Consider the following 57,279-nt stretch of genomic DNA (forward strand, 5'->3'; position numbering starts at 1 on the left):
TTTTGTAATATAGTAATACTACAAAAAATCGAGCGTTGAAGAGGAGAAGTAAAAAGCGGCAGGCTTAGAAAGAGAGAATCACCACCGGCTGAAAGTGATTTTAAGCATCCGTTTTTGAAATGCACCTCTGAGTCCCTTATTGAAACGAGTAGGTAAGGCGGCTGCCTGCCGTTAACCAGGAACTTGAGTTGGGGGATTTTTTCCCAAACAGAGTGGAACCGCGCTTAAGCGTCTCTGTGTATCTATACACAGAGACGCTTTTTTGTTAGGTAAGGAATGAAGCTTTTCCATTTTTGACGATTTGGGAATCAGGGATGACAACAAGGAAGGGAGGCGGTCTTACGTGGGTTTTTTCAGAATGCTGAAAGAAGATATTCTAGTCGTGTTTGACCAGGACCCGGCTGCCCGTACTTATTTTGAGGTTATTTTAACGTACGCAGGGTTACATGCAATCTGGGCACATCGGGTTGCTCACGCTTTTTATAATAAGAAGTTTTATTTTATTGCCCGGGTAATTTTCACAATTCAGCCGTTTCTTGACAGGGATTGAAATTCACCCTGGGGCAAAAATAGGAAAAAGATTTTTATTGACCACGGAATGGGTGTGGTAATCGGGGAAACATGTGAAATCGGGGATAACGTTACCATCTTCCAGGGAGTCACCTTAGGGGCACTGGAAAAGAGAAGGGAAAAAGACACCCAACGATTAAAAATAATGCTTTAATCGCAACCGGAGCAAAAGTGCTCGGTTCGATTGTGATTGGTGAGAGCTCTAAAGTAGGGCTGGATCGGTGGTCCTCCATGATGTTCCTGACCACTCAACAGTAGTTGGAATTCCCGGACGAGTGGTCATTCAAACGGAGAACGTGTACGAAAAGATCTTGATCATCATAAGCTGCCTGATCCCCTTTCGGAGGTAATGAAAGAGATGGATGCTGAAATAAAAGCCTTTGCGGAAAGAATTGGATAAGTTAAAAGGAGTGAAGAGTCATGACAATACAACTTTATAATACATTGACCCGGCAAAAGGAACCCTTCGAAACCATAGAAGAAGGAAAGGTTAAGAATGTATGTCTGCGGTCCAACTGTCTATAACTATATTCATATAGGGAATGCACGCCCTGCGATCGTATTCGATACGGTAAGAAGGTATTTGGAATATCGCGGATATGCGGTCAACTATGTATTGAATTTTACGGATGTCGACGACAAAATAATCAAAGCGGCAAATGAACTTGGGGAAGAAGTGCCGGATATATCGCAGCGGTTTATCAATGCTTATAAGGAAGATGTCGGTGCTCTGGGGGTAAAACAAGCTGACCATCATCCCCGCGTAACAGAAAGCATGGAGGAAATCATTGAATTTATCTCCTTGCTGATAGAAAAAGGGCACGCATATGAAGCGGACGGTGATGTGTATTTCCGCACCCGCTCCTTTGACAATTATGGAAAACTATCCCATCAATCGATCGACGAGCTTCGTTCTGGAGCCAGAATTCAGATAGGAGAGAAAAAAGATGATCCACTGGATTTCGCTTTGTGGAAACAAGCCAAGGCAGATGAAATCTCATGGGATTCTCCCTGGGGAAAAGGCCGTCCGGGATGGCATATAGAGTGCTCGGCCATGGCGAAAAAATACCTAGGTGACACCATTGACATTCATGCCGGAGGCCAGGATTTAACTTTTCCGCATCACGAGAACGAAGTAGCCCAATCGGAAGCTGGAAATGATAAACAGTTTGCGAACTATTGGATGCATAATGGTTATATCAATATAAATAATGAAAAAATGTCCAAATCGATGGGGAACTTTGTTCTGGCTCATGACTTGATAGAACAGCATGATCCACAGGTAGTACGATTCTTCATGTTGAGCGTCCACTACAGGAACCCGATCAATTTCAGCGAGGCATTACTGGAAAGTGCTAAAAACAGTTTGGACCGGATTAAAAATGCCTATTTAAATCTGGAGCACCGCAAACAGTCCAGTACTAATCTTGACGGAAACGAGGAAGAATGGCTGGAAAAAGCGGAGGGTTATCAAAGAAGATTCGTGAAGGAGATGGACGACGATTTCAATACGGCCAATGCAATAGCTGTATTGTTCGATATAGCAAAAGATGCCAATGTTTATTTGCAGTCTAAGCAAACTTCCGAACGGGTCATCAACAGACTGATGGAACTGATGGAACAGCAGACAGGCGTCCTTGGCATTCAGTTGAAACAAGAAGAGGAATTGCTGGATAAAGAAGTAGAAGCATTGATCAAGCAAAGGAATGACGCAAGGAAGGACCGTGATTTCGCGTTGGCGGACCAAATCAGGGATGATCTGAAGGAACAGGGGATCATTCTCGAGGATACACCGCAAGGTACGCGGTGGAAGCGGGGATGAACATGGCGGAAATAGATGTAAAACAAATGAAGAGCCTGAATCTGGCTTATATGGGGGATGCCGTTTATGAAATCTATGTAAGGCATCATCTTATTAGAAAAGGAAATGTAAAGCCAGATCAATTACACCGGTCTGCAGTCGCGTTTGTCTCCGCTAAGTCGCAAGCCAGGGTGATTACTGATTGGCTTGAGAAGGAACGGTTGTCTATGGAGGAAGAAGGTGTCGTCCGGAGAGGCAGGAACGCCAAATCCGGAACGGTGCCGAAAAATACAGATGTACAAACCTATCGGTATAGTACTGCTTTTGAAGCGCTGTTGGGCTATTTATACTTGGGAGGAAATATAGAAAGGCTGGAACAATTAGTTGCGGAAGCCATCGCATTCGTAGAGGAAAGGGGTTGATTGATAATGGCTGAAGAATGGATCATTGGCAAAAATCCGGTTACAGAAGCATTGAAATCCGGACGATCGATCAATAAAATTTTGATTTCAGACCAGTTGCAAAAACAAGCATTTCATAAAATTCAGTCACTAGCCAAGGAGAATGGCGTGACAGTACAGCAAGTGCCAAAGCGAAAGATAGACCAGCTGGTGGAAGGCAATCATCAGGGGGTAGCTGCAGCTGTCGCTGCGTATGCATACAGCAGCCTGGAGGATTTATTCGAAGCTGCCGAACAAAAGGACGAGCCTCCGTTCTTTATGATTTTAGATGAAATAGAAGATCCGCATAATTTAGGATCTATTCTCCGTACCGCTGACGCGGTCGGAGTACACGGGGTCATCATTCCGAAACGCCGATCGGTTGGCTTGACCGCAGTAGTAGCCAAAACTTCGGCAGGAGCGATTGAGTATATCCCTGTCGCCAGAGTAACTAATATCGCAGCCACGATCGATGAATTAAAGGAAAGAAACGTATGGGTGGTCGGTACTGCTGCAGATGGTTCAGAGGATTATCGGGAACTGTCGGCAGATATGCCGTTAGCCCTTGTCATCGGCAACGAAGGGAAAGGAATGAGCAGGCTTGTGAAAGATAAGTGCGATTGGACAGTAAGGCTGTCAATGAAAGGGGAAGTTTCCTCGTTGAATGCCTCTGTTGCTGCGGGACTGCTTATGTATGAAGTTTTTAGAAAACGGAATCCGCTTGGTGAATGACAATGGATGTATTAGTGGTGGACGGATACAACATCATCGGTGCCTGGGATGAATTAAAGAAATTAAAAGATCATGACCTGGCTCAGGCTCGTGATCTTTTAATTGCCAATATGGCAGAGTACCAAGCGTACAAAGGAATGAGGGTAATCATCGTATTTGACGCTTATTACGTCCAGGGCCTTGCGAAAAAACAACAGAATTTCAAGGTGGAAGTAATTTTTACGAAAGAAAAAGAGACGGCTGATGAATGTATCGAAAAATTAATCAAACAATTGAAAAACGTGAAAACCCAAGTGTATGTCGCTACTTCAGATTTCACAGAACAACGTACCATCTTTGCTCAGGGGGCGCTCCGCAAGTCCGCTCGAGAGCTATATATTGAAATGAAGAATATAGAGAAAGAGATAGAGGAAGATTTAGAATCTTATCGAAATATCCAATCCTCCTCCAAGATTCCGATCAAAAAAGATATATTGGAAGTGTTCGAAAAATGGCGAAGGGGAGGACATTAGTCGACACCTGTTATTGACGATAGTGAAACGCTTACTGTATAATATTGCTATATTCACGGCAGTATAGTCGGGGGGAATCCTGGGTGACCATCACACACACGGAGACAGACGATCAGGAATTAGGCTATGAGAAACTTGAAGACGATGAGTTGATTGAATTGGTTCATCAGGGCCAAACTTATGCCTTGGACTATTTGATTACGAAGTACAGAAACTTTGTTAGGGCAAAAGCCCGGACCTACTTTTTAATCGGAGCAGACCGGGAGGATATAGTACAGGAAGGCATGATTGGTCTCTATAAGGCAATTCGGGACTACAAAGGAGATAAGCTTTCTTCTTTTAAAGCATTTGCCGAACTATGTATAACCCGCCAAATTATCACTGCAATCAAAACAGCCACCAGGCAAAAGCATATCCCATTAAATTCTTATGTTTCACTGGACAAGCCTATTTATGATGAAGAGTCAGACAGGACACTCATGGATGTGATTGCCGGATCTAAGGCCGTCGACCCTCAAGAGTTGATTGTGAACCGTGAGAAATTCGGGGACATGGAATATAAAATGTCAGAATTGTTAAGCGAATTGGAACAACAAGTGCTCAGTCTTTATCTGGACGGCAGGTCTTACCAAGAAATTTCCGTCGAGTTGAAACGGCATGTGAAATCGATCGATAATGCCCTTCAGAGGGTGAAGCGCAAACTGGAGCGTTACTTGGAAATCAGTGAGTTGAGTCTATAAACGTAACGTTGACAGGCTCTTGTTCCCATGCTACATTGGTATGGTGAAAAACCCTGAAACGGGGTGATGGAATGAGACGTAAAGTAGTACTGGCCTGTGTGGACTGCCTAAGCAGAAACTACAGTACAGATAAGAATAAAACAGAGAATGCCGAACGGTTGGAAGTTCGCAAGTTTTGCAAAAGATGTGGAGCTCATACCCTGCATCGGGAGACGAAATAAGTAAAAGCCGGTCTGTAGGCCATAAGTTTGGGGGTAAAGCATGAAACTTATCACATTCTTTAAAAATGTTTCCAGGGAAATGAAAAAAGTGAGCTGGCCAAAAGGTCGGGAACTGACAAGCTATACCATTACTGTTGTGTGTACCGTTGCGTTTGTAGCAGTCTTTTTTGCTGTTATCGATTTGGGAATTACGGAAATTCTTAATCTATTGTTTGAATAATTAATGGTAGTTTATGCTATAATATAGTTAATCATACTTTTACGAGCAAAACCCGTGAACTGCGGGTTTTTTAAATTGGCAAAAATAATCAGTATTCGAAAAGGGAGGGAAGGGCAAGGGGATTGTCCTGAAATCATGGAAAAAAATTGGTATGTAGTCCACACTTATTCTGGCTACGAAAACAAAGTGAAAACGAATCTGGAGAAACGTTTGGAATCGATGGGAATGGAAGATAAGATTTTTCGCGTGCTTGTCCCAGAAGACGAGGAAACAGAAATCAAGAACGGCAAAAAGAAGGTAGCTAAAAAGAAAGTGTTTCCGGGTTATGTATTGGCGGAAATGATCATGACAGATGATTCCTGGTACGTAGTCCGCAATACCCCGGGAGTGACCGGATTCGTAGGCTCGACCGGTGCAGGCTCCAAACCCATCCCTCTCTTGCCTGAGGAAGCAGAGTTCATACTGAAACGGATGGGGATGCAAGAACAGGTCACCGAAGTGGACTTCGAAGAAAAAGAAAGTGTCCGCGTAACAGACGGGCCTTTCACGAACTTTACTGGTACCATCGAACAAATTGATCTCGATAAGCAAAAAGTAAAGGTACATGTAAACATGTTCGGTAGAGAAACCCCAGTAGAACTAGAATTCTCCCAAATCGAAAAATTATAATGTAAGATGGAAGAAAAGCGAAAGCGCCTTGTTCACCCCCGACAAGCTTAAGCAAAACCTCGGAGTGGCGGTTTCTGCCACAGAGAGGATTGGCTTAAGACCTCGAGGGGGTAGGCGCTGGAGCTGGACAAAGACAGGTGGAAAATACCTGAAAGCAACGGTAGAAGGTGTTCACTTCCTATCGACATTGGCCATAAAGTAGGAACTGGGAAGAATAGGTATTCAAACAACCCCTTGCATTTTGTTCGCAAAGATGCTAGAATTTTTATGTTCTTTATGCTCGGTGTATAAAGATATACGATGAGTGGGAGGGGAAGACCCTATTACCACATCACGGACTTTAAGGAGGTGTGTCTCGTGGCTAAAAAAGTTATTAAAGTTGTTAAACTTCAAATCCCTGCAGGGAAGGCAAACCCGGCACCGCCAGTTGGACCGGCATTGGGTCAAGCAGGTGTAAATATCATGGGATTTTGTAAGGAATTCAATGCCCGTACGCAAGACCAGGCTGGCATGATTATTCCAGTAGAAATCACGGTGTTTGAGGACCGTTCATTTACATTTATCACAAAAACTCCGCCTGCTGCTGTGCTTCTTAAAAAAGCAGCTGGAATCGAAACGGCATCAGGTGAACCAAACCGTAATAAAGTTGCTACTGTCAAGCGCGACAAAGTAAAAGAGATTGCGGAAACCAAAATGCCTGATCTGAATGCTGCTAACGTGGAAGCGGCTATGCGTATGGTTGAAGGTACAGCGCGTAGTATGGGAATCGTTATCGAAGACTAATCCCACAGCGACTCTGCTGAGTAAAGAAGGTTGCGATGATGGCGGAAGTGCCTTTCGCAACCTTTTTGTAGGACAGGGATTAAATCATGATTGCCTCCGAAGCAATCGTGTAGCGAGCTCGGCTGTTGAAGACAGCCGGTGAAGCTCGTTCCGCTTTTTAAAGTGGGAGGTATAACCGTTAAAACCACAATCAAGGAGGAAATAATAATGGCTAAAAAAAGCAAAAAGCAACAAGAGGCTTTGAAACTTGTTGATCGTTCAAAAGCTTATGATATAAAAGAAGCAGTAGAGCTAATCAAGCAAACTGCTAAAGCTAACTTTGATGAAACAGTAGAGGCTGCGTTCCGTTTGGGTGTTGACCCTAAGAAAGCTGACCAACAGCTTCGCGGTGCAATGGTGCTTCCGCACGGAACTGGTAAAACACAGCGCGTCTTGGTTTTCGCGAAAGGCGATAAAGCCAAAGAAGCTGAAAACGCGGGTGCTGACTTTGTAGGAGAGCAAGACTTGATCAACAGAATCAACCAAGGATGGTTTGACTTTGATGTCGTTGTAGCGACTCCTGACATGATGGCTGAAGTTGGTAAACTTGGACGCGTATTGGGGCCGAAAGGCTTGATGCCAAACCCTAAAACCGGCACGGTGACTTTTGAAGTTGAAAAAGCAGTGCAAGAAATCAAAGCTGGTAAGGTAGAATACCGCGTGGATAAGTCCTCCAACGTTCATGTGCCGATCGGAAAAGTATCCTTTGATGACGCTAAATTGATCGAGAACTTTGAAGCAATTACGGATACTTTGGTGAAAGCAAAGCCACAAGCGGCTAAAGGCATTTACATGCGTAACGCTTCTGTTGCTTCTACGATGGGCCCTGGCATCAAAGTAGACGTTTCTAGCTTCGTTCGCTAAAAAAGTCTATTGACTTGTCATGAATGTTTAGCTATAATGTACAATGTTGCATAAGTTAAAGTAACTAAATATAAACGTTGTACCGTAGACAGCAGGTGCTGAAAAGCTTAATGTCCTGCCGAGGTGTGTGAATAGAAAACAATCACCGGTGTATGATTGTTTCATCGAAAACAAAACCTCCATGTCTGCATGGGGGTTTTTTCATGTACTGACATAGGATCTGACGGTATGATGAAAAGTCAATAGGAGGTGGAACAATGTCCAAAACAATTGAGCACAAAAAACAAGTTGTAACCGAAATCGCCGACAAGTTCCGCGAAAGTAAATCAACAATTCTTGTCGATTACCGCGGCCTTGACGTTGCAGAAGTCACGGAACTTCGTACACAACTTCGCGATGCTGGTGTCGATTTCAAAGTGTACAAAAACACGATGACTCGCCGCGCTGCAGAAGAAGCAGAGCTGGCGGATTTGAACGAAACATTGGTTGGGCCGACGGCCATTGCGTTCAGTACTGACGATGTAGTGGCACCTGCAAAGATCTTGAACAACTTTGCCAAAGAACACGAAGCGCTTGAAATCAAAGCTGGCGTCATCGAAGGAAGCATTGCATCCCTTGAGCAAATCAAGGAACTTGCCGACCTGCCAAACTACGAAGGTATGCTTTCCATGCTGCTTAGCGTACTTCAAGCACCTGTCCGCAACTTTGCTTACGCTACAAAAGCAGTTGCAGAACAACAAGAAGAACAAGGCGCGTAAGCTGGCACTTGTTTAAAGAAATCTCATGAGATTCGTTTAAATAAAACTAATTATCCCAAGGAGGAAGAAACATGTCTAAAGAACAAATTATTGAGCAAATCAAAGAAATGACAGTTCTTGAATTGAACGACCTTGTAAAAGCTATTGAAGAAGAATTTGGAGTAACTGCTGCTGCACCAGTTGCTGCTGCAGGCGCAGCTGGCGGCGGAGAAGCTGCTGAAGAACAAACTGAATTTGATGTTGTTCTGGAAAGTGCCGGATCTTCTAAAATCAAAGTTGTAAAAGCAGTTCGTGAGATCACTGGTCTTGGACTTAAAGATGCAAAAGACCTTGTAGATAACGCTCCAGGAGCAATCAAAGAAGGCGTTGCGAAAGAAGAAGCTGAAGAAATGAAATCTAAGCTTGAAGAAGCAGGCGCTTCTGTTGAATTGAAGTAAGGAATAAACAAGCCCGCCTTTATCGGCGGGCTTTTATTACCTTTAAAGGGTTTCTGCTCTGGGAAATGTAAAACATTTAAACTTACCGGTTGGGCGGTAAAGCGTGGATTGATGAATACGCCATGCCCGACCTTATATCCTCTGTCCCATTTTTAACTAAGAAAAGCAGGTGCTTACCATTATGTCTGAGCATTATTATTCAAGAAAGCCAACATCAGAAAGTGATCCGAAAACCTGGCATTACAAACTGAGAGGTTTTGACTTTTCTTTTACCACTGATCACGGAGTGTTTTCCAGAAACGAGGTAGACTTCGGCTCCCGTACATTAATTGAAGGCTTTACGGAACCAGCGATAGCAGGCGGGTTTCTTGATCTGGGTTGTGGATACGGACCGATAGGTTTATCATTGGCGAAAGCTTTTCCGCACCGTCATATCACCATGAGTGATATCAATGAAAGGGCGATTGACTTAGCCAGAAAAAACGCGATAAACAACCAAGTGGAAAACGTAGAATTTAAAATTAGTGATCGTCTCCAGTCCTTCCAAAACGAAACGTTTTCAGCTATAGTAACCAATCCCCCTATCCGTGCAGGGAAAAAAGTAATTTTCGATATGTTTGAAGAAAGCTATAAAGCGCTGCTTCCGCAAGGAGAGTTGACGGTTGTCATTCAGAAGAAGCAGGGAGCACCTTCTGCCCAGAAGAAATTGGAACAACTATTTGGGAATATCGAATTACTTGTGAAAAACAAAGGTTATTACTTATTGAAATCAACAAAGCAATAAGTAGCCGCTGCTTTTGTGCCAGGAATTTTATTATTGACTCGCTGTTCCTGTTGTGGTAATATTGAAAAATGCCAATAGGCGACTTCCCTTGTCAAGGATTATTTTCACTTTTTTACGTATAATCTTTTTTGATAAAGGAAAGAATGGTGAAATCGGATAATTTTTCCTATTGTTTCAAGGAGAAATGAGAGAAGAATCATTGCCGTTTTACCACTTTAAAAAAATTTAAATTTTTTTAAATGTCGCAGTATGCTTTCCAGCGGCAAAAGGCAAAATGCCAGAAACCCGTTTCTAATCTAACGTTAGATGGATGGAAAATGTGATACAACATTCGCTCACAGCGAATGTTTCAATAAAAAATCTTGTGAACGATTGGTTTTTGCTTCACAAGTTTGTTCGGTATGTTTACCGGACAATTTTGCGCTTATCACCAAATGCTCGTTTCGCTGCTGAACAAGAGGAGTGTGATGGTGCAAAAACCGCTTCACCTTAAAGCTGAGCAAAGTGCTAGTGTCTTATATTATAAGCATTGTTGCTTTCTGGGCAGTAATGGCTGCTTTTCGTTCTTTGCCGACAGCTTGATGGTGTGCAGCGTTTTTTCTAATTCTTGATTTGAGGGGTGAATCAGTTGACAGGTCAACTAGTTCAGTATGGACGACACCGCCAACGCAGAAGTTATGCACGTATTAGTGAAGTACTAGAATTGCCAAACCTAATCGAGATACAAACTGCTTCCTATGATTGGTTTTTGGAAGAAGGTTTGCGCGAAATGTTCCAGGACATCTCTCCAATTGAAGACTTCACAGGGAATTTATCATTAGAATTTGTGGATTACAGCTTGGGTGAACCTAAGTATCCTGTCGATGAATCGAAAGAAAGAGATGTCACCTATAACGCTCCTCTTCGTGTTAAAGTCCGGTTGCTTAACAATGAAACTGGCGAAGTGAAAGAGCAGGAAGTATTTATGGGAGACTTCCCGTTAATGACCGATACTGGTACCTTTGTGATCAATGGTGCCGAACGGGTGATTGTTTCCCAATTAGTTCGTTCACCAAGCGTTTACTATAGTGAAAAACATGACAAAAACGGAAAAAGGGGTTATACAGCTACTGTAATCCCGAACCGCGGAGCCTGGCTTGAGTTTGAAACGGATGCCAAGGACGTTGTTCATGTTCGTATCGACCGTACAAGAAAGCTTCCAATTACGGTTCTTTTGCGTGCGCTCGGTTTTGGCACTGATCAAGAGATCATTGACTTGCTTGGCGATAATGAATACTTAAAAAACACGTTGGAAAAAGACAACACGGAAAACAGCGAAAAAGCTTTGCTTGAAATATATGAACGGCTGCGTCCTGGTGAACCGCCGACAGTCGATAATGCCAAAAGTCTGCTGGTTTCCCGCTTCTTTGATCCGAAGCGATATGACCTGGCACACGTAGGTCGTTATAAAATGAACAAAAAACTTCACATTAAAAACCGTCTATTTAACCAAGTGCTAGCTGAAACCCTCGTCGATCAGGAAACAGGAGAGGTGTTAGCGCAAAAAGGCGATACCATTGACCGCAGACTCCTTGATAAACTGCTTCCTTATTTAGAGGGAACAGAAGAAAATACCGGTGATCAGGTTCTAGAACCGCACGAAGGCGTACTGGAAGATCCAATCAAGGTCCAATCGATCAAAATTGTTGATCCAACAGACCCTGAAGGCGAAAGAACATTGAATGTTATCGGCAACGGCAATGTGGACGATAGCGTGAAAAATATTGCACCTGCTGATATTCTTGCGGCGATCAGTTATTTCTTCAATCTGCTGCATCAAGTAGGCGGTACGGATGATATTGATCACCTTGGAAACCGTAGATTGCGTTCTGTCGGTGAACTTTTACAGAATCAATTCCGGATCGGTTTATCCCGAATGGAACGTGTAGTTCGGGAGCGGATGTCCATTCAGGACACCTCGTCCATAACACCACAACAGTTGATCAATATAAGACCTGTTATTGCTTCCATAAAAGAATTCTTTGGTAGTTCCCAGCTGTCACAGTTTATGGATCAAACGAACCCGTTGGCAGAGTTGACGCATAAACGCCGTCTGTCTGCTTTAGGACCTGGCGGATTAACCAGGGAACGTGCCGGAATGGAAGTTCGTGACGTTCACTACTCGCACTATGGCCGTATGTGTCCGATTGAAACACCGGAAGGTCCGAACATCGGGCTGATTAACTCCTTGTCTTCTTATGCGAAGGTGAATAAGTTCGGCTTTATCGAAACGCCTTACCGTCGCGTTGATTTAGAGACAGGAAGGGTAACAGAACATATTGATTACCTTACCGCCGATGAAGAAGACAACTATGTAGTAGCGCAGGCGAACGCTCGTTTAAATGAAGACTGGTCATTTACGGATGAAGAAGTTATTGCCCGTTTCCGTGGGGAAAACACAGCAGTTCCTCGCGATCGGATTGATTATATGGACGTATCTCCAAAACAGGTTGTATCTGCCGCAACGGCATGTATCCCTTTCTTGGAAAACGATGACTCCAACCGCGCTTTGATGGGTGCAAACATGCAACGTCAGGCTGTTCCGTTGATGCAGCCGGAAGCGCCGAGAGTCGGAACTGGAATGGAGTACGTTAACGGAAAAGATTCCGGGGCTGCAGTCATCTGTAAGCACGAGGGAGTTGTCGAGCGGGTAGAAGCGAAAGAAATCTATGTCCGTCGTATTTCCGAAGTGGATGGAAAACGAGTGGAAGGCGACTTGGACCGCTACCGTTTGCAGAAATTCATTCGTTCCAACCAAGGTACTTGTTACAACCAGAAGCCTATCGTAAGCGTGGGTGACCACGTCACCAAAGGAGAAGTCCTTGGCGACGGACCTTCCATGGAAGATGGAGAACTTGCCCTTGGACGGAATGTCCTGGTTGGCTTCATGACGTGGGAAGGTTACAACTATGAGGACGCCATTATCATGAGTGAGCGTCTGGTAAAAGATGATGTATATACTTCTATTCATATTGAAGAGTATGAGTCAGAAGCACGCGATACAAAACTGGGACCTGAAGAAATCACGCGCGACATCCCGAATGTTGGGGAAGACGCACTGCGCGACCTTGATGAAAGGGGTATTATCCGTGTAGGTGCAGAAGTTGGGGACGGCGATTTGCTAGTAGGTAAAGTTACACCTAAAGGGGTAACCGAATTGTCTGCTGAAGAACGATTGCTTCATGCCATTTTTGGCGAAAAAGCACGTGAAGTACGTGATACTTCCTTGCGCGTTCCTCATGGTGCCGGCGGTATCGTGCTTGATGTGAAGATCTTCAACCGGGAAGATGGCGATGAACTTCCGCCAGGCGTAAACCAGCTTGTCCGTGTTTATATCGTTCAGAAGCGTAAAATCTCTGAAGGGGACAAAATGGCCGGGCGTCATGGTAACAAAGGTGTTATTTCAAAAATCTTGCCTGAGGAAGATATGCCATTCCTTCCAGACGGGACACCTATTGATATTATGCTAAACCCATTGGGGGTACCTTCCCGTATGAATATCGGACAGGTACTGGAATTGCATTTAGGCATGGCAGCTAGACAGCTTGGCCTTCATGTAGCTACCCCTGTATTTGATGGTGCCAGGGAAGAAGACGTTTGGGAAACACTTGAAGAGGCCGGAATGCCAAGAGATGCGAAGACAATCCTTTATGACGGCCGTACTGGTGAACCGTTTGACAACCGGGTTTCTGTCGGGGTCATGTATATGATCAAACTTGCCCATATGGTAGATGATAAACTCCACGCCCGCTCTACTGGTCCATATTCGCTAGTGACGCAGCAACCATTGGGTGGTAAAGCTCAATTTGGCGGACAGCGTTTCGGTGAGATGGAGGTATGGGCATTGGAAGCCTATGGTGCTGCTTATACATTGCAGGAAATTCTGACAGTGAAATCAGATGATGTGGTCGGACGTGTTAAAACGTATGAAGCAATTGTAAAAGGCGACAATGTTCCGGAACCAGGTATTCCTGAATCATTTAAAGTATTAATCAAAGAGTTGCAAAGTCTTGGCATGGACGTGAAGATGCTTTCCGCAGATGAGGAAGAAATTGAGCTTAGGGACATTGAAGAAGATGATACTCAATCCGCAGACAACTTGAATATTGAAGTGGAAGAAAGCTAATCCACTTCCTATTCATTCAGTCTGTGCTTAGGTTAAAACCTGGATACTAAAAGGGAGGTAGGCCCCTTGCTAGATGTAAATAATTTCGAATTTATGAAAATAGGTTTGGCTTCACCTGATAAAATTCGGTCCTGGTCTTTTGGTGAAGTGAAAAAACCGGAAACCATCAATTATCGAACGCTGAAGCCGGAGAAAGATGGATTGTTTTGCGAGAGAATCTTTGGTCCTCAGAAAGACTGGGAGTGTCACTGCGGTAAATATAAACGTGTCCGTTATAAAGGCGTAGTTTGTGACCGCTGTGGTGTCGAAGTTACCAAAGCAAAAGTCCGGCGTGAGCGAATGGGGCACATCGAGCTAGCTGCTCCAGTTTCTCACATCTGGTATTTTAAAGGAATCCCAAGCCGTATGGGTCTTGTGATGGATATGTCCCCAAGGGCTTTGGAAGAAGTTATTTACTTTGCTGCATATATTGTCACTGACGCTGGAGATACGGCGTTGGAGAAAAAACAATTGCTTTCTGAGAAGGAATATCGTGCTTATCGTGATAAGTACGGGCAGTCATTCCAGGCCCAAATGGGCGCGGAAGCAATACGTAAACTTCTTCAAGATATTGATTTGGATAAAGAAGTTGATCAACTGAAGGAAGAACTGAAAACAGCACAAGGTCAAAGACGCACCCGTGCAATCAAGCGTCTGGAAGTATTGGAAGCTTTCCGTAATTCCGGAAACGAGCCTTCCTGGATGATATTGGATGTATTGCCTATTATCCCGCCTGAGTTACGTCCGATGGTCCAACTTGATGGTGGACGCTTTGCAACATCTGACTTGAATGACCTGTATCGACGGGTGATTAATCGGAACAATCGGTTGAAGCGACTGCTTGATTTAGGCGCACCAAGCATCATTGTGCAAAATGAGAAGCGCATGCTTCAAGAAGCTGTCGATGCATTGATTGACAATGGCCGCCGCGGCCGTCCTGTTACCGGTCCGGGAAATCGTCCGCTTAAGTCGCTTTCCCATATGCTGAAAGGAAAGCAGGGGCGTTTCCGTCAAAACTTACTCGGTAAACGTGTTGATTATTCCGGCCGTTCCGTTATCGTGGTTGGCCCGCACTTGAAGATGTATCAGTGTGGACTGCCGAAAGAAATGGCTGTGGAATTGTTCAAACCGTTCATCATGAAAGAGCTTGTCGAAAAAGGGCTCGCCCATAATATAAAATCGGCGAAGCGCAAAATTGAACGTTTGCACCCGGAAGTATGGGACGTTCTTGAAGAAGTGATTAAAGAACACCCTGTACTATTGAACCGTGCACCAACATTGCACAGATTGGGCATCCAAGCCTTTGAACCAACATTGGTTGAGGGAAGGGCGATCAGGCTTCACCCGCTCGTATGTACCGCGTATAACGCAGACTTTGATGGTGACCAGATGGCTGTTCACGTTCCGTTGTCTGCCGAAGCGCAGGCGGAAGCACGCATTCTGATGCTGGCTGCGCAAAATATTTTAAATCCAAAAGATGGCAAGCCGGTCGTTACACCTTCTCAGGATATGGTGCTTGGTAACTATTACATTACCCTGGAACGTGAAAACGCAATAGGCGAAGGCATGATCTTCAGGGATCTTAACGAAGCCTTGATTGCCTACCAAAACGGTTATGTTCATTTGCATACACGAATCGCTGTAAGTGCTGCTTCTTTAGGCAATGAAACGTTCAGCGAAGAACAGAGAAGTAAGTTGATCATCACCACAGTCGGTAAATTGATCTTTAATAACATGCTTCCTAATTCGTTCCCTTATATGAACGAACCAACGCAGGAAAATCTGGAGCTCCGTACACCAGAGAAGTACTTTATAGACAAGGGAGCAAATGTGAAAGAAATCATTGCCGAGCGTGAGATTATTCCTCCGTTCAAGAAAGGTATACTTGGCGACATTATCGCTGAGGTGTTTAAACGGTTCAAAATCAGTGAAACATCAAAAATGCTTGACCGCATGAAAGACTTAGGATTCAGCTATTCAACAAAAGCCGGTATCACTGTCGGTGTTTCGGATATTGTTGTGTTGGCTGAAAAAGAAGAAATCCTTGATGAAGCCCAGGGTAGGGTCGACAAAGTATTGAAACAGTTCCGCCGCGGTCTAATAACCGAGGAAGAACGCTATGACCGTGTCATTTCGATCTGGTCACAGGCTAAGGATACAATTCAAGACAAGCTGATGAAGTCCTTGAACCCACGCAACCCAATTTTCATGATGAGTGATTCTGGAGCTCGTGGTAATGCTTCTAACTTCACCCAGCTCGCCGGTATGCGCGGACTGATGGCTAACCCGGCAGGACGTATCATTGAGTTGCCGATCAAATCCAGTTTCCGTGAAGGTTTAACGGTGCTTGAATACTTTATTTCTACTCACGGTGCCCGTAAAGGTCTTGCTGATACGGCGTTGAAAACAGCTGACTCTGGTTATCTGACAAGAAGACTTGTTGATGTTGCCCAGGATGTTATTATTCGGGAAGAAGACTGTGGAACAGATAAAGGATTGACCGTTCAATCGATTACAGAAGGCACAGAAATGATTGAACCATTGATCGACCGTCTGATTGGAAGAACTTCATTCCAGGTTGTCCATCATCCGGAAACGAACGAAGTGCTAGTGAATAAGAACGAAGTCATCACAGAAGATACTGCCAAGCAGATTGTAGATGCAGGCATTGAACAAGTGACGATTCGATCTGTCTTCACTTGTAACACCAAGCATGGAGCTTGTAAAAAATGTTACGGAAGAAACCTTGCTACCGGAGACGAAGTCGAAGTCGGCGAAGCAGTCGGCATCATTGCTGCCCAATCTATCGGTGAACCAGGTACACAGCTGACAATGCGTACCTTCCATACCGGTGGGGTAGCAGGAGACGATATCACACAAGGTCTTCCGCGTATCCAAGAGCTTTTCGAAGCACGTAATCCGAAAGGTCAAGCAGTTATCAGTGAGATCAAAGGAACAATCCAGGATATCAATGAGATTAAAGATAAGCAGGAAATCGTTGTACAAGGTGAAGTGGAAAATAGAACGTACACTTCTCCATATGGAGCGCGCTTGAAAGTAGCTGTTGGTGATAAAATCATTGCCGGCCAGGAACTGACAGAAGGTTCTGTTGATCCGAAAGAGCTTCTGAAGGTTCAAGGCATCGACGGCGTACAACAGTACTTGCTAAAAGAAGTGCAGAAGGTTTACCGGATGCAAGGGGTTGAAATTGGCGATAAACACGTAGAAGTGATGGTTCGTCAAATGCTCCGCAAGGTCCGTGTCTCCAATGCCGGGGATACCGATGTATTGCCAGGTTCACTGCTTGAGATTCATCAATTCAGAGACGCCAACAAAAACGTATTGCTAGAGGGTAGGCAGCCGGCAGTCGGCCGACCTGTCATTCTAGGTATTACAAAAGCGTCCCTTGAAACAGACTCCTTCTTATCCGCTGCATCCTTCCAGGAAACAACTCGTGTCCTGACCGATGCCGCAATTAAAGGGAAACGCGATGAATTGCTCGGCCTGAAAGAGAATGTTATTATCGGTAAGCTCGTACCAGCTGGAACAGGCATGCCGACATACAGAAAGATCCAGGCGGAATTAGATGAAGCAGAAGAACCTGTTGATGTACAGCAGGCAGAAGAAATCACCCATTAATTACTTTGTATAAAACAAGGTATAGCAGGGGAGCAAACAGGAAACGGCAGATTTCCACAATCTGCCTGTTTTCCTGCCTCTATATAAAAATCCTTTTAATTTAAGTTGACATTGAATTTCGAGGATGATACTATATTTGAGGTGCTTCCGTTTATCCTTGTTACTTTGGAGGATAGCCAATGTCTTATGATAAAGTGGCACAGGTTAAAACTGGTTTGATCATAGGAACCAAACAGACATTAAAAGCCATGAAAAATGGCGAAGTAAGGGAAGTAGTTATTGCGGATGATGCTGATCTGCAAATAACAGAGAAAGTGTCGCGTCTTGCAAATGATTTAAGCATCCCATGCAGCAGAGTAGATTCGAAGAAAAAGCTCGGCGAAGCATGTGGCATAGATGTAGGTACAGCGACTGTGGCAATTAAGCAATAAAGTTTTGGCGAATCGTAGTTAAATCGCGAAAACTTTGTTTTTTGCCTTGAAATGAACCACCTGGATATGTGGTATTACAGAATGAGGATGAAAGGAGGAAAAAACATGCCTACAATTAATCAATTAGTACGTAAAGGCCGCGTGAGCAAAGGAAAAAAATCCGACTCACCAGCATTGAACAAAGGGTACAACAGTTTCAAGAAAGCATTGACTGATCAATCTTCTCCGCAAAAACGCGGTGTATGTACTCGTGTCGGTACTTTGACACCGAAGAAACCAAACTCTGCACTTCGTAAATACGCTCGTGTACGTTTGACAAACGGTATTGAAGTTACTGCTTACATTCCTGGTATCGGACATAACCTTCAAGAGCACAGTGTTGTGCTTATTCGCGGAGGTCGTGTAAAAGACTTACCGGGTGTGCGTTATCATATTGTTCGTGGTGCACTTGATACAGCCGGAGTAGAAGGCCGTGCGCAAGGACGTTCGAAGTATGGTACAAAGAGACCGAAAAAATAATGCAGCAGTTGCTCATTCTTAAATAGATAAACAGAAAGGAGGAAATCATATGCCACGTAAAGGACCAGTAGCAAAACGTGATGTATTGCCAGATCCGTTACACAATTCGAAGCTTGTTACTCGTTTGATCAACCAGATCATGATTGATGGACAACGGGGGAAAGCTCAAAAGATTCTTTATAGAGCATTTGAACTTGTTCAAGAACGCAGTGGCCAAGACGCTATGGAAGTTTTTGAACAAGCAATGAAAAATGTAATGCCAGTGCTTGAAGTACGCGCACGTCGTGTAGGGGGTTCTAACTACCAAGTACCTGTAGAGGTACGCCCTGAACGTCGTCAGGCGCTGGGTCTTCGCTACATTGTTAACTACTCCCGCCTTCGCGGAGAGAAAACAATGGAAGAACGCCTAGCGAATGAAATCCTTGATGCTTCCAACAATACAGGTGCAGCTGTCAAGAAACGCGAAGACATGCACAAAATGGCTGAAGCTAACAAAGCATTCGCCCATTACCGCTGGTAATCTAAAAACTAAACATTATATCAGGAAGGAGAAAGATGCATGGCTAGAGAATTCTCCTTGGAAAAGACTCGTAATATCGGTATCATGGCTCACATCGATGCTGGTAAAACCACTGCTACCGAGCGTATTCTTTTCTACACAGGACGTATCCATAAAATCGGCGAAACCCACGAGGGCGCTTCTCAAATGGACTGGATGGAGCAGGAACAAGAGCGTGGTATTACCATTACGTCTGCCGCGACAACCGCTCAATGGAAAGGTCACCGTATCAACATCATCGATACACCGGGTCACGTGGACTTCACAGTGGAAGTAGAACGTTCCCTGCGTGTACTTGATGGTTCTGTTGCAGTTCTAGATGCTCAATCTGGTGTGGAACCACAGACTGAAACTGTTTGGCGTCAGGCTACAACATATGGTGTTCCTCGTATTGTATTTGTAAACAAAATGGATAAAGTGGGTGCAGACTTCCTTTACTCCGTTGGAACACTAGGCGACCGTCTGGGAGCAAATGCTCACCCAGTTCAATTGCCGATTGGTGCTGAAGATAATTTCGAAGGGATTATCGACTTGATCTCCATGGAAGCATATTACTACATGGATGATTTGGGTACCCGTGCAGAAGCACGTCCAATACCGGATGAATATAAAGAACAGGCTGAAGAATATCGTACCAATTTAGTTGAAGCAGTAGCAGAACTGGACGAGGAACTTATGATGAAGTACTTGGAAGGCGAAGAAATCTCTAATGAAGAATTGAGATCTGCTGTCCGTGCTGCAACGTTAAGCGTTGAGTTCTACCCTGTTTTTTGTGGTTCTGCCTTTAAAAACAAAGGTGTGCAATTGCTGATTGACGGTGTCATCGACTACCTGCCGTCACCAATTGACGTACCTCCAATCGAAGGTCATGTACCACAGACAGAAGAAAAAGTCGTCCGCAAATCCGATGACAACGAACCATTCTCGGCATTGGCATTTAAGGTTGCAACCGACCCTTATGTCGGAAAACTGACTTTCTTCCGTGTATATTCCGGTACATTGAACTCCGGTTCCTATGTACGAAACTCGACGAAGGATAAGCGTGAACGTGTAGGACGTATCCTGCAAATGCACGCCAACTCCCGTGAAGAAATTTCAACTGTTTATGCCGGCGATATCGCTGGTGCTGTCGGACTGAAGGATACAGGAACAGGGGATACGCTTTGTGATGAGAAATCACTAGTAATCCTGGAATCCATGGAATTCCCTGAGCCGGTTATCGATGTTGCCATCGAGCCAAAGACAAAAGCAGACCAGGACAAAATGGCTGTAGCGCTTGGCAAGCTGGCTGAAGAGGATCCTACTTTCCGAACAGAAACAAACACGGAGACAGGTCAAACAATCATTTCCGGTATGGGTGAACTTCACCTGGATATCATTGTTGACCGTCTGAAGCGTGAATTCAAAGTTGAAGCTAATGTTGGTGCTCCACAGGTTGCTTATCGTGAAACTTTCCGTGCTTCCGCTGAAGTAGAAGGTAAGTTTGTAAGACAGTCCGGTGGTAGAGGCCAATACGGACACGTTTGGGTTAAGTTTGAGCCAAACGAAGAAGGTGCCGGCTTTGAATTTGAAAATAAAATTGTTGGTGGTACAGTTCCTCGTGAATACATCCCTTCTGTAGAAGCTGGTATCAAGGAATCTATGGAAAACGGAGTATTGGCAGGATATCCATTGATTGACGTCAAAGCGACCTTGTTCGATGGAAGCTACCATGACGTCGACTCCAACGAGATGGCCTTTAAAGTAGCTGCATCGATGGCGCTTAAGGCTGCTAAAAACAAGTGTCAACCAGTAATTCTGGAACCGATGATGAAAGTCGAAGTCACCATTCCGGAAGAATATATGGGAGACATTATGGGTGACGTAACATCCCGTCGCGGACGTGTAGAAGGTATGGGCGCTCGTGGTAATACACAAGTCGTAAATGCTTTCGTACCACTTTCTGAGATGTTCGGTTATGCAACGGCTCTTCGATCCAACACCCAAGGAAGAGGTCAATATACAATGCACTTTGACCACTATGAAGAAGTACCGAAGAGCATTTCCGAAGAAATTATTAAGAAAAATGCTGGTGAATAATTGATTTTTTTCTGTTCATCGCGTATAACTTGTATTGTAAGCTTAGAAACGACTCTCCAAGTTGTTTCTAAGCGGCAAATACATTGATTATAAAATCAACACTTTTACTTACTTAAAGGAGGAAATATAAATGGGTAAAGAAAAATTCGATCGCTCCAAAGACCACGTTAATATTGGTACTATCGGTCACGTTGACCACGGTAAAACTACTTTGACTGCTGCTATTACTACAGTATTGCACAGCCGTTCTGGTTCTGGTACTGCAATGGCATACGACCAAATTGACGGTGCTCCAGAAGAGAAAGAACGCGGAATCACTATCGCAACTTCTCACGTTGAGTACGAAACTGAAAACCGTCACTATGCTCACGTTGACTGCCCAGGTCACGCTGACTATGTTAAAAATATGATCACTGGTGCTGCGCAAATGGACGGTGCTATTCTTGTAGTATCTGCAGCTGACGGTCCTATGCCACAAACTCGTGAGCATATCCTTCTTTCCCGCCAGGTTGGTGTACCGGCAATCGTTGTATTCTTGAACAAAACAGACATGGTAGACGATGAAGAACTTCTTGAGTTAGTAGAAATGGAAGTTCGCGATCTACTTTCTGAGTATGACTTCCCTGGTGACGATGTACCAGTAATCAAAGGATCAGCTCTTAAAGCTCTAGAAGGTGACGAAGAGTATGCAAACAAAATCTTCGAACTTATGGATGCTGTTGATGAGTATATCCCTAGACCAGACCGTGACACTGAGAAACCATTCATGATGCCAGTTGAGGACGTATTCTCTATCACTGGTCGTGGTACAGTTGCTACTGGCCGTGTTGAGCGCGGACAAGTTAAAGTCGGTGACGAAGTTGAAGTTATCGGTCTTGCTGAAGAAGCAGCTAAAACTACTGTAACTGGTGTTGAAATGTTCCGTAAGCTTCTTGACTATGCAGAAGCAGGGGACAACATTGGTGCTCTACTTCGTGGTGTGGCACGTGACGATATCAACCGTGGCCAAGTTCTTGCTAAGCCTGGTTCTATCACTCCACATACTAAATTTAAAGCAGAAGTTTATGTTCTTTCTAAAGAAGAGGGTGGACGTCATACTCCGTTCTTCGGTAACTACCGTCCACAGTTCTACTTCCGTACAACTGACGTAACTGGTGTTATCACACTTCCAGAAGGCGTTGAAATGGTTATGCCTGGCGATAACGTAGAAATGAGTGTAGAACTTATTTCTCCAATCGCTATCGAGGACGGAACGAAATTCTCCATCCGTGAAGGCGGCCGTACAGTAGGCGCTGGCGTTGTTGCTTCTATCCAAGAATAAGTTAGAGCGATGCTAGAAATGAAGCAGACAGCTATAAAGCTGTCTGCTTTTTCACTGTCTAGGAAATTATAAATTTCAATGACTGTGGATCGTTATTGGCTGAAACAGCCACATCCAGCTCCAGCGCCTACCCCCTCGAGGTCTTAAGCCCACCCTCTGTGTGGCAAAAAGCGCCACGCCGAGGCTGTTCTTAAGCTTGTCGGAGGCCCAAACGATGTGGGTCATGCAGGCGTTGCCACAGGACGTGGCGGCTCTAGCCTGTACTCCTTTAAACAGGCGCTTGCGCTTTTGTTCTTTTTAAGGATATAACGATGTTAAGACAAACGTATAGTGGCAAAGTAAAAGCCGAGTGATGATCTGAAATCCTAAGCATTCGAATCCGTTCGGTATTTATTTCATATAAGCTGTCATTTTAACCTAGCAAATAAATAAAACTTCTGACTTCCTTTTTGGAATGAATGGTGTAAATACTCCACTCCGGCAAGGTACTACGCTTTCCGCGGGCACGGCTTCAGCTAACTTGGTAGAATTGACCGCTTTACCAAAGTGTATCTTAAGCTCGCGCTCATCCCGCAGTCTACGACCTTGCCTCCGTTTGGTTGGAACACTCCTATGCTAATGGCTTCTACCTCTTGAATATAAGGCTGGTTTCATTTCCTGTAGAGAATCTATAGTTAGCAACTGTTGTGATTAGCACTCTTTCGAATTTCAGAATGGTATAGGGAAACTCGTGCAGTTGAAAGTTGATCTCGTTTATGTAATAGAGCCTCCATCATGACTGCTCTAATTGCATTCTTAAGCTGTGCAAAAACAAACATCCAATCAGCGAGTGATAAATGATCCTTCCTGTTCCATCATCTGTTTTTTATATACAGTCTATTATGTCTATGCCGCTTATCATATTTCAGGATGATGCATCGAGATGGCCGTCCTCATCTCTTTTCTGGAGCAACTTCCTATAAAAATCATCGGCCAGGAAACTTTCGAAGCATTTTCAATGATTTACCACTAAAAACCATGAATAAAGCCTTGAAAACGAGGGTGGAACTCCTGTATAATACGGGAAGTGCCGTTGAAAATGCGCCTTATAGAAACTTTTCAAAAAGAGAAGGGGTGTGCTTGGCTACTTGATATGCTAGGAATCGAAGGATAACGCAAGCATTGATAGCCAGAAAATACCGAACTTTTCACATTGTTTTTTTGAATGGTTCCTTTCTTCATATTTAAGGTTGCAATGACCGCCATTATTCTATATAATAAGTAATGTTGGTCATAAAAGGCGATGATGCGGAAGGTTGTTGGCACACCCGGCCCCTTTGCCATGGCGGGGATGCCAAGGAATTTTCGCGGAGAATGTCTATTACAAAATGGGCGAAAAAAGGAGGGAAAATAATGGCAAAAGAAAAGATTAGAATTCGTTTAAAGGCGTATGATCACCGTATCTTAGATCAATCTGCCGAGAAGATTGTAGACACAGCGAAGCGTTCTGGAGCTAATGTATCCGGACCAATCCCGCTTCCAACCGAAAAATCCGTGTACACAGTGCTTCGTGCTGTACACAAATACAAAGATTCTCGTGAGCAATTTGAAATGCGCACACATAAACGTCTTATCGATATTGTAAGTCCTACACCGCAAACGGTTGACTCGCTAATGCGTCTGGATCTACCGTCTGGCGTGGACATTGAAATTAAATTATAAAGAAATCAAAGATATTAGGAGGTGTGACGGATGGCGAAAGGAATCTTAGGTCGAAAAATCGGCATGACACAACTTTTCAGTGAAGAAGGAGAATTGACTCCTGTAACTGTCATTCAAGCTGACCCGAACGTTGTTCTTCAAAAGAGAACCCTTGAGAATGACGGATACGAAGCAATTCAATTGGGTGTAGCTGATCAAAAAGAAACAAAGGCGAACAAGCCGGCAAAAGGGCATGCTGAAAAAGCGAACACAACAGCTAAGCGCTTCATTCGTGAAATCCGTGATGCTAACCTTGACGACTATGAAGTAGGCCAAGAGGTTAGTGTTGAGATTTTTCAAACTGGAGACAAGATTGACGTGACTGGAACTTCTAAAGGAAAAGGATTCCAAGGTGCAATCAAGCGCCACAATCAATCCCGCGGACCGATGACTCACGGTTCCCGTTACCACAGAAGACCAGGTACCATGGGTGCTATCGACCCAATGCACGTTTTTAAAGGTAAAAAACTTCCTGGACAAATGGGCGGAGAACAAGTAACACTTCAAAACCTTGAAGTAGTGAAAGTTGACGCTGAACGCAACCTGATCCTTGTAAAAGGTAACGTACCAGGAGCGAAAAAATCATTCGTTAAAATCACGAGTGCAGTTAAGGCTAACTAATCATAAACGAAGGGAGGATATGTCATGCCTAAAGTAGCACTTTATAACCAAGGCGGGTCACAAGTCGGCGATTTAGAACTTAATGATGCCGTTTTTGGAATTGAACCAAACACACACGTTTTACATGAAGCTGTTGTTATGCAACGCGCTTCTTTACGCCAAGGAACACACGATGTAAAAAATCGTTCTGAAGTAAGCGGTGGTGGACGCAAGCCATGGCGCCAGAAGGGTACAGGACGTGCTCGTCAGGGATCCATCCGCTCTCCGCAATGGGTAGGCGGCGGAACTGTATTCGGCCCTACACCACGCAGCTATAGCTACAAACTACCGAAGAAAGTCCGCAGGTTGGCGCTTAAATCTGCCCTTTCCACTAAAGTGAACGAAGAAAGCCTGGTTGTTCTTGAGAGCCTTGCGTTCGATGCGCCAAAAACAAAAGAAGTGGTAAACGTTCTTGCTGCTCTTAATGTAGATGGTAAAGCATTAATTGTAACTGCCGATCAGGACGAAGTTGTAGCACGTTCTGCTAACAACTTGCCAAATGTGAAGGTTTTGACTGTGAGCGAAGTTAATGTACTTGACTTGCTTACGCATGACAAGCTGATCTTGACAAAAGAAGCAGCTGAAAAAGCAGGGGAGGTGCTTGCATAATGAAGGACCCACGAGATATTATTAAGCGCCCGATAATCACGGAACACTCTGCTGACTTGATGGCAGAAAAGAAATACACATTTGAAGTGAACACCAAAGCAAACAAAACAGAGATTAAAGATGCTGTTGAGTTGATCTTTGATGTGAAAGTCGAAAAAGTCAACACAATGAATCTTAAAGGTAAATTCAAGCGGATGGGTCGTTACGGTGGTTACCGTCCAAACCGCAAGAAAGCCGTTGTGCAATTGACAGAAGACAGTAAAGAACTCGAATTCTTTGAAAGTGTATAAATAAAACCTATTAAAAAAGGAGGGAAACAAGATGGCGATTAAAAAGTATAAACCAACTTCTAATGGTAGACGCGGCATGTCAACATCCGATTTCGCTGAAATCACAACCGACAAGCCGGAAAAATCTCTGTTGAGCCCAATCCACAAACGTGGTGGTCGTAACAACCAGGGTAGATTAACAGTTCGTCATCAGGGCGGCGGCCATAAGCGCCAATATCGTATCATTGATTTCAAACGCGACAAAGATGGAATACCAGGACGCGTTGCTACGGTTGAATATGATCCAAACCGCTCCGCAAACATTGCATTAATCAACTATGCTGACGGTGAAAAGCGATACATCCTTGCACCTAAAGGTCTGACTGTAGGTACTGAAATTATTTCTGGACCAGAGGCTGACATCAAGCTCGGAAACTCGCTTCCACTGCAAAACATTCCAGTAGGTACTATCATTCATAACGTAGAATTGAAGCCTGGCCGCGGCGGACAACTAGCCCGTTCTGCAGGAGCTCAAGCACAAATTCTGGGACGTGAAGATAAATACGTATTGGTACGCTTGGTGTCTGGTGAAGTGCGTCTAGTACTTGGTACTTGCCGTGCTACAATCGGACAGGTAGGAAACGTCGAGCACGAATTGATCAATGTTGGTAAAGCCGGACGTTCTCGCTGGAAAGGCAACCGTCCAACTGTTCGTGGTTCTGTAATGAACCCTAACGATCACCCACACGGTGGTGGTGAAGGTCGTGCACCTATCGGTCGTAAATCACCAATGTCTCCTTGGGGCAAACCTACGCTTGGTTACAAAACGCGTAAGCGTAACAAGCCGACAGATAAATTCATCGTTCGTAAACGTAAAAAATAACGGGATTGAAAGGCGGGAGACAAACCCCGTCTGTCAATCGCAAAGGGAGGTTTATGTATGGGTCGCAGCTTAAAAAAAGGACCTTTCGCAGATGACCATTTAATGAAAAAAGTCGAAAAATTGAACGAAGACAACAAGAAACAAGTTGTGAGAACTTGGTCTCGTCGTTCTACTATATTCCCTAACTTTGTTGGTCATACCATCGCTGTATATGACGGTCGTAAACACGTACCGGTATATGTCACCGAAGATATGGTCGGACATAAATTAGGTGAATTCGCGCCAACCCGCACGTTCAAAGGGCATGCTGGCGATGATAAGAAAACAAAACGCTAATGAGAGGAGGCACTCTTGATGCAAGCTAAAGCCGTTGCGAAATCTGTTCGTATTGCTCCTCGTAAAGTTCGTTTAGTCGTAGATTTAATTCGAGGAAAAAAAGTCGGAGAAGCCGTTGCAATTCTAAATCATACACAACGCGGTGCTTCACCAGTTGTGGAGAAGGTACTGAAATCAGCTATCGCTAATGCTGAACACAATTATGAAATGAACCCGGATGATTTGGTAGTATCTGAAGCATTCGTAAACGAAGGGGTTACGCTGAAACGTTTCCGCCCTCGTGCAATGGGTCGTGCTAGTCAAATCAATAAAAGAACCAGCCATATCACTGTGGTTGTATCAGAACATAAGGAGGGATAATCAGTGGGTCAAAAAGTTAATCCTGTAGGACTTCGAGTCGGCGTCATCCGTGATTGGGAATCCAAATGGTACGCTGGCAAAGATTACGCAGACTTGTTACATGAAGACATTAAAATTCGTGAATATATCGAAAAGCGTCTCAAAGATGCAGCAGTTTCAAGCATTGAAATTGAACGTGCAGCAAATCGCGTGAACATTTCTATTTCAACTGCGAAGCCAGGAATGGTTATCGGTAAAGGCGGTTCTGAAGTAGAAGCATTGCGTAAATCTTTGAACGCTTTGACTGGCAAGAGAGTTCATATCAATATCGTTGAAGTGAAGAAAGCAGATCTTGACGCTACATTGGTAGCTGAAAACATCGCACGTCAATTGGAAAACCGTATTTCTTTCCGTCGTGCTCAAAAACAAACGATCCAACGCGCTATGCGTGCGGGAGCTAAAGGTATTCGTACGCAAGTTTCCGGTCGTCTTGGTGGAGCAGACATTGCCCGTGCAGAACATTACAGCGAAGGAACTGTACCACTTCACACACTTCGCGCTGACATTGACTATGGTACTGCTGAAGCAGATACTACGTATGGTAAACTTGGTGTCAAAGTGTGGATTTATCGTGGAGAAGTCCTTCCAACCAAAAACAATCAATAAGGAAGGGGGAACGCATTATGTTAATGCCTAAACGTGTAAAATATCGTAAACAACACCGCGGCCGCATGACTGGTAAAGCGAAAGGCGGCACGACTGTTGCATTTGGTGAATATGGACTACAAGCTATAGACGCTTCTTGGATTACAAGCCGTCAAATCGAGGCTGCTCGTATTGCAATGACCCGTTACATGAAGCGTGGCGGTAAAGTTTGGATCAAAATTTTCCCAGACAAACCTTATACTGCTAAACCTCTTGAGGTTCGGATGGGTTCCGGTAAAGGTGCTCCTGAAGGATGGGTCGCAGTAGTAAAACCAGGTAAAATCATGTTTGAAATTGCCGGAGTTTCTGAAGAAGTAGCACGTGAAGCATTGCGTCTTGCTTCTCATAAACTGCCGATCAGAACGAAATTTGTAAAACGTGAAGAAATTGGTGGTGAAATCAATGAAGGCTAATGAAATCAGAGAGTTAACCACTGCCGAAATTGAACAAAAAGTTAAATCTTTAAAAGAAGAGCTATTCAACTTGCGTTTCCAACTAGCCACCGGCCAATTGGAAAACACCGCACGTCTTCGTGAAGTTCGTAAATCGATCGCACGCATGAAAACTGTTGTACGTGAAAGAGAACTAAGCGTTAATAACTGATAAACCCGAGAGGAGGTTAGCCTCACATGAGTGAACGTAACAATCGTAAGGTCTATAACGGCCGTGTAGTATCAGATAAAATGGATAAAACCATTACCGTATTAGTCGAAACCTACAAGTTCCATAAGCTTTATGGAAAACGTGTTAAGTACTCCAAAAAATTCAAAGTGCATGATGAAAACAACCAAGCAAAAATCGGCGACGTTGTGCGCATCATGGAAACTCGTCCGCTTTCAGCTACAAAGCGTTTCCGTCTAGTTGAAATCGTTGAAGAAGCGGTTATTATTTAATAAAGTTCGCTCGGAAGGATTCCGAAGGGAGGTTCAAGCAGTATGATTCAACAAGAAACTCGTTTAAAAGTTGCAGATAACTCAGGAGCACGTGAAGTGCTTGCAATTAAAGTGCTGGGCGGTTCCGGCCGTAAAACTGCCAATATCGGCGATGTGATTGTGTGTACGGTGAAACAAGCAACACCAGGCGGCGTTGTTAAAAAAGGTGAAGTCGTGCGTGCTGTCATTGTCCGTTCTAAAAGCGGAATGCGCCGTAAAGACGGTTCTTACATTCGATTTGATGAAAATGCAGCGGTAATTGTACGTGAAGATAAAAGTCCGCGCGGTACTCGTATCTTTGGACCAGTAGCACGTGAATTGCGTGATGCTAAATTCATGAAAATCGTTTCCCTAGCTCCAGAAGTACTATAAGCGAATTAAAAGCCTTGTAAGGAGGTGCAGCAAGCATGCATGTTAAAAAAGGTGATAAAGTTCAGGTAATAGCAGGCAAGGATAGCGGCAAACAAGGCACTATTCTCGAAGCTTACCCGAAAAAAGAGCGCGTGTTGGTCGAAGGCATCAATGTCGTGAAGAAGCACGCAAAACCTTCTCAGGATAACCCGCAGGGCGGAATTCTTAACCAGGAAGCACCTATCCATGTTTCCAATGTAATGCCGATTGATCCGAAATCCGGCGAACCAACCCGTGTTGGACATGAAGTGCGCGATGGTAAGAAAGTCCGTATAGCTAAAAAATCCGGTGAAGCATTAGATAAATAAATCAGCGGTGAAAGGAGGGCTACTCGATGAACGAATTGAAAAAAAGATACCAAGAGGAAATCGTTCCTTCATTGGCAGAAAAATTTAATTATGACTCAGTAATGCAAGTGCCTAAAATCGAAAAAATCGTAATCAACATGGGTGTGGGTGATGCGGTTCAGAACACTAAAGCGTTGGATAACGCTGTGGAAGAACTTTCGCTTATCTCCGGACAACAGCCAGTGGTTACAAAAGCAAAGAAATCAATTGCAGGATTCCGTTTGCGTGAGGGAATGCCTATCGGGGCAAAAGTAACCCTTCGCGGTGAGCGTATGTACGAATTCCTTCAAAAGCTGATCGGGGTATCATTGCCACGTGTGCGTGACTTCCGTGGTATCTCTAAGAAAGCATTTGACGGACGCGGTAACTATACGCTTGGTATTAAAGAACAATTGATTTTCCCGGAAATTAATTATGACAAAGTCAATAAAGTTCGTGGTATGGACGTAGTTATTGTAACTACTTCTAGTACTGACGAAGAAGCACGTGAACTTTTAGCTCAGCTTGGCATGCCTTTTCAAAAATAAGCATTAGAGCTAACACAAGGAGGGAAAATTGTGGCTAAGAAATCAATGATTGCGAAGCAAAAACGCAAACAGAAATTTAAAGTACAAGAGTACACACGTTGCGAACGCTGCGGACGTCCACACTCTGTATTGCGCAAATTCAAACTTTGCCGTATTTGTTTCCGTGAACTTGCCTATAAAGGTCAAATTCCTGGTGTCAAAAAAGCAAGCTGGTAATCCCCGATCAGGGAAGGAGGTAATGAATAATGGTTATGACAGATCCAATCGCAGATATGCTTACTCGTATTCGTAATGCCAACATGGTACGCCATGAGAAGCTAGAGGTGCCTGCTTCTAAGCTTAAAAAAGAGGTTGCAGACATTCTTAAGCGTGAAGGCTTCGTGCGCGATTACGAATTTATCGAAGATAACAAACAAGGTGTTCTACGTATTTTCCTTAAATACGGTACTAATGAAGAAAGAGTCATTTCCGGGCTGAAGAGAATCAGTAAGCCAGGATTGCGTGTCTATGCTAAAGCCGACGAAATACCGAAAGTATTGAACGGACTTGGCATCGCAATTGTTTCTACTTCAAAAGGCGTTTTATCTGACAAAGAAGCACGTGCGCAAGCAATTGGCGGCGAAGTGCTAGCATATATTTGGTAATTTATTCAGACAAGATAGGAGGTGCTTTGAATGTCTCGTGTAGGTTTTAAAATTTTGGAAATCCCAGAGGGTGTGGAAATCAAGCAAGATGGAAACACCGTTACAGTTAAAGGTCCTAAAGGAGAGCTTTCCCGTACTTTCCATCCGGACATCGAAGTGAAAATCGAAGATAATGTTCTTACTGTAGAGCGTCCGAGCGACAGTAAAGAACATCGCGCCCTGCATGGTACTACCCGCAGCTTGATCGGCAATATGGTTGAGGGAGTCCATAAAGGTTACGAAAAAAGCCTGGAGATTAATGGTGTAGGTTACCGTGCTACGAAGCAAGGTGACAAGGTAGTCATTAATGCAGGTTATTCCCATCCAGTGGAAATCGAACCACGGGAAGGAATCGAAATCGATGTTCCTGCCAACACAAAAGTTACCGTTAAAGGTATCGATAAAGAATTAGTCGGAGCTGTAGCGGCTAATATCAGAGCCATTCGTCCGCCTGAACCTTATAAAGGGAAAGGTATCCGTTACGAAGGCGAATATGTACGTCGTAAAGAAGGTAAAACTGCAAAATAAGGTAGGTTAGGGAACAGAAAGGAGTGACCTAGATGATCACAAAGCCTGACAAGAACGTTGTGCGTAAAAAACGCCATACTCGTGTACGTAAAAATCTGTTCGGAACAGCTGAACGTCCACGTCTGAACGTTTATCGTTCAAACAAACACATCTACGCACAGCTAATCGATGATATAAACAGCAAAACTTTGGCAAGTGCATCTACTGTAGACAATGATCTTAACCTGGACGCAACAGGTAATGTAGAAGCCGCTCAAAAAGTAGGCGAATTGCTTGCTAATCGCGCAATTGAAAATGGACACAAGAATGTGGTATTCGACCGCGGAGGTTACTTATACCATGGACGTGTAAAAGCATTGGCAGATGCTGCTCGTGAAGCAGGTCTTGAATTTTAATAGAAAAAGGAGGGACATATATTGCGTACTAACATTGACCCGAACAAATTAGATATCGAAGAACGTGTAGTTACTATCAACCGTGTCGCAAAAGTAGTAAAAGGTGGACGTCGTTTCCGTTTTGCTGCACTAGTTGTGGTTGGCGACAAAAACGGTCATGTAGGATTTGGTACTGGTAAAGCACAGGAAGTACCAGATGCAATCAGAAAAGCAATCGACGATGCGAAGAAAAATCTAATTACTGTACCAATCGTAGGAACAACTATCCCCCACGAAATTACTGGCGGATTTGGCGCAGGAAGCATCCTGATGAAGCCTGCTGCAGAAGGTGCCGGAGTTATCGCAGGCGGACCTGTCCGTGCGGTACTTGAACTTGCTGGTATTGGTGATATCCTTTCCAAATCACTTGGATCCAACACACCAATCAACATGGTTCGTGCTACAATCAATGGATTGAGCGAACTGAAGCGTGCAGAAGATGTTGCCAAACTACGTGGTAAGTCAGTAGAAGAACTGTTAGGATAAGGAGGGAAATCACATGGCTAAAAAGTTAGAAATTACCCTCACGCGCAGTGTTATTGGCAGAAGTGAAGGCCAAAAGCTTACAGTCAAGACACTTGGCTTGAATAAAATCCGTCAATCGGTAGTCCGTGAAGATACTCCTGCCGTCAGAGGCATGATCAATAAAGTATCTCACTTAGTATCGGTAAAAGAAGTATAATTAACGAATAGCGCAAAGAGGAGGTGCTCGCATGAAACTTCATGAATTGAAGCCAGCAGAAGCTCGCAAAAAACGTAATCGTGTAGGCCGAGGAATGTCTTCAGGTAATGGAAAAACAGCTGGGCGCGGACATAAAGGACAGAAGGCTCGTTCAGGCGGCGGTACTCGTCCTGGTTTCGAGGGTGGTCAAATGCCTTTGTTCCAACGTCTGCCTAAGCGTGGATTTACCAACATTCACCGCAAAGAATTTGCGATCGTCAATTTGGACACTCTTAACCAATTCGACGAAGGCACAGAAGTTACACCTGAGCTTTTACTTGAGACTGGTGTTGTCAGCAAGCTAAAAGCCGGCATTAAAGTTCTTGGAAATGGAAATATTGAAAAGAAACTTACCGTAAAAGCTCATAAGTTCTCTGCTTCAGCGAAAGAAGCTATTGAAGCAGCGGGCGGTCAAACAGAGGTGATTTAATGTTCCGTACAATCTCCAATTTTGTGCGCGTGGGTGACATTCGTCAAAAAATCGTATTCACCTTGTTGATGCTGATCGTATTTCGGCTTGGTACGTTTATTCCTGTACCGTTTACCAATCGCGATGCCATCGGTGATATGAATGAACAAAGCGTGTTTGGCTTTTTGAACACGTTTGGCGGTGGGGCATTGCAAAACTTCTCCATTTTCGCAATGGGGATCATGCCTTACATTACCGCTTCGATTATCATGCAGTTGTTACAAATGGATGTTGTACCAAAATTTACCGAGTGGAAAAAGCAAGGTGAAGTAGGGCGGAAGAAATTAGCTCAATTCACAAGATATGGAACGATTATTCTTGCTTTTATCCAGGCTGCTACCATGTCTATCGGCTTTAACGCCATGACAAATGGAATGTTAATAGTAGACCCTGGGTTTGGAAAGTTCGCAGTTATCGCGCTTGTTTTAACAAGTGGAACCGCCTTTCTTATGTGGCTTGGTGAACAAATCACAGCCAATGGTGTAGGAAATGGGATTTCGATCTTAATATTCGCCGGTATTGTTGCGGCAATTCCAAATGGAATAAATCAAATTTTTGAACAGTATTTTGGCGGAGATGTCGGCGATGATCTGTTTATCAACATAGTCATTGTCGCCTTGATTGTGTTGGTGGTTTTGGCAGTGGTTGTCGGAGTGGTCTTTATCCAGCAGGCATTGCGTAAAATCCCGATTCAGTACGCCAAACGTTTAGTAAATCGTTCGCCAGTAGGCGGTCACTCTACGCATTTACCGCTAAAAGTAAATGCAGCTGGAGTAATCCCGGTTATCTTTGCTGTCTCCTTTATCATTGCACCGAGAACGGTTGCCGGATTCTTTGGAAATGACGGCATGGCGGGAACGATTCAAACTATCTTTGACTATACACAGCCAATAGGAATGGTGATTTACGTAGCCTTAATCATTGCTTTCACTTATTTCTATACATTTGTTCAAGTGAATCCTGAACAAATGGCTGAAAACCTGAAAAAACAAGGCGGATATGTTCCTGGCATACGCCCGGGTAAAAATACCGAAACGTATTTGACCCGTGTAATGTATCGACTTACTTTTGTAGGAGCTTTGTTTTTAGCAGCCGTTTCTGTACTTCCGTTAGTCTTGGGCAGTCTTGCTAATCTGCCGCAGACAGTACAAATTGGCGGAACAAGCCTCTTGATTGTTGTAGGAGTTGCTTTGCAGACGATGAAACAACTAGAGAGCCAGCTTGTCAAACGCCACTACAAAGGCTTTATCAAGTGAACCGGTCATGCTGTCCTTGCTGATGCCTTGCATGTATAGCATGGCAGCAAACCGAGTTTCTTTAGAAGAAATGAGAGCGAGGGGAAAGTCATTGAATTTAATCCTGATGGGACTGCCAGGTGCCGGTAAAGGGACACAGGCAGAAAAAATAGTTGATAAATATCAAATCCCTCATATCTCAACAGGAGATATGTTCCGTTTAGCTATTAAAGAAGGAACGGAGCTCGGTAAGCAAGCAAAATCTTATATGGATCAAGGGGAGCTTGTCCCTGACGAGGTCACTATTGGTATTGTCCGTGAGCGGTTAAGCAAAGATGACAGCCAAAAGGGCTTCCTGTTAGACGGTTTTCCTAGAACGATTGCCCAAGCAGAGGCTTTGGAAAATCTTTTGGCAGACATGGGGAAATCCCTCGACTATGTTTTACACGTAGATGTGCCGAAAGATCAACTTATCGAGCGATTAACTGGCAGAAGGATTTGTCCGACCTGCGGAGCTACTTATCATGTTCAATTTAATCCGCCACAAGTAGAGGGGATTTGTGACCGTGATGGTACAGCACTGATCCAACGGGATGACGATAAGCCGGCAACAGTTAAAAAACGTCTTGAAGTGAACGTAGAACAAACACAGCCAATGCTTGATTATTATCAGCAAAAAGGTTATCTCGCTGAAATCAATGGTGCCCAGGATATCGATTTGGTCTTCCGGGAAATTGATGAAAAGCTACAGAACCTTTTTCAATGATATTGGCAATACATCCTGTGAAACGTGAGATGCTGCCGGTCCGTTAGTCTTTCTTAAGACACATCAAATCGGCGAATTGCGTTAAACTGAGTATATTGGTGCGGGATTTGGATAATATTGCTGAAAGGTAGATTCAGCAAGGTGATGCAATTCCAGTGCATACAAGGTATAATGGATTTCGCAGGAGATTTGCGCATCAGTTATTGACGAGCTTGTGCAAGGAACGCCGGATAACCGGAAACCGTAGAATGCTTAATATGCTGAAACGAGTTGAGCCCGGGAAACAAACATCCTATCATGGCGATTCGGCTTGGATGTATCCTGTCGATATAGTCGATAGCGATATGAACAATCTGCTGCTGGTAACAAAGAGGCCTTATGAGAGGTTTGTAAAAGGCAAAGCCAGGTGTCCGCCTTTCTAATATATCGCATGCCAAGCAAGGCATGGTCCTTGCCATTGAACCAATGGTGAATGCAGGAGAATCAACTGATCTCTTGCAGATGATTGGACAGTTGTCACCCAAAATGGTAAAATGTGTGCTCACTTTAAACACACCTTTGCCATTGCCAAAGAAGGTTTTCAAATATTAACAAAAGCCTAAGTGAAGGTGATTGTGGTTGAGTGAATCAGAGTCGAGTCCGCGAATAGGTCAAGTTGTTCGTATTGCACGGGGACGGGAAGCTGGTCAATTTGCGATCGTCATTCAAATGCTTGATGATCGATTTGTCTTGCTTGCTGATGGAGAAAAAAGAAAATATGATCGGCCGAAGAAGAAGAATCTGCATCATATTGAATTAATGGATTATATCTCTCCAGAAGTCCAGAACAGCCTTCTAGAAACTGGTCGCGTAACAAATGGTAAGCTGCGTTTTGCTCTATCAAAATTTGTCAATGAAGTAGTGACTGATTTGAAGAAGGGAGATCAACTCGATGGCGAAAGACGATGCAATTGAAGTGGAAGGAACCGTTGTTGACACGTTACCTAATGCGATGTTCAAAGTTGAATTAGAAAACGGTCATACTGTTTTAGCTCATGTCTCTGGAAAAATTCGTATGCATTTCATCCGGATTCTTCCTGGAGATAAAGTGACGGTTGAGCTTTCCCCATATGATTTAACAAGAGGACGTATCACGTACCGTTATAAATAAATGCTCCGATCCAAAAGGAGGTATGGATGATGAAGGTAAGACCATCTGTAAAACCAATTTGTGAAAAATGTAAAGTTATTCGCAGAAAAGGCAAAGTCATGGTAATCTGTGAAAACCCTAAGCATAAACAAAAACAAGGCTAATTTAAAGGAGGTGCACGTATCTAATGGCACGTATTGCTGGTATTGATATTCCGCGTGATAAACGTGTAGTGATTTCCCTTACCTATATCTATGGTATTGGTAAATCAACTGCAAAAGAAGTGTTGAAAGAGGCTGGAGTTTCAGAAGATACACGAGTTCGTGATTTAACCGAGGATGAACAAGCTAGAATTCGTCAAGCAGTAGAACGGTTCACTGTAGAGGGTGATCTTCGCCGTGAAGTATCCCTGAACATCAAACGCTTGATCGAAATCGGTTCTTATCGTGGCATCCGCCATCGCAGAGGGCTTCCATTGCGTGGACAAAGAACGAAGAACAACTCTCGTACTCGTAAAGGCCCACGTCGTACAATCGCTAACAAGAGAAAATAAGCTAAAAGGAGGTTAGTTAATCAATGGCACGTAAAACAAATACACGTAAACGTCGTGTGAAAAAGAATATTGACAGTGGTATAGCTCATATCCGTTCAACTTTCAACAACACTATCGTGACAATCTCTGATGTTCAAGGTAACGTTGTAAGCTGGAGCAGCGCTGGCGCTCTTGGTTTCAAAGGTTCCCGTAAATCGACTCCTTTTGCTGCGCAGATGGCTGCTGAAGCTGCTGCAAAAGCAGGAATGGAGCACGGTTTGAAAACCTTGGAAGTAACAGTTAAGGGTCCTGGTGCTGGACGTGAAGCAGCAATCCGTTCACTTCAAGCAGCAGGTTTAGAAGTTACAGCTATTCGTGACGTAACGCCAGTTCCTCACAATGGCTGCCGCCCACCAAAACGTCGTCGTGTTTAATTTATCCGTATATAATTTGTCACCCTGTCTATAATGGGTTATGATAGCTAAAAATGCAGGAGACCAGATAGAGATCGCTGATCTAGTCTGGTTACCCTACAGCATCGCAAATGACAGAAAAGCATACGAAGTTGCATAGTGCAGAGAACGGTAACTGCCTACCTGGGGAATTTCGGTTAGACCAATAACGTCTAACCGGGGTTTCGACGTTTTGAAGGAGGGTTTTAATTAATGATTGAGATTGAAAAGCCAAAGATTGAAACGGTCGAGGTGAGCGATGACGCTACCTTTGGCAAGTTCGTCGTAGAACCGCTTGAACGTGGATATGGTACTACACTAGGAAACTCCTTGCGTCGTATCCTTTTATCCTCACTTCCTGGCGCTGCTGTGACATCGATTCAAATTGATGGGGTGCTTCATGAGTTTTCTACCATTGATGGAGTAGTAGAAGACGTGACAACCATTATTTTGAATTTGAAAAAGCTGGCTCTTAAAATCTATTCTGATGAAGAAAAAACATTGGAAATCGATGTTCAGGGAGAAGGAAAAGTTACAGCTGCCGACATTACTTATGATAGTGATGTGGAAGTATTGAACCCGGATCTTCATATTGCTACATTGGGCGAGAACGCTCACTTTCGTATGAAGATTGCAGCTGAACGCGGCCGCGGATATCGTCCAGCAGAAGCAAACAATCATGAAGATTTGCCAATTGGTGTCATTCCGGTAGACTCGATTTTCACTCCGGTGGAACGAGTGACTTACCAGGTGGAAAACACGCGTGTCGGCCAGATCACCAACTTCGACAAATTGACGTTGGATGTTTGGACTGATGGAAGCATACAACCCGAAGAGGCTGTTTCATTGGGCGCTAAGATTTATACGGAGCATCTTAATATTTTCGTAGGGCTTACGGATGAAGCACAAAGTGCGGAAATCATGATTGAGAAAGAAGAAGATCAAAAAGAAAAAGTTCTTGAAATGACAATCGAAGAATTGGATTTATCGGTCCGTTCTTATAATTGTCTTAAGCGTGCCGGCATCAATACGGTACAAGAGCTTGCTCATAAGTCAGAAGAAGATATGATGAAGGTTCGCAATCTTGGCCGCAAATCATTAGAAGAAGTAAAACATAAACTAGAGGATCTTGGTCTAGGATTACGCAAAGAAGATTGATAAATGAATAGACACCTTTAGATATTTCGAAAAAGGGAGGGATAATCCATGGCTAGAAAACTAGGTCGTACAACCGATGTGCGTATGGCACTACTTCGCAACCTTGCCACAGACTTGATTATTCATGAACGATTAGAAACTACTGAAGCGAAGGCAAAAGAACTTCGCTCCGTTGTTGATAAAATGATTACGCTTGGTAAGCGCGGTGATCTTCATGCCCGCCGTCAAGCAGCTGCATTCCTATACAATGCAGAAGCGAACGAAAACGAAGATGTCATCCAAAAGCTATTTTCTGATATCGCTGCTCGCTATGAAGAGCGTCAAGGCGGTTACACTCGAGTCCTTAAGCTGGGACCTCGTCGTGGAGACGGTGCAGAAATGGCGATTATCGAGTTGGTTTAATTTTAAAAGCAATTGCTTGAAGGGCAGGACAGAATCTCTTCCATGAGGTGAATCCCAGCCCTTTTTTGTTTTATCAGAATTTGAAATGTCTGGATTAGTCGGCCTACTTTCTGGAGGTCTTAAGTCAAACCTCTGAGCGACAGGGGAACCGCCACTCGAGTTTGTTCTTCATCTCTCGGGTTTTTCAAGGTGCTTGAGTTCTTCTTTAAATGTCTAGTTGAGTTTTTTCGACAGATTTTATTTCCGGGGAAATATCCGTCCAACAGCCAAAGGAGAGTGGAAGATGGGGAAGAAGGTAATGAAATTTCAGGATGTCTGGTTTCGTTATGGAGAAGATTTGCCATGGGTGCTGCAAGATGTCAGCTTTGAAATCAGTGCATCCGAATGGGTGGCGGTGATCGGTCACAATGGGTCTGGTAAGTCAACGATTGCGAAGCTGATGAATGGGCTTCTATTTCCACAGAAAGGGAAAATTCTGATCAATGGACTCGAAGTAAATGAAGAAACCATTTGGGATGTCCGAAAGCAAGTCGGAATGGTCTTTCAAAATCCGGATAACCAGTTTGTCGGCACTACTGTACGGGACGATGTTGCTTTTGGCTTGGAAAACAGAGGAATTCCTAGAGAAGAAATGATCAGACGGCTGAAAAGTAGTCTTGCAGCAGTAAGAATGGAAGACTTTGAGTTACAGGAACCCCATCGTTTATCCGGTGGTCAAAAACAACGAGTAGCGATAGCGGGGGTATTGGCCGTTTCTCCGCAGGTCATTATTTTAGATGAAGCTACTGCCATGCTTGATCCGAGTGGTAGAAAGGAAATAATCGAAACAGTAAAAACGGTAAAAGAACAAGATGATGTATCGCTTGTCACGATCACGCACGATCTGAATGAAGTGACGTTGGCGGATCGGGTGCTTGTGATGAATGAAGGGAAGGTATGGATGGAAGCTCCTCCGAGAAGCATTTTTGCCAAACGGGATGAACTAAAAGAAATAGGTTTGGATATACCTTTTGTTACAAAACTTTCTGCTGAATTGACTGATCGGGATGTTATTCTGGATTCAGAACCTTTAAACCACGACGAGCTGCTGGAGGAACTATGGAGATTTCATTTAAACAGGTAAGCTATACGTATCAACCCAATACACCATTTGAACACAGAGCCATCAATGACCTTAGCATGGATGTCTCTTCAGGATCTTTCACCGCCATCATCGGGCACACAGGATCGGGAAAGTCAACATTGATCCAACACTTGAACGGTTTGTTGAAGCCTTCCTCTGGTGAAGTGACCATAGGTCCTTACCGCCTGCATGCTGAAGCTAAGCTTAAGGGAATCAAAGAACTCCGCAGCAAGGTTGGGATTGTTTTCCAATATCCTGAACATCAGCTGTTTGAGGAAACGGTCTTCAAGGACATTGCTTTTGGCCCTTTGAACTTTGGGGTGGACCGTCAAGAGGTCGAGAAGCGTGTAGGCCAGGCAATGCAAGCTGTCCAGCTGCCGGAAGAGTTGCTTGCCCGATCACCTTTTGAGTTAAGCGGGGGACAAATGAGGAGAGTCGCAATAGCCGGGGTACTGGCTGTTCAGCCCGAGCTGCTTGTTTTGGACGAGCCTACCGCAGGACTGGATCCGAAAGGGCAAAAAGAGATGATGGATATGTTTCATCATCTTCATAAACAAAAAGGTTTGACGACTATTTTGGTCACCCACAGTATGGAAGATGCTCTGGCCTATGCAGATCATGTCATCATTCTAAATAAAGGGGAAAAGTATTTGGAGGGTAAGCCTGCAGAGGTTTTTACCAGACAACAGGACCTCCAAAAGGTGCAACTCGATGTACCGGAAGTTATCCAATTCATCATGAAAGTGAAAGATAGATTTCAAGTTGACCTATCCTATCATGGGCAGACAATCAAGGAATTGGCGGAAGAGTTAGCGTTGATCGTGAAAGGGGCAAGTCGATATGAATAATGCCTTTATTATAGGTCAATATGTCCCAGGAGAATCCATCGTCCATCGATTAGATCCGCGTACCAAGATGATCATCATTTTTTTATTTGTGATCGTGGTGTTTTTTGCAAATTCTGTCTGGAGCTATGGATTATTGACCGTGTTTTCCCTGCTATGCGCGCTTACAACCCGCATTCATTTTTCTTATATACTTAAGGGGCTTACCCCAGTCTGGTTTTTGATTGTCTTTACGCTGCTGCTGCATTTAATCGTCACAAAAGAAGGGGAAGTTCTCTTCCGTGTTTTTTCCTATCCGATTTATTCCGGGGCTGTTGCACAAGGAGCTGCCATATCGTTGCGGTTTTTCCTGTTAATCATGGTTACCTCGCTCCTTACTTTAACGACGACTCCAATCGAAATCACCGATGCCATCGAAAGCTTGCTACAGCCATTGAAAAAAATAAAGTTTCCTGTGCATGAGCTGGCCTTGATGATGTCGATTTCTCTCCGGTTCATCCCCACTTTAATGCAGGAAACAGAGAAAATCTCCAAGGCACAGGCCTCCAGAGGAGTGGATTTCCGTACCGGTACCGCTAAAGAGCGGATTCAGGCAGTCGTTCCCTTATTGGTTCCATTGTTCATCAGTGCGTTTAAACGGGCAGAAGAGTTGGCGATGGCCATGGAAGCAAGAGGATATCAAGGCGGTGAAGGCAGGACAAAGCTGAGAGAACTGAAAACCGGCCGGCTGGACATCAGCGTATATGCGCTGTTTGCTGTTGTGGTTATTTTATTATTTATCATACGTGACTGAGAAAGTGGGTTTAGAAGACAGTGGGACGGATAAAATGTATTATTAGCTATGATGGAACTGGTTTTTCAGGATATCAAATCCAACCGAATGGACGTACTGTACAGGAAGAAATAGAAAAAGCGTTGACAAAAGTCCATAAAGGCGATTTCGTTAGAGTTGTAGCATCAGGAAGAACCGATGCCGGTGTCCATGCAAAAGGACAAGTCATCCATTTCGATACCGACATCGAGATGCCGGAACCAAACTGGAAGAAAGCGCTGAATGCCTTGCTCCCGGAGGATGTGCACGTAATCACGGCGGAGAAAGTAAATGATGCGTTTCACTCACGCTATGACGTGGAGGAAAAGGAGTACCGTTATTTTGTGTTGAATGCAGAGGACGACGATGTCTTCCAACGGCATTTTTACTGGCGCAGGAGTGGGGAAATCGATGTGGAAGCGATTCAGAAAGCTTGCACACTGTTGGAAGGACGCCATGATTTTTCTTCTTTCTGTTCTGCAAAAACAGACTTGCAAGGGGATAAAATCCGTACGATCTATCAGGCTAGTTGTCACAGGGATGGAAACATGATCATTTTTTCCTTTAAAGGCAGCGGTTTTTTATACAATATGGTGCGAATTTTGGTGGGAACATTGCTGGAAATTGGCAAAGGGAAAAGACCGGCTTCTTCGATCCCGCAAGTGATTGCCGCAGAAGACCGCAAAGCCGCCGGTGAAACAGCGCCGCCGCAAGGTTTGTTTCTATGGAATGTCACCTATTTGGAAAGTGATAAAAATTCGTTACAAAACAACGGCTCCTAGTGTAACATTTCCTTGACATCCAACCTTAATTGTTATAGTATGATTAATGGCATTTTATTTCTATACCACGATTAGCCCCGGAAAGTTAATTCGTGTAGAATAGATGAAATACGCAATCTGCCCGGTCCATTTGAGTGAGGAAGAACAGAAAACTACAGACTGCAGTTATCGTTCTTAATCAGTGGATATGGGAAGTCGTCGTTAGATAAAAGATTATGGAAATTGAAATTCAGGAGGTACTGAACATGCGCACAACTTTCATGGCGAATGAAAATAATATTGAACGCAAGTGGCTTGTTGTGGATGCTGAAGGACAAACGCTTGGACGTTTGGCAAGTGAAGTTGCTGCTATTCTTCGCGGCAAGCACAAACCGACATACACACCGCATGCTGACACTGGTGATCATGTAATCATCGTAAACGCAGAAAAAATCGAACTTACTGGTAACAAGCTTAATGACAAAATGTATTACCGTCACTCCAACCACCCAGGTGGTTTGAAGCAGCGTAATGCATACGAAATGCGTACGAAATACCCTGAGCAAATGCTCGAACTTACAGTAAAAGGTATGCTTCCAAAAGGCAGCCTTGGCCGTAAAATGGGTAAAAAATTGCACGTATTCCGTGGCCCGGAACATAATCATCAAGCACAAAAACCTGAAGCATACCAGCTTCGCGGATAATTAAAGGAGGTAAACGATAGTGGCACAAGTACAATACTACGGCACCGGACGCCGTAAAAGCTCAACTGCACGCGTGCGTTTAGTACCAGGAACTGGACGTATCGTTGTAAATAATCGTGACGCTGAAAGCTATTTCCCATACGAAACACTTCGTACTATCATTAAGCAGCCTCTAGCTGCTACAGAAACAGAAGGAAGCTACGATGTACTAGTAAACGTAGACGGTGGAGGATTTACCGGCCAAGCTGGCGCAATCCGCCACGGTGTAGCCCGTGCTTTGTTGGAAGCAGATCCAGAATACCGTTCTGCTCTTAAAAGAGAAGGCTACCTTACTCGCGACTCCCGCATGAAAGAACGTAAGAAATACGGTCTTAAAGGCGCTCGTCGTGCACCTCAGTTCTCAAAGCGTTAATTATCAACGTTTGGAAGGCTCTCAACCATTTTGGTTGGGGGTCTTTTTTATTGAATTAGAAATCCTCTGGGTATACCGGAAGTTGCGGAGAGAGTATAGCGTGGGAATAAAAAAACCTCACTTCATGGTAGGACTGAGTTGGTTCCTGACCACTTCATCTCACCATAAAAGGAGGTATGCCCTGTGAACCGTTTAGCACATTCAACATGAAACTGTAAGTATCACGTAATCTTTGCTCCCAAGTACAGAAGACCGATCATTTATGGAAAGTACAAAAAGAGTCTTGGGGCAACTTATATATTTAGGTGAACGGAAAGCCAAATCATCCATGAAGCTGATGCCTGTTCGGATCACAACCATGTTAGTCAATATTCAACGAAGTTAAGTGTATCGCAATTTATGGGGTACTTAAAAGGGAATAGCAGTATGATCATAGGGGAAATCAGAGGAAATAACAGAATTCTTTAGAATTAGAGTGAGTGAGGTGGTGTCTGATTTGAAATTCATTGAGATGTTAATTATACGATTAATTGCTCTAGATAAACCAAGAACTCCCAATTAAAATAAAACTTATATCAACCAAACAAAAGGAAAGTTTTAGGTGAAAAATATTTAATAACATACTTGAATAATGTATACTATTTATTAAAGTCAGAATAGAAAAAATTTACAAAATACTTATAATGGAGGAAGGGGAATATGACACATACCATAAAATGTATTCGATTGCATAAGGAGTTTAAAGGTGACGGTGTAAATACAATCGCTCTTAATCAAGTGAATTTGGAGTTCAAAGAAGGAGAGTTCGTCTCTATTGTGGGTTCATCTGGATCAGGCAAGTCCACTTTTTTAAGCCTGGTCGGAACATTGGATAAACCATCAGGGGGGACTGTGCACTATGGAAAATTAGACTTGAAAGGGTTTAATTCAAAAGAATTAGCTGATTTTCGATTTGAGAACATTGGGTTTGTTTTTCAACAGTATCACCTATTGCCTACTCTGACGGCTCTTGAGAATGTGATGGCCCCGTTGTTATCCCGGAAGGTTTCTTATGATAAAAAGGAGCGGGCGAAACAATTACTGGAAGAGGTAGGACTTGGGGATAAAATGAATTCTCTCCCTTCCCAGCTTTCAGGAGGGCAGCAACAGCGTGTGGCTGTAGCCAGAGCTTTAATCCATGAGCCGCATTGGCTGTTGGCGGACGAACCTACCGGCAACCTGGATACCGAAACAGGCGAGATGATTTTTGACCTGCTCCTCCGGCTCAATAAGGAGAAAGGCTGTGGGGTCATTTTTGTCACCCATGAATCAGCCCTGGCTGTGCGTGCTGATCGTATGATCGAAATGAAAGATGGCAGCGTCATAAGGGATACGGGGGTATCCGGCCTATGATACGATTGATTTGGAATTCCTGGTGGCGGAATAAGGAACGATTCATTTTGCTGCTGATCGGTGCATTGATTGTAAGCATCGGATTAAGTTACCTGGTGGGAACGACGCAAGCAAGTCAAGGAACCATCGTCGATGAACTGCAGAAACGCTGGAAGTCTTCTTATGATATAGTCGTCCGTCCTCCAGGAAGCAGAAGCGTCACAGAAGATAAACAGTTACTGGAACCTAACTATCTCAGTGGGCTGAGTGGAGGAATCTCCCTCGATCAATATGAAGCAATCCGCTCCATGCAAGAGATAGAAACAGCTGCTCCAATCTCAATGATGGGGTATGTCGATTATGGCACGACACTTGCAAAAGTAACTTACAACGAACCTGGCATATACCGATTACATATGCAAAACGCAACGACAAACGGTGTCAATACCTATGAGGACGAGAACACGCTATATTTCACTATTGGCAGGTGGCAGGCTCCGCAAGGCACCCAGCAGGAATATGGGGTAACAGGATTTAATGGAGAGCTGGTCAACAGTAATAATATCCTGGTTGCAGGAATCGATCCTGAAGCGGAAGCCCAATTAACAGGATTGAATGATGCTATTTCGGATAAAACGGAGCAAACCAGGAGATTTTTCAACAATAAATCATCTGTAACAGTCAAAGATATCGGGGGAGGGCTGCAAAACATTCAAATCCCTGTCCTGTTGAGCACCGAGTCGTTTGTCGAAGGAACTTCCACTTATACCATTGAGAGAATAGAGCAATCATTCCAGCAGGATGAACAAGAAGATGTCATGAACAAGGTCAAGGAACAGGGAGGAAAGCAATACCTCGACAACTTGGAAGCGAAACAGATCGACCACTTTACTTTCACCTCAGAAGAATCCCACCAAAAAACCATCGAGCTGATCAAAGGAAACAATGAGCATAACGAGGCATCACTCGATTCGTTCAATTGGATGGCGTTCCAGCCGTCCCCCGTCACTTACCGAGAGGTCAACAGTCCGTTCGGAGAGCGCTGGCCTTTTGCTTATCAGGTAAGACCATACACCGTTCCTGCGGATAGTCCGCTGGCACAGAAGCATGCCTACCGTCCTATTACCATGTTTTCTGAAAATAGTGAAGGTTGGCCCCGTCTTGAACTCGATTTTCAGGGAGTATTTGACCCTTCCCAATTGAATCTGTCCAAAGATCCACTGAACGAACTCCCCATGGAAACTTATTTTCCTTCAAGCGCAAAATGGGTCATGGATAGTGAGCAGAACCCTATCAACCCTCCGGAGACGATGAAGCCATTGAACAATCCTTATGGTTTTTTAACGAAACCTCCGCTTCTGCTGACCACCATCGAGGCTGCTTCTCAAGTGCTCGGAGATGAACCGATTTCGGCAATCCGCGTAAAAGTGCGGGGAGTCGATGAAATGTCCGATTCGAGTGAACAGGTGTTAGAACAAATTGCCAGTGAAATTGAAGAAAAAACCGGTTTGATCACCGATATCACCTTGGGATCATCCCCACAGCCAGCAATTACCCACATTCCTGCTTCCGGTGAGCAGGAGAGCCTTGGATGGGTCGAACAGCCGTGGATTAAGCTTGGCTCTTCGATTTCCATCTTCAAAGAGTCAAAGATGGGCTTATCTGGTGTTATCGCCAGTGTCATTGTCGTTGCTATCGTTTATGTGTTTGCATCCAACATCATGATGATGTATGCACGTAAAAAGGAGTTTGCCGTATTGCTTGCTGTAGGCTGGCGACCGAAGCAACTAAGCTTTCTGTTATTTATAGAAGCTCTTATCCTTGGAAGCTTTGTGTCTTTAGTCAGCTGGTTGATTCTCGGAATCATTTACGTCACGAACGATGTGCAGACCTCCATATGGAGACTGCTGTCCATCGCCATATTCGGGCTGTCGATTTACTTGTTGGGTTCATTCATTCCAAGTATTCTCGTACGGCGAATTTCTCCATATGAAACGATTAAGATAGGAGAAGTGACAGCAAAGAAAAGACATAGCTTTCAAGCCTTCACGAGCTTCGGAATGGCAGCTAATCAATTGATGACCCAATGGAAAAGAGCGTTATTATCCATTGTATCAATTGCACTGCCGACTGCTATGTTGATCTACTTTTTATTCATCACCTTTCAATTACGTGGGACAATGTACACTACCTGGCTGGGTGAGTTTGTAGCCATGGAAGTTGGTGTCATGCATTATATCGCGATGGGGGTAGCGATGCTGATTGCTATCCTGACGACGGCAGAAATTATGTGGCAGAATGTTGCCGAGCGTCAGTCGGAATTCGCTGTCCTGAAAGCATTAGGGTGGAGGAATAGTACGGTACGGATGCTTGTCCTTTGGGAAGGGGCTATCACTGGATTGCTAGCCGGAGTGTTCGGCCTTTGTCTATCCCTTGTCGTTATTACTATTAGTTACAGCCAATTCCCGGCTGAATCGGTCATCTTTTTCTTAGGTACACTTTTGATTCCTGTCTTTACCGGTATTTTCGGAGCCACCCTCCCTGCAATGAAGGCGGTTCAACTTACGCCAAGTGAAGGTTTTCGTGGAGGAGTTTCAAATACCAGGCAGACAGAAAAGGCATTCCGTTATGTATTCAGTATTGGCGGGGCTGCCTTGGCTGGCGGAGTGGCCGCTATCATGATGTTTGCCATTCCAGATATTCAGCAGAAACAGGTCCATTCCAGCAACACGTCTACTAATGATGTCGATGGCACAGAAGGGCTGCTTGAGGTTTCTGCCCCCTCTGAGGAAGAGATGATGGATGAGGAAGACGAATCCGTTCAAGCTGGGAATTTCATCGAGCAAGAAAAAGAGACTGCTTATAAAACATTGACACTCGGGGAGAAAGTGTTTGAAGCGGAGGATAAAGAAGTTGTGGTAGAACATGTTGACCCTCCAGCGGACCTTAAGACAGAGAAAAAATTAATTACCCTACGGATAACCTATCATAAGAAAACGGGAGAGGGAAGCGTTGTTTATAAACCACAAACATTCCCGCTGATAAATAAGAAGGGAGAGTTTTTCAATCCCATCGAATTCGATGAAATGACGGAATCGACATGGAATGGAATTAGAGTCAAAGGAACAACAAAAGTGATTACAGAAGCCACGTACGAGATTCCCGAAAGAAGTGAAAATATTGTATTTAAGATGTATGGGAGTTGGACACCTGGAAAAATTATAATTGAATTAGATTAAATAAATAGAAGAAAAAGAAGGTAGAGCAAAAATATATTGCTCTACCTTTATTTAATGAGAAGCTACATTACGTGTACTTCTCATTTCCTATATTTATATCCTTCATAAAATTCACGTATTTATGGATAGTCAAAAGATAAGCATACGCGTTTTGGGAATGTATCAATCTATTTGAGAATGAGATAATTATAAATTAAAAAGATGGCCACGGAATCCACTCCGAGACCATCTTTTTGAATCTTAAGTAGTACCTTCCCTATAAAAAGGGGTGTAGTTAAGCCTGTCTTCATTGATAAGTAATACAATTAACAAGGGCATGAAGCTGTAACTACAGAACAAGTAGTACCATCACGCCCATCATATGTTTCGCGACATCTTGCATCGTCTTTAAAAATTCTGAAACAATCATAGTCATAGCAGCAGTACTCTCTTTCCCGGTGGAAGCTTGAATCAGCACAAGGTACGTATTGCATGAACTCACCCCCTTTTTCAAAGTTTATATATTAATAACTTTTCTAAAAGCTATTAATAACTTGTAATGGAATAGGAGTAGCCTTCTCTAATTCTAAGCCACATCCCACTTTTACAAATGCAGGCATAAATCTTAGTTGCATTTCCTTAAATAATTCTTTATCTGTAAGGTATACTTCAAAAGAAAAATCATAGAGGTCTGCAAGTTCCTCAGCTTTATCATGATCTTCTTTTTTAAATAGAACAAAAAAATTCTTATCTTTACTAAGGTTAAAAAATTCTTCAAAATTTATGCTGCAATACGCACAATTTCTGTCCATGATTACAAAAACACTGTCTCTTTTAAGCAGCTTTTGAATGTTGATTTGGGAGTTATCCTTAATGCTCTGAAGTATGTAATCGGAGAGTTGCAAATTCTTAGCATAACGTGGACCTGATGGAGTTTCTTTATTTTGATATGCCTTCTCAACGTCAGCTTGCCAGGCTTTATATTTATTCCACCATGTTATAAGCCTATAAAAAAAGTAAAATAAAAATAATATAGAAATAAGTATTAACGCGATATTAAATGTGGTAATGATAGTGCCATCTCCCTTCCACTAAACTAATGAAAGTCACTAGACAATGTAATTATATACCATAAATGTAATAAGTCAACAAATTATAGGGATTTTTTGTAAAACACCTCCAAATCTTGATTAAATTTTTCGCTGCCATAGGTTCTTTTAATTGCTATAAAGGATCTAAAACTAAGGTTGTCAATCTTATGTTCTACACGACTATTAATATAGGGATAATTTTTTAGTTTCTTGCAAAGTGTTATGAATGCTTCCAGACCATATAGAGAAATTAAAAAATTTACAAAGAGGAAACTTTGATTATACAGTGTTCTTCCACTATAGTAGTCCAATTCACTTAGTTCTTTTAAAGAGAGCAACGAACCTTCTTCGCGAAACGTCTTCTTAACTAAAGTGTCAATCCCCTGACTATAAAAAGCGGTCTTTCCACTTGAAAACTCTATGCTTTTCTCCAGATAAATAGCTAAACCTTCTTGAAGGAATAAGGCAGCATTATCATTTGTTAATTGGGAAAGTAGTGTATGAGCGATTTCATGGGACAATACATTAAACACGTGCTGTTTCCTGTCTCTTTGGTGCAAATAATGGGGAATAGCTATTTTGATAGATTCATTTGCCTCATTCCAACCGTAAATAGAGAAGTGGGGGATAGTAACTGAGATTTGTTCCAATTTACTGTATAGTTTTATTACAACCATCTTACTATTCCAATTAAAAGTTTCTTTGTACAATTTGATAATTTGATCTATATAGATTTTAATTTCATTGATAATTTCTTCTTGATCGTTTAAGTAATATATCGACGCATATTGGGTTTGTACACAAAGGAAAGGCAAGTCATTTATTTTCCAGGTATCATATTTTTTAATTTGGTAGGTACAACTTAATTCTTTAACTCTTCCGGAAGGTCTTTTGATTGTTAATTGAAAATCCATGAGCCCCTGTCTCTTATTGTCCAAAGTTATAGCTTTTATTTTTGGCTTGAAAATAAATCTATTACTGGATTGGTGAATTATTTCTTTAAACCACCTACTTTGTTCAATATAAAAAAGATGGTTATCTTGGTTTTGATATTCCATAAAAGAAGAATAGTTGCCATCTTTTATACTTTGAATGTAGGGTTGGAAATGTTTTTTTAATTGATTGGTGACATTCGACATTTCAATCCCCTTTCTTTCTAAAATAATCCTAAATATTCAAAATTTATTTACTATTTACAATTTTTATTATATACTATATTTAGTAAATGTCAAAAAATGCAATTTTTTTAAGGGGTTAGTGAGAAATGAACTTAGCTAAAAAGTCTATCCAGTCTCTAGTGATAAGTTATAAATATGCTTGGAATATTAGTAAATGGAGCTTAATGGCTGTGAGTTTCTCAAGGGTTATCTTAGGCTTGGTACCATTACTTAGCATTTGGTTACTGGAAAATTTACTTGACAGTATGGCGACTTCCCTTTCAGGAGATAAGGTGTTTTATGTAGCAATAATTATATATTTAGTTGCCATGGCTTCAGTCACATTTTTTTCCTTTGCTTTTAACAAAATCACAGAAATAATAAAAAAAATTCTGCAATATAAGTTTGATTTGGACGTGAAGGGTAACTTGCTGACGGGGGCACAAAAGGTGCCATATATGGAATTTGAGGACTCTGTTTTTCAAAATAGATTCATTAGGGCTTTGACAGGTCAGAAGAGCATGTTGAACCTTATTGATAGTAGTACAAGTATATTACAAGCCTTAATTTCTCTCATGAGTTTAATGTGGTATTTAGTGAATGTTAGCTACCTTTTCGGTATTCTTCTATTCATTCTTGTAATTCCATTGACTGTTTTAGACATTACATATGGAAAACAACGCTTTAACCTCTCTAGAATCTTGGTAGAAAAGGGGAGAGAGGAAGGTTATTATGAGAGTCTTCTTGTAAGTAGGGAATCTTTAAAAGAACTTAGAATGAATAATCTTGAACCTTTTTTTGTAGATAAATGGAAACAGAAATTTCAAGAAAACCACAAAGAAAAAATTAAACAAGAAATAAAGCAGACAAAATGGCTGGTTCTATCCAACATTATTCTTTGGGGATCTTTTATAGGATCTGGGAGCTATGTTCTGTTTTTGACAGTTAGAGGACAGCTAACTATTGGGGTATTTACGGCAGTAATACAGGGAGTACAAAAATTACAAGGCGTCGTTCCTAGTTTAACTAATAGTTTAGCGCGTTATTTTGAATATTCTCTCCATGTCCAAGATTATTCCAATTTCATACCTGCTTATGCTAAGGAGAATGGTACAAAGTCTATTAATAAAGTAGAGAGTATAGAAGCTAGAGACCTCTCTTTTCAATACCGAAATCAAACTATCCCTACGATTAAAAACATAAACTTTAGAATTACTCCCGAAAAAAAAATTGCTATTATCGGGGAAAATGGTGCTGGAAAAACAACCTTGGTCAAATGTCTGGCAGGTTTATATGAAACGACGGATATGATCACTTTAAATGATAGTTTAGATATTTCTGAGGTAGTCCAAAACCAATACCGGGCAAGACTTAGCGTATTATTCCAGGATTTTAATAAATATGAGCTGGACGCTGCTTCTAATATAGCTAGTTCTAATATTGAGCAACTAAGTAATGATGAAAAAATTGAAAAGTATGCAAAATGCACCGGAATTCACACATACCTCAATACCTTGAAAGCGCGATATAGTACTACTTTGGGAAGGCTATTTAAAGGCGGTCAAGAACTATCAGGTGGACAATGGCAAAAGGTTGCTATATCGAGGGCCTTATTTAAAGAAGGAGATTTCATTTTTTTAGATGAGCCTACCTCTGCGTTAGATCCTGAAAGCGAATTCAAAGTAATTAAAAACCTTTTAAAGGAGGTACAAGATAAGGGAGTAGTCTATATAACACATAGATTGAATGTTGCAATGCTGGCAGATGAAATTGTATTAATGGGGGAGGGAGAAATTAAGGAAAGAGGCACTCATGAAGAGCTATTGAATCTTAAGGGTTCTTATTTTGAGTTATACAATATGCAGATGAAACAAATGACTATAAGTAGAGGAGGAGCATTCATTGGCTGATTTTGTCTATACCGTTTCGTGTTATATCTTAGCCTTGATATTTATATTATCTATATGGGACAAATTGGCAAAGTGGCAAGTCTACCTAGTTAAAATAAAAGAATACAATATATTACCTGAAAATTTAGTGGCAGTATTTGGCTGGCTCTCTCTCTTAGTTGAACTTTTATTGGCTTTTTATTTCTTAACACTACAAGTAAATTTATACGCATCAATGTTATTTACGTTATTAATGCTGATATACACCGGGGCGGTGAGTGTAAATATATATAAAGGTAATACACTAATTGCATGTGGGTGCGGGGGGGTTCTGGAAAATGATCGTTTAAGCCTTTTGATTGTTTATAGAAATTTAGCATTGGTGCTAATTGGGGTTGGAACATCTTTTTTGAGAGAAGAGTTTATGGTTCATCTACCTTATTTTCACTTCACTTCTCTGTTAATTTCAGTGAGCATATTAATGGTCTATGGGGTGTTAGTCACATTTTTTGAACAGTTAAAATTAATTAAAAATTTAAGAATGAAACTATCTTACTTTGAGGATTGAGTTGGGAGGAATTTAAATGGAAAATTTGTTACTAACTATAACTTTAATCCTGTTAGTAGCTAACCTGTCGGTCATGTACTATATGTTGAAGTATAATAGTCACTTTTTAAAGCAAATTCAGAGTATAAAGGGAATTCAATTTAACACTCTCGAACAAGGAGAGCAAGCCCCTATTTTTAGAATTCATGATCAAAATGGCAATAAAATAGTAACTAAAAAGCTATTCTTTGGTGAGAAAAATACGTTGTTGTTATTCATCAATACGAAATGCCCAAAGTGTAAAGAAATTTTACGCCAATTGAAGATAATAGAGAAACATTATAACTTAAATATTCTCGTCATTAATAATGATGAAATGTTTGATGACCATCAGGTGAGAGAATTACTCCCCAAGAATATTTTTTACATACGATCACCACAAATTCCTATTTCGTATTATATCCACTCGACTCCCTCGGCAGTTCTTGTTGAAAAAGGAAAAGTGAAACTTTTTAATAAAGTCAATAATTTTAACGTTCTTCTTAATCTCTTAGTTATGGAAGAAAAGAAAAAAGTTAGCTAATCCTTAGATGCTTTATTTCAGTAATCTCTTTCTTTGGTAATGAGGTTCTAATATCAAAACAAGTAGCTCTATCTTTATATTTGTTAGTAACTAAGAGCCCTTTGTTTCGTTATTAGAATTAATTAGAACCAAAAGAATATCTAACTGAGATAAAATCAGAGAAAATAAAGTCTAAGGAATAATCTATTGAGGGAGAAAAGAGAATCGGTCAAGGAACAAATTAATATAGAGTTTAAACTGTCTTTTAATTCTTAGCTTACAACTGCAGTTGCGATTTGTTCCTAATGCTATCAAAAACAAGTACTAAATGAAAAAGCAATAGCGCCTTAAAACTCATAATTATCTATAGTGAAAAACTTTGCGCAGAGGTGGCTAGAGATTGATCTTCCAAACCGAAATGGAAACAATGATGGAGCATTTGTAAAGGTGAATACAGTGTTTTTATTATCATAAATAGAAAATGAGCCTCTTCCAAAAGGTTCGTTTTCTACTGTGCAGTACAATAATTACCTTACTGTGGACCAGAAGATATCTTTAAAAGTGTTTTTAATATCCAGACTTTTGAGGTATTCTAGTTGTGAAATTCACTTATCAAAAATTGACAAAAAGCACTAAATGATGAAATTAACCGTTACTTGCAGATGCAGAATGAGTTCAATGAACAAATAATAAACTATAAGGTGAAACTATTAAATAAACAAGAAATATTTGAGTTAGAGCAACTTTTAGAAAGGGGGCGATCATTTGGGAGAGTTTTGAACATGATTTCAAAAATCGGTCGTGACAATAAGTCGAGTCGATGTACGGATGCTAATGGTAAATTCTTTAATCGTTAGGAGATTATAGGTAGTTGGAAAGTATCGTACCAGGAGAAAGTAGCTCGAAATAAAGATGGTATTGGTTTACGCTTGCTTCAATTTGGATCATTATCAGCAATACATGCACATTGGCCGACATCAAATTCTCCAGCAACTATTGTTTTATCTACTGGAACTGGAAAATCAGAAACGATGTATACAGCGATTATTTCTGAAAGAATATCCTTCACACTTATTATGTGCCGTCTAATCTTTTGAGGGAACAAATATAAAGATATTACTCAAAACATTTATTTGGGGACATTCAGAGGGCTCTCAACCAATTTGGTTGGAGTTTTTTTTGTTTTGCGGAGAAAACATTCACTGGATTCGTAAGGGTGATTAAAAAGTGACACAAGCGGAAAGCAACTGTTTAAAGATCGAATTGGAGTGCGATACGAGAAATCACCTATTTCTGGGCCGTGAAGGTCAAACCCGGTATGTTAAGTCGGAAACAGATGAATGATCCCCTTCAGCATCTCGAACTGAAAACCTGTCATAAACATCCGACTTGTCCCATATAGTGGACAACAGGAAGATGTTTAGGAGGCCGGGGAGCATGAAAAAGTACCTGAAAGCAGCAGTATGGATGGTAGGCGTAATCCTGTTGGTGCTGTTAATGCAATATCCGATTCAACAATCTACCGATTCGTGGGATTCATGGGCGTTGCCATTGTCTGGAAAAGTGATTGTGCTGGATCCCGGCCATGGTGGACCTGATGGCGGAGCGGAAGGAAGCGATGATACCCAGGAAAAGGAGATTGCCCTGCGTGTAGCAAAGAAGCTGCAAAATTATCTGCAGCAGGCCGGGGCTCTCGTTTTTTTGACGAGAGAAAAAGATGAGGATTTGGCTGCAAAGGAAACAAGAGGGTTGTCGCGGAGAAAATCGGAGGATATTCGTAACCGTGTAGAATTCATAAAGGATAAGGAAGCGGATTTCTTCGTCAGCATTCACCTAAATGCACTTCCTGCTAAACAATGGTCCGGAGCACAGACCTTTTATTATCCTTCTGATGGTGAGAATGAGCGCCTGGCCAAATTAATCCAGGATGAAATCAAACGGAACTTGGAAAATACGACACGGGAGGCACTAGGTCTGAACAGTATGTATTTGTTGAAGCATGCCGAAGCCCCGGGGGCGCTTGTCGAAATCGGATTTTTATCAAATGTCCATGAACGGGACCTGTTAAAGACCGATGATTACCAGGGTAAAATGGCAGCAAGCATATATGAGGGCATTCTCCGTTACGTTACAGAAGAAAAAGAAGATAATTAAAAGACGATTTCCCATCCTGAAATCGTATCACTTAGCATCCCGTACAGATATGTTATACTAGCATTGTGGGAAAAGGACAGCGATTAAAGGATGGTGACACAATTTGCTTACCCAAGAGCAGGTTTTAGAATTATTAAATCCAATTGAAGACCCGTTTTTACATACAACGTTTGAGAAAACCGGCGGAGTAATGGAAGTGCGCATCAAGGAAGAGAAAAAGCATGTCAGTGTGAAATTAGCGATTGCTAAAACGAATACTGCTGAACAAATGCAGCTCCAACAGGAGATCGTCAACGTATTAAAGAAAGCGGGTGCAAACACAGTCGGACTTCGTTTCGAGCAGCTGCCCGACGAAGTGATTGCGAAGTACCAGCCTGCAGCGGATGAGGAGAAATCGAATTCTCTGCTAGGCGGGAATGCCAACACCAAATTTATCGCGGTGGCCAGCGGCAAAGGCGGTGTCGGAAAGTCGACAGTGACCGTTAACCTGGCTGTGGCATTGACCAGACTTGGCAAGAAAGTCGGTATCATCGATGCGGATATTTATGGGTTCAGCGTTCCGGACATGATGGGGGTAGAAGAACGTCCAGTCGTGCGGGGCGAAAAAATCATTCCTGTAGAAAGGTTTGGTGTCAAGCTGGTATCCATGGGATTCTTTGTAGAAGACAATTCTCCCATCATTTGGCGCGGACCGATGCTGGGAAAAATGCTGACAAGCTTTTTCAAAGAAGTAGAATGGGGAGAGCTTGATTACTTGCTGCTCGATTTACCGCCAGGAACTGGAGACGTTGCTCTGGATGTCCACTCCATGCTTCCTTCCTCGAAGGAAATCATTGTGACGACTCCGCATCCTACCGCGGCTTTTGTTGCAGCGAGAGCCGGGCAAATGGCCATGCAAACCGAACATGAAATCATCGGGATTGTAGAGAACATGGCTTATTTTGAAAGCAAGACTACCGGGGAAAAAGAGTATGTCTTTGGAAAAGGCGGCGGAAAAAAACTCGCTGAATATCTGAAAACAAAGGTGATTGGCCAGCTGCCACTGCAGCAGCCTTATGAAGAAGAGGATGTATTTGCCCCTTCCATTTACCAGGAAGATCATCCAAACGGGAAAGAATACCGCAAAATTGCTGCAAAAGTGATCGACAGCTTCGAATAAATTCTTAAAAAAGAGAGCAGTCCTTTTCTGGACTGCTCTTTATGTTTAACAAGAGAAGGATCAACCCCCGCCTCCGCCACCATCGGACCCCTGTCCGGAACCCTGTTGTCCACCCTGGCTTTGACCGCTTCCGCCGCCACTGCTCTGGTCTTGTCCGGAGCCTTGGGATGGTTTCATTTCTTCCGCAGCTTTTAAAATAATCTCGCTCATTTGCGCTTTGAACATTGGCGAATCCATCGTTTCCTGAATTGTTTTTTCCAAATGCTCGCGGAATTGCTGGCTTTTCATGGCACTTACCATCTGCTCTGTCATTTCCGGGTTTTGGAATAACTCGATCATTTGTTTTTGGAACGACGAATCACTCATCAAGCCTTTTAACACATCTTTGTGCTGGTCTTGGATGGCTTTGGAAAATGACTCAACAAACTTCGGGTCATCGAACATTTTGGTCCAAAACTTTTTTCCTTCATCGGAAGTCAATGCTTTCTCGACTGAATCCTTTACTGTATTCCCCTCGATCACATAGGTCTTTTGCATTTCTTCGTCGGAAAGCACTTCTGTGATTGCTTTTTTCCCTTCATCCGTCTTCAATATATCGGTAACCATTTTCTTGGTTGTGTCATAGTTGCCTTCTTCTCCACTCGTGGTGTTACCACCGCCACCACACGAGCTTAACAGGAGAAGTGATATACACAGTAATAAATGTGGCATGAGTTTAAACACACAGGATCCACTCCTTTTATTTGCACTCACTTGGTCTTAATATGGTTCGAATCAGAAAAAATATGTATTGCGGAAGAAAAAACGGGGGATTCATGATAAAATACGTTAGGGACAAGGTATATTAATTAGGAGGATATCGAGTGAACAGTAGAAATTGGGTTCG

General features: G+C 42.8%; 66 protein-coding genes, 4 pseudogenes and 2 other annotated features (1 of these 72 only partly in view). Of the genes and pseudogenes, 67 read left to right on the forward strand and 3 right to left on the reverse strand.

From position 1 onward, the window contains the following. The first annotated feature begins 26 nt into the window (after positions 1–26). Positions 27–239: a binding site (T-box leader), on the forward strand. Positions 240–358: 119 nt separating this feature from the next. From cysE to ERJ70_RS00305, 61 genes and pseudogenes are all read left to right on the forward strand, one after another. Beyond that, positions 359–970 (forward strand): annotated as a pseudogene (cysE, locus tag ERJ70_RS00005) (serine O-acetyltransferase). 20 nt (positions 971–990) lie between these two features. After that, positions 991–2,392: pseudogene (gene cysS, locus ERJ70_RS00010) on the forward strand (cysteine--tRNA ligase). A 2-nt stretch (positions 2,393–2,394) separates the two neighbouring features. Next, on the forward strand, positions 2,395–2,793 hold the full coding sequence (locus tag ERJ70_RS00015) for a Mini-ribonuclease 3 (RefSeq protein WP_374099742.1): 399 nt from the start codon (positions 2,395–2,397) through the stop codon (positions 2,791–2,793). A 6-nt stretch (positions 2,794–2,799) separates the two neighbouring features. Further along, positions 2,800–3,543: a 23S rRNA (guanosine(2251)-2'-O)-methyltransferase RlmB gene (rlmB, locus tag ERJ70_RS00020; protein ID WP_209366416.1), complete on the forward strand. Its 744-nt coding sequence runs from the start codon at positions 2,800–2,802 to the stop codon at positions 3,541–3,543. Between the two features lie 2 nt (positions 3,544–3,545). After that, a complete protein-coding gene (locus tag ERJ70_RS00025; protein WP_209366417.1) occupies positions 3,546–4,055 on the forward strand; it encodes an NYN domain-containing protein in 510 nt (169 codons plus the stop codon). Positions 4,056–4,138: 83 nt separating this feature from the next. Next, a complete protein-coding gene (gene sigH, locus ERJ70_RS00030; RefSeq protein ID WP_026569030.1) occupies positions 4,139–4,795 on the forward strand; it encodes an RNA polymerase sporulation sigma factor SigH in 657 nt (218 codons plus the stop codon). A gap of 71 nt (positions 4,796–4,866) precedes the next feature. Beyond that, the gene (gene rpmG, locus ERJ70_RS00035) at positions 4,867–5,016 is read left to right on the forward strand and encodes a 50S ribosomal protein L33 (RefSeq protein ID WP_074601229.1); all 150 of its coding nucleotides are present in this window, start codon (positions 4,867–4,869) and stop codon (positions 5,014–5,016) included. Between the two features lie 40 nt (positions 5,017–5,056). Next, positions 5,057–5,236 (forward strand): preprotein translocase subunit SecE, encoded by a 180-nt coding sequence (secE, locus tag ERJ70_RS00040; protein ID WP_074601230.1) that lies wholly within the window; start codon positions 5,057–5,059, stop codon positions 5,234–5,236. A gap of 135 nt (positions 5,237–5,371) precedes the next feature. Next, positions 5,372–5,905, forward strand: coding sequence for a transcription termination/antitermination protein NusG (nusG, locus tag ERJ70_RS00045; RefSeq protein ID WP_026569032.1), 534 nt, complete (start codon positions 5,372–5,374; stop codon positions 5,903–5,905). 357 nt (positions 5,906–6,262) lie between these two features. Further along, positions 6,263–6,688: a 50S ribosomal protein L11 gene (gene rplK, locus ERJ70_RS00050; protein WP_026569033.1), complete on the forward strand. Its 426-nt coding sequence runs from the start codon at positions 6,263–6,265 to the stop codon at positions 6,686–6,688. 207 nt (positions 6,689–6,895) lie between these two features. Next, the gene (gene rplA, locus ERJ70_RS00055; RefSeq protein ID WP_209366418.1) at positions 6,896–7,591 is read left to right on the forward strand and encodes a 50S ribosomal protein L1; all 696 of its coding nucleotides are present in this window, start codon (positions 6,896–6,898) and stop codon (positions 7,589–7,591) included. Positions 7,592–7,655: 64 nt separating this feature from the next. After that, positions 7,656–7,803: a sequence feature (ribosomal protein L10 leader region), on the forward strand. Positions 7,804–7,848: 45 nt separating this feature from the next. Beyond that, positions 7,849–8,349, forward strand: a complete 501-nt coding sequence (gene rplJ, locus ERJ70_RS00060) for a 50S ribosomal protein L10 (RefSeq protein ID WP_209366419.1) — start codon at positions 7,849–7,851, stop codon at positions 8,347–8,349. A 71-nt stretch (positions 8,350–8,420) separates the two neighbouring features. Continuing rightward, entirely contained in the window at positions 8,421–8,786 is a 366-nt protein-coding gene (gene rplL, locus ERJ70_RS00065; protein WP_209366420.1) for a 50S ribosomal protein L7/L12, read from the forward strand. Between the two features lie 181 nt (positions 8,787–8,967). Next, positions 8,968–9,570: a class I SAM-dependent methyltransferase gene (locus ERJ70_RS00070; protein ID WP_209366421.1), complete on the forward strand. Its 603-nt coding sequence runs from the start codon at positions 8,968–8,970 to the stop codon at positions 9,568–9,570. Between the two features lie 628 nt (positions 9,571–10,198). Beyond that, a complete protein-coding gene (gene rpoB, locus ERJ70_RS00075; RefSeq protein ID WP_209366422.1) occupies positions 10,199–13,735 on the forward strand; it encodes a DNA-directed RNA polymerase subunit beta in 3,537 nt (1,178 codons plus the stop codon). A 66-nt stretch (positions 13,736–13,801) separates the two neighbouring features. Beyond that, a complete protein-coding gene (rpoC, locus tag ERJ70_RS00080) occupies positions 13,802–17,413 on the forward strand; it encodes a DNA-directed RNA polymerase subunit beta' (protein ID WP_209366423.1) in 3,612 nt (1,203 codons plus the stop codon). Between the two features lie 179 nt (positions 17,414–17,592). Further along, positions 17,593–17,844: a 50S ribosomal protein L7ae-like protein gene (locus ERJ70_RS00085; protein ID WP_026771005.1), complete on the forward strand. Its 252-nt coding sequence runs from the start codon at positions 17,593–17,595 to the stop codon at positions 17,842–17,844. 105 nt (positions 17,845–17,949) lie between these two features. Further along, positions 17,950–18,363, forward strand: a complete 414-nt coding sequence (gene rpsL, locus ERJ70_RS00090; protein WP_209366424.1) for a 30S ribosomal protein S12 — start codon at positions 17,950–17,952, stop codon at positions 18,361–18,363. Between the two features lie 49 nt (positions 18,364–18,412). Continuing rightward, positions 18,413–18,883, forward strand: coding sequence for a 30S ribosomal protein S7 (gene rpsG, locus ERJ70_RS00095; RefSeq protein ID WP_209366425.1), 471 nt, complete (start codon positions 18,413–18,415; stop codon positions 18,881–18,883). A 39-nt stretch (positions 18,884–18,922) separates the two neighbouring features. After that, positions 18,923–21,001 (forward strand): elongation factor G, encoded by a 2,079-nt coding sequence (gene fusA, locus ERJ70_RS00100; protein WP_209366426.1) that lies wholly within the window; start codon positions 18,923–18,925, stop codon positions 20,999–21,001. 130 nt (positions 21,002–21,131) lie between these two features. Next, the gene (tuf, locus tag ERJ70_RS00105) at positions 21,132–22,322 is read left to right on the forward strand and encodes an elongation factor Tu (RefSeq protein WP_026569042.1); all 1,191 of its coding nucleotides are present in this window, start codon (positions 21,132–21,134) and stop codon (positions 22,320–22,322) included. A gap of 1,392 nt (positions 22,323–23,714) precedes the next feature. Beyond that, the gene (gene rpsJ / locus ERJ70_RS00110) at positions 23,715–24,023 is read left to right on the forward strand and encodes a 30S ribosomal protein S10 (protein ID WP_026569043.1); all 309 of its coding nucleotides are present in this window, start codon (positions 23,715–23,717) and stop codon (positions 24,021–24,023) included. A gap of 30 nt (positions 24,024–24,053) precedes the next feature. Next, positions 24,054–24,683, forward strand: coding sequence for a 50S ribosomal protein L3 (rplC, locus tag ERJ70_RS00115; RefSeq protein WP_026569044.1), 630 nt, complete (start codon positions 24,054–24,056; stop codon positions 24,681–24,683). A 24-nt stretch (positions 24,684–24,707) separates the two neighbouring features. Next, the gene (gene rplD, locus ERJ70_RS00120) at positions 24,708–25,331 is read left to right on the forward strand and encodes a 50S ribosomal protein L4 (protein WP_209366427.1); all 624 of its coding nucleotides are present in this window, start codon (positions 24,708–24,710) and stop codon (positions 25,329–25,331) included. Beyond that, entirely contained in the window at positions 25,331–25,621 is a 291-nt protein-coding gene (rplW, locus tag ERJ70_RS00125) for a 50S ribosomal protein L23 (protein WP_026569046.1), read from the forward strand. Before rplD ends, rplW begins: the two co-directional genes overlap by 1 nt. A gap of 31 nt (positions 25,622–25,652) precedes the next feature. Then, a complete protein-coding gene (gene rplB, locus ERJ70_RS00130) occupies positions 25,653–26,483 on the forward strand; it encodes a 50S ribosomal protein L2 (RefSeq protein ID WP_209366428.1) in 831 nt (276 codons plus the stop codon). Positions 26,484–26,540: 57 nt separating this feature from the next. Then, the gene (gene rpsS / locus ERJ70_RS00135; RefSeq protein WP_026569048.1) at positions 26,541–26,819 is read left to right on the forward strand and encodes a 30S ribosomal protein S19; all 279 of its coding nucleotides are present in this window, start codon (positions 26,541–26,543) and stop codon (positions 26,817–26,819) included. 18 nt (positions 26,820–26,837) lie between these two features. Continuing rightward, a complete protein-coding gene (gene rplV, locus ERJ70_RS00140) occupies positions 26,838–27,179 on the forward strand; it encodes a 50S ribosomal protein L22 (protein ID WP_209366429.1) in 342 nt (113 codons plus the stop codon). A gap of 3 nt (positions 27,180–27,182) precedes the next feature. Continuing rightward, positions 27,183–27,824 (forward strand): 30S ribosomal protein S3, encoded by a 642-nt coding sequence (gene rpsC, locus ERJ70_RS00145; RefSeq protein WP_026569050.1) that lies wholly within the window; start codon positions 27,183–27,185, stop codon positions 27,822–27,824. Between the two features lie 17 nt (positions 27,825–27,841). Next, entirely contained in the window at positions 27,842–28,276 is a 435-nt protein-coding gene (gene rplP / locus ERJ70_RS00150) for a 50S ribosomal protein L16 (protein ID WP_074601241.1), read from the forward strand. Continuing rightward, entirely contained in the window at positions 28,266–28,466 is a 201-nt protein-coding gene (gene rpmC, locus ERJ70_RS00155) for a 50S ribosomal protein L29 (RefSeq protein ID WP_017473656.1), read from the forward strand. The genes rplP and rpmC overlap by 11 nt, the downstream gene beginning before the upstream one ends. Before the next feature lie 26 nt (positions 28,467–28,492). After that, positions 28,493–28,756 carry a 30S ribosomal protein S17 gene (rpsQ, locus tag ERJ70_RS00160; protein WP_026569052.1) on the forward strand — a complete coding sequence of 88 codons (264 nt, stop codon included), beginning with the start codon at positions 28,493–28,495 and terminating at the stop codon, positions 28,754–28,756. Positions 28,757–28,798: 42 nt separating this feature from the next. Continuing rightward, positions 28,799–29,167, forward strand: a complete 369-nt coding sequence (gene rplN / locus ERJ70_RS00165) for a 50S ribosomal protein L14 (RefSeq protein ID WP_074601242.1) — start codon at positions 28,799–28,801, stop codon at positions 29,165–29,167. Between the two features lie 35 nt (positions 29,168–29,202). Then, entirely contained in the window at positions 29,203–29,514 is a 312-nt protein-coding gene (rplX, locus tag ERJ70_RS00170; RefSeq protein WP_074601243.1) for a 50S ribosomal protein L24, read from the forward strand. Between the two features lie 26 nt (positions 29,515–29,540). Then, positions 29,541–30,080 (forward strand): 50S ribosomal protein L5, encoded by a 540-nt coding sequence (gene rplE / locus ERJ70_RS00175; RefSeq protein WP_074601244.1) that lies wholly within the window; start codon positions 29,541–29,543, stop codon positions 30,078–30,080. Between the two features lie 30 nt (positions 30,081–30,110). Further along, positions 30,111–30,296: a type Z 30S ribosomal protein S14 gene (locus ERJ70_RS00180; protein ID WP_026569056.1), complete on the forward strand. Its 186-nt coding sequence runs from the start codon at positions 30,111–30,113 to the stop codon at positions 30,294–30,296. Between the two features lie 29 nt (positions 30,297–30,325). Continuing rightward, positions 30,326–30,724, forward strand: a complete 399-nt coding sequence (rpsH, locus tag ERJ70_RS00185) for a 30S ribosomal protein S8 (protein WP_074601245.1) — start codon at positions 30,326–30,328, stop codon at positions 30,722–30,724. A 30-nt stretch (positions 30,725–30,754) separates the two neighbouring features. After that, entirely contained in the window at positions 30,755–31,291 is a 537-nt protein-coding gene (gene rplF / locus ERJ70_RS00190) for a 50S ribosomal protein L6 (protein WP_074601246.1), read from the forward strand. A 32-nt stretch (positions 31,292–31,323) separates the two neighbouring features. Beyond that, on the forward strand, positions 31,324–31,686 hold the full coding sequence (gene rplR / locus ERJ70_RS00195) for a 50S ribosomal protein L18 (RefSeq protein WP_074601247.1): 363 nt from the start codon (positions 31,324–31,326) through the stop codon (positions 31,684–31,686). A gap of 21 nt (positions 31,687–31,707) precedes the next feature. Further along, positions 31,708–32,211 carry a 30S ribosomal protein S5 gene (gene rpsE / locus ERJ70_RS00200; RefSeq protein WP_209366430.1) on the forward strand — a complete coding sequence of 168 codons (504 nt, stop codon included), beginning with the start codon at positions 31,708–31,710 and terminating at the stop codon, positions 32,209–32,211. Between the two features lie 13 nt (positions 32,212–32,224). Beyond that, on the forward strand, positions 32,225–32,407 hold the full coding sequence (gene rpmD / locus ERJ70_RS00205; protein ID WP_026569061.1) for a 50S ribosomal protein L30: 183 nt from the start codon (positions 32,225–32,227) through the stop codon (positions 32,405–32,407). A gap of 31 nt (positions 32,408–32,438) precedes the next feature. Further along, complete coding sequence (gene rplO, locus ERJ70_RS00210) at positions 32,439–32,876, forward strand: 50S ribosomal protein L15 (protein ID WP_026569062.1); 438 nt, start codon at positions 32,439–32,441, stop codon at positions 32,874–32,876. After that, a complete protein-coding gene (secY, locus tag ERJ70_RS00215; RefSeq protein ID WP_209366431.1) occupies positions 32,876–34,171 on the forward strand; it encodes a preprotein translocase subunit SecY in 1,296 nt (431 codons plus the stop codon). The genes rplO and secY overlap by 1 nt, the downstream gene beginning before the upstream one ends. A 91-nt stretch (positions 34,172–34,262) precedes the next feature. Continuing rightward, the gene (locus ERJ70_RS00220) at positions 34,263–34,916 is read left to right on the forward strand and encodes an adenylate kinase (protein ID WP_209366432.1); all 654 of its coding nucleotides are present in this window, start codon (positions 34,263–34,265) and stop codon (positions 34,914–34,916) included. A 281-nt stretch (positions 34,917–35,197) separates the two neighbouring features. Beyond that, positions 35,198–35,518, forward strand: a pseudogene (locus ERJ70_RS20255) (type I methionyl aminopeptidase); the annotation flags it as partial. Between the two features lie 16 nt (positions 35,519–35,534). Then, the gene (locus ERJ70_RS00225) at positions 35,535–35,870 is read left to right on the forward strand and encodes a KOW domain-containing RNA-binding protein (protein WP_074601251.1); all 336 of its coding nucleotides are present in this window, start codon (positions 35,535–35,537) and stop codon (positions 35,868–35,870) included. After that, complete coding sequence (infA, locus tag ERJ70_RS00230) at positions 35,848–36,066, forward strand: translation initiation factor IF-1 (RefSeq protein ID WP_062321807.1); 219 nt, start codon at positions 35,848–35,850, stop codon at positions 36,064–36,066. The genes ERJ70_RS00225 and infA overlap by 23 nt, the downstream gene beginning before the upstream one ends. 29 nt (positions 36,067–36,095) lie before the next feature. After that, the gene (gene rpmJ / locus ERJ70_RS00235; protein WP_003156543.1) at positions 36,096–36,209 is read left to right on the forward strand and encodes a 50S ribosomal protein L36; all 114 of its coding nucleotides are present in this window, start codon (positions 36,096–36,098) and stop codon (positions 36,207–36,209) included. A 23-nt stretch (positions 36,210–36,232) separates the two neighbouring features. After that, the gene (gene rpsM, locus ERJ70_RS00240; protein WP_209366433.1) at positions 36,233–36,598 is read left to right on the forward strand and encodes a 30S ribosomal protein S13; all 366 of its coding nucleotides are present in this window, start codon (positions 36,233–36,235) and stop codon (positions 36,596–36,598) included. A gap of 23 nt (positions 36,599–36,621) precedes the next feature. Next, positions 36,622–37,011, forward strand: coding sequence for a 30S ribosomal protein S11 (rpsK, locus tag ERJ70_RS00245; RefSeq protein ID WP_026569067.1), 390 nt, complete (start codon positions 36,622–36,624; stop codon positions 37,009–37,011). A gap of 231 nt (positions 37,012–37,242) precedes the next feature. Further along, positions 37,243–38,187, forward strand: a complete 945-nt coding sequence (locus tag ERJ70_RS00250; RefSeq protein WP_209366434.1) for a DNA-directed RNA polymerase subunit alpha — start codon at positions 37,243–37,245, stop codon at positions 38,185–38,187. A gap of 48 nt (positions 38,188–38,235) precedes the next feature. Further along, positions 38,236–38,589 (forward strand): 50S ribosomal protein L17, encoded by a 354-nt coding sequence (gene rplQ / locus ERJ70_RS00255; protein ID WP_026569069.1) that lies wholly within the window; start codon positions 38,236–38,238, stop codon positions 38,587–38,589. 283 nt (positions 38,590–38,872) lie between these two features. Beyond that, complete coding sequence (locus tag ERJ70_RS00260; protein WP_209366435.1) at positions 38,873–39,712, forward strand: energy-coupling factor ABC transporter ATP-binding protein; 840 nt, start codon at positions 38,873–38,875, stop codon at positions 39,710–39,712. Further along, positions 39,688–40,560 carry an energy-coupling factor ABC transporter ATP-binding protein gene (locus ERJ70_RS00265; RefSeq protein WP_209366436.1) on the forward strand — a complete coding sequence of 291 codons (873 nt, stop codon included), beginning with the start codon at positions 39,688–39,690 and terminating at the stop codon, positions 40,558–40,560. Before ERJ70_RS00260 ends, ERJ70_RS00265 begins: the two co-directional genes overlap by 25 nt. Beyond that, the gene (locus tag ERJ70_RS00270; RefSeq protein WP_209366437.1) at positions 40,553–41,350 is read left to right on the forward strand and encodes an energy-coupling factor transporter transmembrane component T family protein; all 798 of its coding nucleotides are present in this window, start codon (positions 40,553–40,555) and stop codon (positions 41,348–41,350) included. Before ERJ70_RS00265 ends, ERJ70_RS00270 begins: the two co-directional genes overlap by 8 nt. 20 nt (positions 41,351–41,370) lie before the next feature. Then, the gene (gene truA, locus ERJ70_RS00275; protein WP_209366438.1) at positions 41,371–42,150 is read left to right on the forward strand and encodes a tRNA pseudouridine(38-40) synthase TruA; all 780 of its coding nucleotides are present in this window, start codon (positions 41,371–41,373) and stop codon (positions 42,148–42,150) included. 245 nt (positions 42,151–42,395) lie between these two features. Further along, positions 42,396–42,833: a 50S ribosomal protein L13 gene (gene rplM, locus ERJ70_RS00280; RefSeq protein WP_209366439.1), complete on the forward strand. Its 438-nt coding sequence runs from the start codon at positions 42,396–42,398 to the stop codon at positions 42,831–42,833. 19 nt (positions 42,834–42,852) lie between these two features. Next, positions 42,853–43,245, forward strand: a complete 393-nt coding sequence (gene rpsI / locus ERJ70_RS00285) for a 30S ribosomal protein S9 (protein WP_053217590.1) — start codon at positions 42,853–42,855, stop codon at positions 43,243–43,245. Positions 43,246–43,428: 183 nt separating this feature from the next. Beyond that, positions 43,429–43,698 (forward strand): annotated as a pseudogene (gene tnpA, locus ERJ70_RS19940) (IS200/IS605 family transposase); the annotation flags it as partial. Between the two features lie 246 nt (positions 43,699–43,944). Beyond that, the gene (locus ERJ70_RS00300; RefSeq protein ID WP_209366440.1) at positions 43,945–44,637 is read left to right on the forward strand and encodes an ABC transporter ATP-binding protein; all 693 of its coding nucleotides are present in this window, start codon (positions 43,945–43,947) and stop codon (positions 44,635–44,637) included. Continuing rightward, positions 44,634–47,855 carry an ABC transporter permease gene (locus ERJ70_RS00305; RefSeq protein WP_209366441.1) on the forward strand — a complete coding sequence of 1,074 codons (3,222 nt, stop codon included), beginning with the start codon at positions 44,634–44,636 and terminating at the stop codon, positions 47,853–47,855. The genes ERJ70_RS00300 and ERJ70_RS00305 overlap by 4 nt, the downstream gene beginning before the upstream one ends. Positions 47,856–48,370: 515 nt before the next feature. On the opposite strand, the gene ERJ70_RS00310 is transcribed toward ERJ70_RS00305, so the two are convergent. Both ERJ70_RS00310 and ERJ70_RS00315 read right to left on the reverse strand, forming a co-directional pair. Next, positions 48,371–48,646: a hypothetical protein gene (locus ERJ70_RS00310; protein ID WP_209366442.1), complete on the reverse strand. Its 276-nt coding sequence runs from the start codon at positions 48,644–48,646 to the stop codon at positions 48,371–48,373. Positions 48,647–48,987: 341 nt separating this feature from the next. After that, positions 48,988–50,064 carry a gluzincin family metallopeptidase gene (locus ERJ70_RS00315; RefSeq protein WP_209366443.1) on the reverse strand — a complete coding sequence of 359 codons (1,077 nt, stop codon included), beginning with the start codon at positions 50,062–50,064 and terminating at the stop codon, positions 48,988–48,990. A 125-nt stretch (positions 50,065–50,189) separates the two neighbouring features. Between ERJ70_RS00315 and ERJ70_RS00320 the strand changes: the two genes are divergently transcribed. From ERJ70_RS00320 to salA, 5 genes are all read left to right on the forward strand, one after another. After that, a complete protein-coding gene (locus tag ERJ70_RS00320; RefSeq protein ID WP_209366444.1) occupies positions 50,190–51,992 on the forward strand; it encodes an ABC transporter ATP-binding protein in 1,803 nt (600 codons plus the stop codon). Beyond that, the gene (locus ERJ70_RS00325) at positions 51,985–52,539 is read left to right on the forward strand and encodes a MauE/DoxX family redox-associated membrane protein (RefSeq protein WP_209366445.1); all 555 of its coding nucleotides are present in this window, start codon (positions 51,985–51,987) and stop codon (positions 52,537–52,539) included. The genes ERJ70_RS00320 and ERJ70_RS00325 overlap by 8 nt, the downstream gene beginning before the upstream one ends. A 16-nt stretch (positions 52,540–52,555) precedes the next feature. Then, on the forward strand, positions 52,556–53,101 hold the full coding sequence (locus ERJ70_RS00330) for a thioredoxin domain-containing protein (RefSeq protein ID WP_209366446.1): 546 nt from the start codon (positions 52,556–52,558) through the stop codon (positions 53,099–53,101). Between the two features lie 1,416 nt (positions 53,102–54,517). Next, the gene (gene cwlD / locus ERJ70_RS00335) at positions 54,518–55,234 is read left to right on the forward strand and encodes an N-acetylmuramoyl-L-alanine amidase CwlD (protein ID WP_209366447.1); all 717 of its coding nucleotides are present in this window, start codon (positions 54,518–54,520) and stop codon (positions 55,232–55,234) included. A gap of 103 nt (positions 55,235–55,337) precedes the next feature. Then, positions 55,338–56,393, forward strand: coding sequence for an iron-sulfur carrier protein/transcriptional regulator SalA (gene salA, locus ERJ70_RS00340; protein ID WP_209366448.1), 1,056 nt, complete (start codon positions 55,338–55,340; stop codon positions 56,391–56,393). Between the two features lie 60 nt (positions 56,394–56,453). Here the strand turns inward: salA and gerD are convergent, their stop codons facing one another. Beyond that, positions 56,454–57,116 carry a spore germination lipoprotein GerD gene (gene gerD / locus ERJ70_RS00345; protein WP_245208074.1) on the reverse strand — a complete coding sequence of 221 codons (663 nt, stop codon included), beginning with the start codon at positions 57,114–57,116 and terminating at the stop codon, positions 56,454–56,456. 140 nt (positions 57,117–57,256) lie between these two features. On the opposite strand from gerD, the gene ERJ70_RS00350 reads away from it, so the two are divergent. Further along, positions 57,257–57,279, forward strand: the 5' portion of a protein-coding gene (locus tag ERJ70_RS00350; protein WP_209366449.1) for a KinB-signaling pathway activation protein. 652 nt of this gene lie beyond the right edge of the window; 23 of the gene's 675 nt are visible here — the first part of the coding sequence; the start codon lies at positions 57,257–57,259; its stop codon lies off the right edge, out of view.

Source organism: Sediminibacillus dalangtanensis, assembly GCF_017792025.1.
Classification (GTDB): Bacteria; Bacillota; Bacilli; order Bacillales; family Amphibacillaceae; genus Sediminibacillus; species Sediminibacillus dalangtanensis.

Coding starts and splice junctions, on each gene's coding strand:
- ERJ70_RS00015 (WP_374099742.1), top strand. CDS start 2,395: ATGGCGGAAATAGATGTAAAACAAATGAAGAGCCTGAATCTGGCTTAT.
- rlmB (WP_209366416.1), top strand. CDS start 2,800: ATGGCTGAAGAATGGATCATTGGCAAAAATCCGGTTACAGAAGCATTG.
- ERJ70_RS00025 (WP_209366417.1), top strand. CDS start 3,546: ATGGATGTATTAGTGGTGGACGGATACAACATCATCGGTGCCTGGGAT.
- rpmG (WP_074601229.1), top strand. CDS start 4,867: ATGAGACGTAAAGTAGTACTGGCCTGTGTGGACTGCCTAAGCAGAAAC.
- secE (WP_074601230.1), top strand. CDS start 5,057: ATGAAACTTATCACATTCTTTAAAAATGTTTCCAGGGAAATGAAAAAA.
- nusG (WP_026569032.1), top strand. CDS start 5,372: ATGGAAAAAAATTGGTATGTAGTCCACACTTATTCTGGCTACGAAAAC.
- rplA (WP_209366418.1), top strand. CDS start 6,896: ATGGCTAAAAAAAGCAAAAAGCAACAAGAGGCTTTGAAACTTGTTGAT.
- rplJ (WP_209366419.1), top strand. CDS start 7,849: ATGTCCAAAACAATTGAGCACAAAAAACAAGTTGTAACCGAAATCGCC.
- rplL (WP_209366420.1), top strand. CDS start 8,421: ATGTCTAAAGAACAAATTATTGAGCAAATCAAAGAAATGACAGTTCTT.
- ERJ70_RS00070 (WP_209366421.1), top strand. CDS start 8,968: ATGTCTGAGCATTATTATTCAAGAAAGCCAACATCAGAAAGTGATCCG.
- ERJ70_RS00085 (WP_026771005.1), top strand. CDS start 17,593: ATGTCTTATGATAAAGTGGCACAGGTTAAAACTGGTTTGATCATAGGA.
- rpsL (WP_209366424.1), top strand. CDS start 17,950: ATGCCTACAATTAATCAATTAGTACGTAAAGGCCGCGTGAGCAAAGGA.
- rpsG (WP_209366425.1), top strand. CDS start 18,413: ATGCCACGTAAAGGACCAGTAGCAAAACGTGATGTATTGCCAGATCCG.
- fusA (WP_209366426.1), top strand. CDS start 18,923: ATGGCTAGAGAATTCTCCTTGGAAAAGACTCGTAATATCGGTATCATG.
- tuf (WP_026569042.1), top strand. CDS start 21,132: ATGGGTAAAGAAAAATTCGATCGCTCCAAAGACCACGTTAATATTGGT.
- rpsJ (WP_026569043.1), top strand. CDS start 23,715: ATGGCAAAAGAAAAGATTAGAATTCGTTTAAAGGCGTATGATCACCGT.
- rplC (WP_026569044.1), top strand. CDS start 24,054: ATGGCGAAAGGAATCTTAGGTCGAAAAATCGGCATGACACAACTTTTC.
- rplD (WP_209366427.1), top strand. CDS start 24,708: ATGCCTAAAGTAGCACTTTATAACCAAGGCGGGTCACAAGTCGGCGAT.
- rplW (WP_026569046.1), top strand. CDS start 25,331: ATGAAGGACCCACGAGATATTATTAAGCGCCCGATAATCACGGAACAC.
- rplB (WP_209366428.1), top strand. CDS start 25,653: ATGGCGATTAAAAAGTATAAACCAACTTCTAATGGTAGACGCGGCATG.
- rpsS (WP_026569048.1), top strand. CDS start 26,541: ATGGGTCGCAGCTTAAAAAAAGGACCTTTCGCAGATGACCATTTAATG.
- rplV (WP_209366429.1), top strand. CDS start 26,838: ATGCAAGCTAAAGCCGTTGCGAAATCTGTTCGTATTGCTCCTCGTAAA.
- rplP (WP_074601241.1), top strand. CDS start 27,842: ATGTTAATGCCTAAACGTGTAAAATATCGTAAACAACACCGCGGCCGC.
- rpmC (WP_017473656.1), top strand. CDS start 28,266: ATGAAGGCTAATGAAATCAGAGAGTTAACCACTGCCGAAATTGAACAA.
- rpsQ (WP_026569052.1), top strand. CDS start 28,493: ATGAGTGAACGTAACAATCGTAAGGTCTATAACGGCCGTGTAGTATCA.
- rplN (WP_074601242.1), top strand. CDS start 28,799: ATGATTCAACAAGAAACTCGTTTAAAAGTTGCAGATAACTCAGGAGCA.
- rplX (WP_074601243.1), top strand. CDS start 29,203: ATGCATGTTAAAAAAGGTGATAAAGTTCAGGTAATAGCAGGCAAGGAT.
- rplE (WP_074601244.1), top strand. CDS start 29,541: ATGAACGAATTGAAAAAAAGATACCAAGAGGAAATCGTTCCTTCATTG.
- rpsH (WP_074601245.1), top strand. CDS start 30,326: ATGGTTATGACAGATCCAATCGCAGATATGCTTACTCGTATTCGTAAT.
- rplF (WP_074601246.1), top strand. CDS start 30,755: ATGTCTCGTGTAGGTTTTAAAATTTTGGAAATCCCAGAGGGTGTGGAA.
- rplR (WP_074601247.1), top strand. CDS start 31,324: ATGATCACAAAGCCTGACAAGAACGTTGTGCGTAAAAAACGCCATACT.
- rpmD (WP_026569061.1), top strand. CDS start 32,225: ATGGCTAAAAAGTTAGAAATTACCCTCACGCGCAGTGTTATTGGCAGA.
- rplO (WP_026569062.1), top strand. CDS start 32,439: ATGAAACTTCATGAATTGAAGCCAGCAGAAGCTCGCAAAAAACGTAAT.
- secY (WP_209366431.1), top strand. CDS start 32,876: ATGTTCCGTACAATCTCCAATTTTGTGCGCGTGGGTGACATTCGTCAA.
- infA (WP_062321807.1), top strand. CDS start 35,848: ATGGCGAAAGACGATGCAATTGAAGTGGAAGGAACCGTTGTTGACACG.
- rpmJ (WP_003156543.1), top strand. CDS start 36,096: ATGAAGGTAAGACCATCTGTAAAACCAATTTGTGAAAAATGTAAAGTT.
- rpsM (WP_209366433.1), top strand. CDS start 36,233: ATGGCACGTATTGCTGGTATTGATATTCCGCGTGATAAACGTGTAGTG.
- rpsK (WP_026569067.1), top strand. CDS start 36,622: ATGGCACGTAAAACAAATACACGTAAACGTCGTGTGAAAAAGAATATT.
- ERJ70_RS00250 (WP_209366434.1), top strand. CDS start 37,243: ATGATTGAGATTGAAAAGCCAAAGATTGAAACGGTCGAGGTGAGCGAT.
- rplQ (WP_026569069.1), top strand. CDS start 38,236: ATGGCTAGAAAACTAGGTCGTACAACCGATGTGCGTATGGCACTACTT.
- ERJ70_RS00260 (WP_209366435.1), top strand. CDS start 38,873: ATGGGGAAGAAGGTAATGAAATTTCAGGATGTCTGGTTTCGTTATGGA.
- ERJ70_RS00265 (WP_209366436.1), top strand. CDS start 39,688: ATGGAGATTTCATTTAAACAGGTAAGCTATACGTATCAACCCAATACA.
- ERJ70_RS00270 (WP_209366437.1), top strand. CDS start 40,553: ATGAATAATGCCTTTATTATAGGTCAATATGTCCCAGGAGAATCCATC.
- rplM (WP_209366439.1), top strand. CDS start 42,396: ATGCGCACAACTTTCATGGCGAATGAAAATAATATTGAACGCAAGTGG.
- ERJ70_RS00300 (WP_209366440.1), top strand. CDS start 43,945: ATGACACATACCATAAAATGTATTCGATTGCATAAGGAGTTTAAAGGT.
- ERJ70_RS00305 (WP_209366441.1), top strand. CDS start 44,634: ATGATACGATTGATTTGGAATTCCTGGTGGCGGAATAAGGAACGATTC.
- ERJ70_RS00310 (WP_209366442.1), bottom strand. CDS start 48,646: ATGGACAGAAATTGTGCGTATTGCAGCATAAATTTTGAAGAATTTTTT.
- ERJ70_RS00315 (WP_209366443.1), bottom strand. CDS start 50,064: ATGTCGAATGTCACCAATCAATTAAAAAAACATTTCCAACCCTACATT.
- ERJ70_RS00320 (WP_209366444.1), top strand. CDS start 50,190: ATGAACTTAGCTAAAAAGTCTATCCAGTCTCTAGTGATAAGTTATAAA.
- ERJ70_RS00330 (WP_209366446.1), top strand. CDS start 52,556: ATGGAAAATTTGTTACTAACTATAACTTTAATCCTGTTAGTAGCTAAC.
- cwlD (WP_209366447.1), top strand. CDS start 54,518: ATGAAAAAGTACCTGAAAGCAGCAGTATGGATGGTAGGCGTAATCCTG.